Genomic DNA, 53,013 nt, shown 5'->3' with positions numbered 1-53,013 from the left:
GAGGGGCCTGCTTCTATCCTCACTAACGAGACCAAGGTTTACAGCCCTGATGGAGTGGCAATCGGCGGCCCGCTTCAGGTCGCCTCCCAGCGGAGCGGATATCTCACGACGCCTGCGATCGCAGCTTTGAGCAATGGAGGCTTTGTCGTCGCCTTTGGAGAAAAAGGCAGCGCTGCGGCCATACATGTTCAGGCCTATCACAGCAATGCAAGCCTGAATGGCGGGACATATTCTGCGGCCATGCCCGGAGAGGGGAACCTGTTCTCCGGTGCAACCTTGACCTCGCTCTCCAATGACCGCTTCATCATAAGCTACGAGGCAATCAACGGACGAAGCCTTGCTCCAACGAGTTCCGGTAATATTTACAGCCGGATCCTGAAGGCCGGCATAGATCCTTCCACCGACGCAACCGATGTGCCGCTACCCACCGGCAGCACCGAAGTCACCTATACACAGCCAGAGGTCGAGCAGCTTTCAGACGGGCGCCTCTTGCTCGCGTGGTTTGAGCACGTTCAAGAAAACGCGACCAGTCTCAGATTGAAACTCTCCGGCATCGACAAGGACATCATCCTTCCGGCTGTAAGCGATTTGTTTTTGTCATACTCTGCCTATGACATACTTGCTCTCCATGACGGAGGTTTTGCTGTCGTCTGGCAAAACATGATCTCTGCGGGCGATCCTGACATCTTCATCTCGATCTTCTCGAATGCAGGCGAGCGCATTGGCAACGATCTGCGCGTCAAGTCGACGACGGTTGGCAGCCAGCTCGCTCCGACACTCACAGAGCTCGCCGACGGACGCCTCATGGTTGCCTGGGCCGATGGGGCTCCGAGCATCGGCTTTGCAGCCGAAAATGTCGATGCATACGCACAAATCGTGGACCCAAGGACAAAGGCTATCGCACGCTCCGGCACCGGGTTCGACGATCACTATATCGGCACCGGCTTCGGCGACACTCTCAGCGGCGCTGGCGGTGCGGATAAGTTGCATGGTGAGGGCGGCAACGATGTGCTCGATGGCGGGGCAGGCAGCGACCGGCTCGAAGGCGGAACGGGCAACGACACGTACCGGGTGGATTCGAGCCGCGACGTGGTCGTTGAAGCGCGAAGCGCCGGACGCGACACGGTGATCGCTTCCACCTCCTATGCCCTCTCGTCTTCCGCCGAGGTGGAGGTGCTCAAGCTCTCCGGCGTCTCCTCGAAGAAGAGCGCGAGCCTCACCGGTTCCAGCACCGCCAACGAACTCTTCGGCCATGCGGGCACGAATACGCTGAAGGGCCAGGGCGGCAACGACACCCTCCATGGCGGCTCTAGCAACGACAAGCTTTATGGCGGGTCAGGCAAGGACGTCTTCGTGTTCGACACCAAGCCGAGCAAGAGCGCCAATGTGGATCGGATCTACGACTTCGACCCGAAATACGACTCGTTCTGGCTCGACAACAAATACTTCACCAAGCTCGGGTCAGGTTCCCTATCCAAGCCGAAAGGCTTTACCTCCGACATGTTCGTGAAGAGTACAAAGGCCAAGGACCGGGAGGACCGCATCGTCTACGACAAAGACACCGGCGCTCTCTACTACGACGCCGACGGCACAGGCTCCAAGGCGCAGGTGAAGATCGCAACCTTGGCCAAGAACCTCAAGCTCACTTATCACGATTTCTTCGTGATCTAAGATAGTTCTGCTGAGACAAAGCCGAATGCATTTCGGCCCTGTCCCTGTCACACCTCGACATCTTACGAGGAAAACCAGGCATCATCGTAAACGGCGACGGCGCTTGCATCGGGGGCTGCGCGCTTCGGATCCAAATGGATCGAACGGCCGCAAGATCGGTTTCGGTCGGCAATCGGCTGACCGAGATCTTCTCAGCCACGTAATTGCAGGAGATGAACCCCACCGTCATCAGTGCCTTCGTCGAAGCCTTTCTTCTGCCATGTTACCAACAGCGCCGATCCCCAGCCTTTATGCGGCTGCCAGGGGAAGATAGGCCGTCCTCCGGAATTGAGCGCGCGCAGCCACTCGACGCCAGGTGCCAGGACGCCAGCATTCACGTAGACGATGTCGGCACTTGGCAGAACATGACCGAACGCGGAACCGACATGGATGGTCATATTCGAATAGGGCTGAAGATTCCGTCAAGCCTCAGTGGTCAGATCCGCCTCGTACCCGAAGGTCTTGACATGCCCACCCGGCTCAGTGAGCCGCGCCAAGATGGCGGTGTAGTAGCTGATCCTGGCCCCCACATGGATCACCGTCTCGCCAGGCTGAGGGATGACCGCATCGATCCAGGCCGCATGAAGTGCCGGCTCACCATTGTTGATGCCGCGCCTCAGATCAATGGCGACGAGGACGTTGTTGTAGATGTCCGAGAGTTCAGAGGTTTTCGTTGTAACACCCCTGCTGATCACGATCCAGGGCGGCGGCAAAAAGGCCTCGCGGACGACCTACGCAAAGGCCTTCTGAAGCCAGGGATATCGAACATCGGCAGGCGCATGACGTGAGCGGCACAAGAGCTTCGCGCCCGCTCCTATGCATGATCGTCGACGCCCTTCTTCATGCTCACGCCCCCCCCCGTTCGGAGAGGCCTCCACGGATCGTGCCTATAGTAAGATGGGGTGTTTTCGGGAATCTGCTAATGGCTCCTCAGCGCCTCACTCTCCCTAGCCTTATCCTTGCGACACTTCCGCTTCTGACTGCTTGCAACCAAACGGCCGCTCCGCCTGAGCAGGGCGTCGTGGGATCCGGTGCTCTTGCCGCCATCGCCGACATGCAGGAAACCCAAGCCCGACACCGCATGACCTCGACCGTTCTCAATCAAGCAGCGTCCTTCGACCCGACCGGCCTGTCCGGATATGCAATAGGCCATATCGAGGCAGAGCAGGACCGGATCGAAGAGGAGAAAAGCCGGAGAGTCGACGAGGAGATCGAGAAAGCGCTTGCCGAAGCCGAGGCCTTACAGGCGCTAAACAATGATTTGGAGCGGCGAAAGGCTAACACAGGCTCAAAGCCCGCACGGCGAAAGATGGCCCCTCCACCTGCAAACTGATCGCCCGCCCTCTTCGGGAGAGGCTACATCCTGAACACGCCGAACTTCGTTTCGGGCACGGGAGCGTTCAGGGCCGCCGAGAAGGCGAGCGCCAGAACGCGGCGGGTTTCCGAAGGCAGGATGATGCCGTCGTCCCACAGGCGCGCGGTGGCGTAGTAAGGCGAGCCCTCCGCCTCGTACCTGTCGCGGATGGGAGCCTTGAAGGCCTCCTCCTCGTCCGCGCTCCAGGACTTGCCCTCGGCCTCGATATTGTCCCGCCGCACGGTGGCGAGAACGCTCGCCGCCTGCTCGCCGCCCATGACGGAGATGCGGGAGTTCGGCCAGATGAAGAGGAAGCGCGGGGAATAGGCGCGGCCGCACATGCCGTAATTGCCCGCCCCGAAGGAGCCGCCGACGAGCAGCGTGATCTTCGGCACCTGGGCGCAGGCCACCGCCGTCACGAGCTTCGCGCCGTCCTTGGCGATGCCGCCCGCCTCGTACTGGCGGCCGACCATGAAGCCGGAGATGTTCTGCAGGAAGAGAAGCGGAATGCGGCGCTGGCAGCACAGCTCGATGAAATGCGCGCCCTTGAGCGCGCTCTCCGAGAACAGGATGCCGTTGTTGGCGACGATGCCCACCGGCATGCCCCAGATCCGGGCGAAGCCCGTTACAAGCGTCGTGCCGTAGAGCCGCTTGAACTCGTCGAACTCGGAGCCGTCGACCAACCGCGCGATCACCTCGCGGATGTCGTACTGCTTCTTGAGATCGGTCGGCACGATCGCGTCGAGATCGTCGATGGAATATTTCGGCTCCACCGGATCTGCGAGATCGATGTCGATGCTCTTGCGGGTGTTCAGCGTGCCGACGATGCGGCGCGCGATGGCGAGCGCATGCACGTCGTCGGTGGCGTAGTGGTCCGCCACGCCCGAGAGGCGGGCATGCACGTCCGCGCCGCCGAGATCCTCCGCCGAGACCACCTCGCCCGTCGCCGCCTTCACGAGCGGAGGACCGCCGAGGAAGATCGTGCCCTGATGACGGACGATGATCGTCTCGTCCGACATGGCGGGCACATAGGCGCCGCCCGCCGTGCACGAGCCCATGACGCAGGCGATCTGCGGAATGCCAATCGAGGAAAGCATGGCCTGGTTGTAGAAGATGCGGCCGAAATGCTCCCGGTCGGGGAAGACCTCCGTCTGGTGCGGCAGGTTCGCGCCGCCGGAATCCACGAGGTAGATGCAGGGCAGACGGTTCTCGCGCGCTATTTCCTGCGCGCGCAGATGTTTCTTCACCGTCATCGGATAATAGGTGCCGCCCTTGATCGTCGAGTCGTTGCAGACGATCATGACCTCGCGGCCCTCGACCCGGCCGATGCCGGTGATGATGCCGGCCCCGTGGATGGCGTCATCGTACATGCCGTGGGCGGCCAGCGCCCCGAGTTCCAGGAACGGCGCTCCGGGATCGAGCAGGCGCGTCACGCGCTCGCGCGGCAGGAGCTTGCCGCGGGCAAGGTGCCGCTCGCGCGCCTTCGCGGGCCCTCCCTCCGCCACGGCCTGCCGCTTGGCCTGGAGGTCCCGGGCCAGTTCAGCCCAGGCGGCGCGGTTTGCCCGCGCGGTGTCCGAGGTCAGATCGGCGGAGGTAGCGATGATGGGCACGGCGGCAATCTCCCTTGGTTCTTGCTCTTTCAGCCCCTTCCAGGCCGCGAGCCGAGGGCGTTGCCCCCTCAGTACCGAGAACCGGGGAGCCTGCGCAACTGGGTTCGGGCGGGGAGCCCCATCAGCCTTTCGCACGAATGACGGCCGCATCGCGGATGGCACCGGAACCGCAACGATAGGCGATGCCGCGCACGAGCGACCAGTCGGCGGAGACCTGCTGCAGGTACAGGTGCGTACCGCCCAGGGCGACCGTGGCCTGGAGCATGTCCTCGACGGCGTAGCCGAAGGTGGAACTGCCCAGGGTCAGGCCGAACCCCACATTGACGGGCCTGTGGGTTCCGGGCGTCGTCGGCATCACCGGGCTCACCTCTCCGAGCCGCGTGCAGGCGCTGACGTCGGCCGGCGAATCGACGATCTTGACCAGTTCCGTAGGGTCGGGCCGGTAGGCGCAGGCAGAGGCGGCCAGGGCGATAAGGGAAGCAAGAAGAGCGCGTTGCATGAAAGTTCCGCCAGTGATGAGCCGTTTGCAACAGCTTAGAGCACGGAGCGGCGTTGTGGAGAAGCCTTGCCGTGTCCTTGGCAAAAATCCTAAGCCGAGTGGCTCCGGAGCAACGGTGTCTCCACTCTCTCGGTCGAACCGAAGATCTCCTCGAAGGCCCGGCGCATGACCGCATCGACCTCGGGCATCGTGACGGGAATGCCGAGATCGACGAGGCTCGTGACCCCATGCTCGGTCACGCCGCAGGGGACGATCCCCGAAAAATGGGACAGATCCGGCTCCACGTTCAGGCTGATCCCGTGGAACGTCGCCCAGCGGCGCACGCGGATGCCGATGGCGGCTATCTTGTCCTCGGCCGCCTCCCCCTTGTCCGGCCGCCTGACCCAAACGCCGACCCGATCCTCCCGGCGCTCGCCACGCACGTTGAAGCCTTCGAGCGTCGCGATGAGCCAAGCCTCCAGGGCCGCCACGTATCGGCGCAGGTCCGGCTCCCGGCGCTTGAGGTCGAGCATGACATAGGCCACCCGCTGCCCCGGGCCGTGATAGGTGAATTGCCCTCCCCGGCCCGTCTGGTGAACCGGGAAACGGTCGGGGTCCACGAGGTCCGCCGCCTTGGCCGAGGTTCCCGCCGTGTAGAGCGGCGGATGCTCCACGAGCCAGACGAGCTCCCGCGCCTGTCCCGCTGCAATGGCCTCGGCGCGGGCCTCCATGATGGCGACGGCCTCCTCATAGGGGGTCAGACCGTCCGAAATGGCCCATTCCACCGGCTCGGAGCCCGTCACGGCAGGAAACCGGTTGGCTAAGCTGTCTCGCAGGTTCGACACTGATTCACCTTGGGTAGCGGGCCGCCAGATCGCGAATGCTGTGCCCCTTGCGCGAGGGGCGGTCAACCTGCGCCCTGCCTGGAAAACTTCGCTTATATAGTCATCCCAGGGGCTTATCGCCTATACCGCCCCTTGCAGGAGAGGCATTCGCGCCGCTCAAAAGCCGGAAGTTCCAAGGATAGGCTTGCAGTCGCCAGATCGATCTGCTAGAGCCGCCACCACATCAGGACGGCTTGTCCTGGCGACGAGTTCCGCGGCCATGGCGGAATTGGTAGACGCGCTAGCTTGAGGTGCTAGTGGGGAGACCCGTGGAGGTTCGAGTCCTCTTGGCCGCACCAACTCACCGGAATGCCTTCGGGCATTGCAAGAAGGCCCCTTCCGGGGCCTTTTTTGTTGGTTATGATTGCCGAGCCTCACGGGCCACTTGAATCATTGCCTCAAGTCCCGGAATCCACCCGGCAAGAAAAGCCTGCAACCGATTCTTCGCGAAGGTCTTTTGGGCGCATTGCGCAGGTTCGCAGGCATCCCTAAAAGGCCTGCACCCACCTTCCGAGGACGGCTCATGCTGGAAGTCGAAGACAAGACGCCGCTTCCGATGCCCGAGGGGCCCGAACGCGAGATCCCAGCGTTCCGGGACGAGGAAGGCGAGCTTAATCCCGAGTTCCTGGCCGCCGTCACCGATGCCATCGAGGCTTCGGAAGCCGAGCGCCTGCAGCAGCTGGTCGAAGACTTCCACGAATCCGAGCTCGGCGATCTTCTCGAAGCGCTGGAGCCCGAGCACCGCCACCGCCTGATCGAGCTTCTCGGCTCCTCCTTCGATTTCGCGGCCCTCACCGAAGTGGACGAAGCCGTCCGCGAGGAGATTCTCGAAGAGCTCGAGACCGCGACCGTGGCCGAGGGCGTTCGGGATCTCGATTCCGACGATGCCGTCACCATTCTCGAAAGCCTTCCGGAAGACGAGAAGGCCGAGGTTCTCGGACAGCTTCCCGCCATCGAGCGCGTCGCGCTCCAGCGCTCCCTGGACTACCCGGAGGACAGCGCCGGCCGGCGCATGCAGACCGAGTTCATCGCCGTGCCCCCGTTCTGGACTGTGGGGCAGACGATCGACTTCATGCGCGAGACGGAGGACCTGCCGGAGACGTTCTACGAGATCTTCGTCATCGACCCGGCGGCACACCTGCTGGGGGCGGTCCCCCTGGACAAGCTGCTTCGCTCCAAGCGCCCGGTCACGATCCAGGAGGTCATGAACGACGAGCCGGACCGGGTAGAGGCGACCCAGCACCAGGAGGAAGTGGCGCGCCTGTTCGAGCGCTACAACCTCGTCTCCGCCGCCGTGGTCAACGAAGAGGGCCGCCTCGTCGGAACCATCCTCGTCGACGACATCGTCGACGTGCTCGAGGAGGAGGCCGACGCCGACATCAAGCAGCTCGGCGGCGTGAAATCGGACGAAGAGCTTTCCGATACGATCCTCTACACGCAGAGAAGCCGCTTTCCCTGGCTCTTCGCGAATATGTGCACGGCCTTCCTGGCCGCGGGAGTCATCCGCTTCTTCGAAGGGTCGCTGGAGCGGATGGTGGCGCTCGCCATCCTCATGCCCATCGTCGCCTCCATGGGCGGCAATGCCGGCACCCAGACCATGACCGTGGCCGTCCGCGCGCTCGCCACCCGCGAACTCGGGCGCTCCAATGCCTGGCGCATCATCCGCCGCGAGGCGGCGGTCGGGCTGCTCAACGGCCTGGCTTTCGCCCTCATCATGGGGGCTATTGCGGGCTTCTGGTTCCAGTCGCCGGAGATCGGCCTCGTGATCGGCCTTGCGCTCATCACGGTCCTGTTCTTCGCAGCCATCGGGGGGATCTTCGTTCCCCTCACGCTCAACCGGCTGGGCGTCGATCCCGCGGTCTCGTCGGGTCCCTTCGTCACCAGCATCACCGACATCGTCGGCTTCTTCGCCTTTTTAGGTATCGCAACGGCCTGGTTTCATCTGTAAGCTTGTTGCGCATGGCCGTCGTAAGGGCCTGTTAACGCTCTTCGGGCATCCCTGGTGCGATCCAGTCCTGCGTACAATACAGTTGAGCCGATGAAGCCCCGCCGCCGCTCCCCCAGCCGTTCCAAGAGCTCTGGCCTGACGACGTTCGTTCGGGCAGCCCGGTTCGGCGCCCTCGCCGCGATCGCCTTCGGCCTCGCCTCCTGCGCGATCGCCCCGTCATCGAGCCGCTACCCGACCAAGGGCGATGTCCGGCCGCACCAGGGCGTCGCCAGGGCCCATCAGCTCCCGATCCACGGCGTCGACATTTCGAAATGGCAGGGCGACGTGGACTGGGCATCCCTCGGCCAGGCCGGCACCAAGTTCGCCTTCATCAAGGCGACCGAGGGCGACGACCACCTGGACAGCAAGTTTCATGAGAACTGGTGGGCCGCCAAGAAGGCCGGCGTGCCGCGCGGCGCCTATCATTTCGTCTTCTGGTGCAGCCCGGCCCAGGATCAGGCGGCCTGGTTCAAGAAGAACGTGCCGCAGGACCCGGACGCCCTCCCCCCGGTTCTGGACGTGGAATGGAACGGCCAGTCGGTGAACTGCCCCAAGAAGGTTCCGCGCGAGCAGGCCCTCGCCATGATCCAGGTCATGCTGCGCGAGATGGAGGCTCACACCGGCAAGCGGCCGATCATCTATACCGACATCACCTTCCACAAGGAGATCCTTGAAGGCGAGTTCAACGACTATCCCTTCTGGATCCGCAGCACGGCCGCCGAGCCACACGAGCGTTACAGCGACCGCCGCTGGACCTTCTGGCAGTTCACGACCACGGGCCGCGTTCCCGGCGTCAAGGGCGACGTGGACCGCAACACCTTCTACGGCACGGAGAACCAGTGGCGGATGTTCGTCCAGAGCGCCTGCGACCCGCGCGACCACAGCCGCCTCAAGCCGCTCGGCCTATGCCGCGACATGGACCCGGTGCAGACGGCGAGCGTCAGCGAATAGGGTTCAAGGCGATGATGCTGAGAAGGCTCCTGCAAGACGTGCGGGAGCCTTTTTTGTTGATAAGATACGACCAATGACGGGGTCGCCGACCGCTGCCGATGCCATTTTCCTGCTCTATCGGCCTTGATAAGGGCAGCATTGCTGACCAAAATGCCCATCGAGAGAGCGATCCATCGCGCACCGTCCGGGGCGAAGAATGGAACTGGGAGGACAACCGATGCTGCCGAATGCCGCCAAGGGCTTCAATTTCGATCTCGGCGAAACCGCCGACGCCATCCGCGAGACCGTGCGCGATTTCGCGCAGGAGAAGATCGCTCCGCGCGCCGATGAGATCGACCGGACCAACCAGTTCCCGCGCGATCTCTGGCCCCAGATGGGCGAGCTCGGCCTGCATGGCATCACGGTCGAGGAGGAATATGGCGGGACGGGCCTCGGCTATCTCGAGCACGTGATCGCCATGGAGGAGATCTCCCGGGCCTCCGCCTCGGTGGGCCTCTCCTACGGCGCGCATTCCAACCTCTGCGTCAACCAGATCCGCCGCAACGGGAACGAGGAGCAGAAGCGCCGCTACCTGCCGAAGCTGATCTCGGGCGAGCATGTGGGCGCGCTGGCCATGTCCGAGCCGGGCTCGGGCTCCGACGTGGTCTCCATGCGCACCCGCGCCGAGAAGCGCGGCGACCGCTATGTGCTCAACGGCAACAAGATGTGGATCACCAACGGCCCCATCGCCGAGACCCTCGTGGTCTATGCCAAGACCGATCCGGAAGCTGGCCCGCGCGGCATCACGGCCTTCCTCATCGAGAAGGGTTTCAAGGGCTTCTCCACCCATCAGAAGCTCGACAAGCTCGGCATGCGCGGCTCGGATACGTGCGAACTCGTCTTCGAGGATTGCGAGGTGCCGGAGGAGAACGTGCTCGGTCAAGTCGGCAAGGGTGTGAACGTGCTCATGTCCGGCCTCGATTACGAGCGCGCCGTGTTGGCGGCGGGCTCCACAGGCATCATGCAGGCCTGCATGGACGTGGTGCTGCCCTATATCCACGAACGCAAGCAGTTCGGCCAGGCCATCGGCGAGTTCCAGCTCGTGCAGGGCAAGATCGCCGATATGTACGTGACCATGAACGCCTCGAAAGCCTATGTCTATGCGGTCGCCAAGGCCTGCGACCGGGGCGAGACCACCCGCGAGGACGCCGCAGGCGCGATCCTCTACGCGGCCGAAAACGCCACAAAGATGGCCCTCGACGCCATCCAGCTTCTCGGCGGCAACGGTTACATCAACGACTACCCGACAGGCCGCCTGCTGCGCGACGCCAAGCTCTACGAGATCGGCGCGGGCACCAGCGAGATCCGCCGCATGCTGATCGGGCGCGAGCTTTTCGCGAAGACGGCCTAAGAAGCCTTCCTCACTTTATAGAGCTGGAACCCGCGCCCAATGCGCGCGATCTGCAAGAGATCGGGCGCGGGATTGGCCGTCTCGTCAGGATCGGTACCGAGAACGATCAGGTAGTCGTAGAAGTCCGGCCACTTGTCCCAGTAATGAGGCCCGTCGGCAGAGGCCCCCTCTTCGTTCGAATCGACGATGACGCGGCTGATACGCGGCGTATCTCCGTCTTCCGTATCCACGTGCCCGCCATATGGGGGCCGTGCGTGAAGGATCTGTTTTCCAGGCACGACGAAAAGACGTGAGACGAGCGCCGAACGCTCGATCACCGCCAGCGTCGGCGCATGGGACAAGGCGACGTCGATCGCTGCCTCTGCGGGGTCGTCAGCCTCGGTAACAAGAAGACGCGAACCCTCGGGCATGAGACGAAGCGAACTCTTAAGCTCCAGAAGAGGCTGCGAAATCGCCACCCAATGCGCGGAAACGTCAACGACACGAAAGGCGACCGCGACCAGGCAGACCGCAAAGAAAGCATTGTGTCCCTCAAGTCTCCTCAGACCGACAGAAATGAAGCCAAGCGTCATGAAGAAGATGCCGACCACGAGGCGCTGATCGGCCATCCAGGAACCGAAGGCTACGCGCGGCATGGCCAGGAAAGCCACTGTCAGCGTGCAGGCCACGATCAGACCGGCCGGATGGACGCTGACAAGGCCTCTTTTGACGGCGATTCCGATGGCGATTGCAATCAGGATCAGAAGCGGAATGTCGGTTGCATCCGAGTAGACGGAGAAGAACAGCGTGATGGCCTCCAACTTCCCCTGGGATTCCCAAACGACATCGTGCGAGAGCCCCCATGTCGGGCTGCGGACAAGGAGGTAGAGGAAAGGCAGAAACGGTACGCCCAGCGCCAGGGCGCTCCTGAGCAGAGGCGCGGGCTTCCAAGCCTTGTGCGTCCACAGCCGCCAGAACTCAAAACTGGCGATGCCAAGGCCATAGAGGCCGAGCGCCGACAAATGGCAGACATACAGAACCGCGCAGAAGGCAAGACTGGCCAGACCCCGCATGATCAAGGGCTTGCCGCAGAGCCTGATCCAAACGGCAAGGCCCAGAACGGCGACGCCCACGCCGAACAGATAGTTCATCAGGCCCGTGAACAGAAAACCGTTATAGACGAACAATCCACCCACGAGAGGCCAGGCCGACCAACGTCCGTCGAGCGTGCGATGCAGCAGCATCGGTCCCAGCAGCATGAGAAGAAGCGTCAGGCCCACGAATATCTGACCGGCGGCATAAACACCGAAAAAGGGGACCAGAGGCGGCACGATCAGGTCCATGATGAGATTGGGGATCGGCGCCCATTCGACCTCGTAGAAGCGAGACAGGAAAGAATTGCCTGGAATGCTTGCGAGCGCCTGCATCCTTGCAAGGTGATTGGGATAGTCCTCGAGCGGCGGGACGAGCGTATAGAACAGAGGAAGCAGAATCAGAGCCGCCACGAGCACCGTCTGCTTGAGAACGATCAGGGGGCGCTCGGCGCTTCTGGCGCGATCGGCGGGAGTCTCAGCTCCGCTATTCTGTAATCCGGACATGCCCATACCTTGCACCCCACGTCATCCGGTTGAGCTTCTTGTCATAAGGCAATGTTGCTGCCTGACTATCGGCCGTCTTAGAGTGGCATCCGGCGCGGGCGAACGCTATGAGTAAACGACCCCAACATCAGGAATCCCCCATGACCCTCGACAAGACCATCGCCGACGCGCTGCGTGCCGCCTCTACCGCGACGATCACGACCGTTCTCCTGAAGAAGGGCGTGCGCCGCTGCTGGATGAAGGGGCCGATGCCGGCCTTCAACGCGACGGAGAAGATGGTCGGGCGCGCCTTCACCCTGCGCTTCGTGCCCGCCCGCGAGGATCTGGCGACGCCGGAATCGTGGGCCTCCCCCATTTCCACCCGGGCGGCCATCGAGGCCATGCCGGAAGGCTGCATCGCGGTCGTCGATTCCATGGGCGTCACCGATGCCGGGATCTTCGGGGACATCCTCACCGCCCGCATGATGAAGCGCGGTGTCGCCGCCCTGATCACGGACGGCGTGGTGCGCGATGCGGTGGGGGTCGAGGGCACGAACCTGCCGGTCTGGTGCGCGGGTGTCGCGGCCCCTCCCTCGGTTGCCGGCCTGACCTTCGTGGGCTGGCAGGAGCCCATCGGCTGCGGCGGCGTCGCGGTGTTCCCCGATGACGTGATCGTCGCCGACAGAGACGGCGTCGTCGTGATCCCGGCCGCCATGGTGGAAGAGGTCGCCAAGGCCGCCGTGGAGCAGGAGCGCTACGAGCTCTGGGTGATGCGCGAGGTGGAGAAGGGCGTTCCCCTCCCCGGCCTCTACCCGCCCAACGCGGAGACAAAGGCCCGCTACGAGGCCGAGTTGAACAAATCCTAAGACTTACCCGAGTAGGGATGGCTGGTGTTCTACTACGTCTCGAAAGTCGTGTGGTTCTTTGCCACGCCATCCAACCTGCTGATCAGCCTCATTCTGCTGGGACTGATCCTCGCTCTCTTCAAGCGGCTGCGAAACGCCGGAATCGCGCTCGCCCTCGTCTTCAGCCTGGCAACGCTCGCCCTCGGCCTTCTGCCCATCGCCAGCTACATCCTGCTACCCCTGGAAGAGCGCTTCCCTCCCTTCCGGGACGACGGCAGGCCGGTGCATGGAATCATCCTGCTCGGCGGTGCCGTCGAGGCGTCCGATTCCGTCTCCCGCGGCAGCATCGTCGCGAATGAATCGGCCGAGCGCGTGCTCGACACGATCCTTCTCGCCCATCGCTATCCGGATGCCCGCATCCTCATCTCCGGCGGCGGCGGAACGGTCTTCGGCGACGGCGCTGCCGAAGCCCCCATCATCGCGGATTACTTCAAGGCCATCGGCATCGACCCGGCCCGCATCCTGGTGGAGGACCGTTCGCGGACGACCGCCGAGAACGCAACCTATTCCCGGGAGCTGGCGACCCCCCGGGAGGACGAGCGCTGGCTCCTGGTGACATCGGCCTGGCATATGCCCCGCGCCGTCGGCGTGTTCGCGAAGGCGGGGTTTGCCGTCACGCCCTATCCGGTGGATTTCCGAACCGCCGGAGGCACGCGGACGCATCGCCCCTTCGCCTTCGTCTCGGAGGGTCTCAGGCGGCTCGACATCGCCACGAAGGAATGGGCCGGGCTGATTGCCTATTACGCGACGGGACGCACCTCGCGGCTGCTGCCGGGGCCTCAGGCTCCCGAAGGCGGCAGCGCCAACCGGTAGGTGCCGCGAAAATCGTCCGGATCGACCGGCCGCCCCTTCCGCAGGATGACGACGCGCCCCTCCTTCATGAGGCGCACGGCCACCTTCCGGACCGGTTGCATGAGAGGTCCCCACCCTTCCGGCTTGTTGCCGCCGAGGGCCTGCGCCACATCGGCCGGGCCGACGGTCTTGCCAGGGCCGCGCTCGTGCAGCAGCGCGAGCATGGCGGCCTCCAGCTCCTCCGGGGTGGCATGACTAGCCATGGGCCTGCCCCATTGCGGCCTCGCGGGCATCCGACAGGAACTGGCGGCGCCACATGACGAGCAGCACCCCGGCGGTCGCCACGATGAAGAGATAGGCGCTTACGAACCAGCCGAGATAGGCGAGCGAGAAGAAGAAGGCCCTTTGCCCCCGGTTGAAATGCTTGCCGGCCACCGCATTCATGGCGCCCGCCTGACGGGCGACCGCGAGCGCCTCCTCGCGATTGCCCTCCTTCAGCACGGGGACCGCCCCGACCATGATGACCATATAGTTGAAGAGCCGGTAGGACCAGGCGAATTTGAAGAAGGCATAGACGAAAATCACCGCCAGGCCGATGACCTTGATGTCCCATGCGAGCCGCGTCGGCGGCTCCCCGAAGGGCAGATCGGCGAAGATCGGCAGCACCGCCTCGGTGGAGCGCAGGAGGGCCAGGACGCCGCCGATGGCGATCAGCGAGGTGGAGGCGAAGAAAGCCGTCCCGTTCATGAGCGAGGCCATGATCGTCGTGTCGACGATGCGGTTCTCGCGCACCACCATCTGCTCCATCCAGCGATAGCGGTACCGGTTCATGATCTTGTTGAGGCTTCTCTGCCCCGCAGGCGTCAATTCGAGGGCCGCGTGATACCCGAACCACGCGATCAGAAAGAAGGCCAGCGCCGCGTAATCGAGATTGGTGAAACCCAGCACCCGTGATCTCCCGTTGACTCCGCCGCCATCATGCCCAGTTTGTTCGCAGGCTCATAGGGGGAAGACCGTTCATGCCTCAGACCATCACCCGTGGCTACAAGACATTGCTCGACGAGGCCAATGCAAAGATCAGAACCCTGCCCGTCGCGGAAGCCGTAGCCCTGCATGGCCGCGAGGACGTGGTGTTCGTGGACCTGCGCGACCCGCGCGAACTGGAGCGGGAGGGGCGCATGCCCGGCGCGGTCCATTGCCCGCGGGGCATGCTCGAATTCTGGATCGACCCGGAGAGCCCCTACCACAAGCCGGTCTTCGCGCAGGATAAGACCTTCGTGTTCTTCTGCGCCGGAGGCTGGCGTTCGGCTCTTTCCGCCGCGACGGCGCAGGATATGGGGCTTACCCCCGTCGCCCATGTGGAGGGCGGCTTCACGGCCTGGAAGAAGGCCGGCGGCCCTATCGAGGCATCAGACCCGAAAGACTAACACGTCGCCCGAACCTCGAAGCCTCGGAAAGGTCCGGTCTCCGCGCCGGGATCCTCGAGCCGTTCGATCCGTTCCACCACGGCCCCCTGAGGCCCCTGCTCGCAGGCCTTCAGCACCGCATCGACCAGATCTCTAGGCCCGGAGAAGACGGCCTCCACCATTCCCTCGCGCCTGTTGCGCACCCAGCCTGTGAGGCCGTGCAGTTCCGCCTGGTGATGTGTCCAGGCGCGATAGCCCACGCCCTGGACGCGTCCGTGGATGAGAACGTGGAGCGTTCGGCTTGCAGTCATGCTTCCTCACATAGGGGCTCCGCGGGCGTCGGTATGCCGCCCGGAATAATCGTCGTCGAGCTTCCGGATGATCCGCTCCGCATCCTGCGGGTCCACCTTGCGCAGGATGGCGTCGATCTTCGCCTCCATGCGGTCGTCCCCCTCCTTGGATTGAGGCGAGCCGACATAGAGCAGGATGGCGAGGCCGCCCACCTGCCAGAGCAACTGTAGGAACTCCGACTGCCAGTTCTCGAGAGTGTCCCGCATCATCTCGACCCAGTATTCAGACACCTGAACAGGCTGGGCATGGGCCTGCTGCTCGTTGACATAGGCAAACCAACCGAAGAGCCAGTGGCCTACAAGGGAGATGATGAAGAAACCCAAAGTCACCCAGGCATAGCCATAGGCCTTCCAGATGGAATGGGTCTTTGTGTTCATGATCGAAACTCTCCATACGCTGCTTGGTGAGGACACAACGCATGCGTATGGCGAAGGTTCTGGGTCCCGAGGCGCTGGAGGCCTTCTTCAGCGCGGCTTGCGGGCCGTGTCCGACGGGGTTGCCCAGAGGGGGCGGACCTTGGGCTGCTGCGGGGCGGCCGCTGCGATCTGTGTCCTGGGCAGCCACACATCCAGGCTCCGGATGTAATCCTCAGGCAGGCCCGCATGGCGGGCCGCCGCGATGACACCCTCCATATAGCCGGGACGCGGCGTTCCGGGCTTGGCGCTCCGCCCCACATAGACCATGGCCCGGCGGGGTCCCTGGTCGGTCACGATGGGCTGGACGACCTTGGTGTAGAGTCCCGTCGAGAGGCTCTCGTAGCGGTCGAGCGCCGGAACGTCGGCCAGCGCCAGATCCCATACCATGCCCCAGACCAGCCGCTGCGGATCGCGGACCACCGAGGCGTAGCCTTCCTCGAAGATGATGAAGCGATGGCGCATGAGCCGCCCGAGGCCGACCGGCTTGGAGGCCGGGCAGCGCTGGCGCATGGCGTCCTGGTCCATGTTGGACCCATAGGCGAAGTAGAGGGGCATCTTCTCCCCCCGATGCTTTAGGCGAATTCCATAATGACGGCATCGACGGCGAGGCTGTCGCCTTCCTTGGCGAGGATTTTGGCGACGGTTGCGTCGCGCTCGGCGCGCAGGACGTTCTCCATCTTCATCGCCTCGACGATGCACAATGGCTCGCCCGCCTTGACCTCCTGGCCCTGGGCGACGCTGATCGCCTTGACCAGGCCCGGCATCGGGCACAGCAGCTGCTTGCCCGTATCCGCCTCCTGCCGCTCCGGCATCAGCGCGGCCAGCGCCGCCTCGCGCTGCGTATAGACCCGCACCTCCGCCGAAGTCCCCGCATGCGACAGCACCACGCCGTTGAGGATCGGGCGCACCTGCACCGCGATCGCCGCCCCGCCGACGCTGCCGGTCCAGACCGGATCGCCGGGAATCCAGTCCGACACGATCGGCCAGGTCTCCTTGCCGATCGCCACCGCAAAGCCGTCCGCCGTGTCCTCGACCACCACGTCGTGCCGCTCCTTGCCCAGCAGCACCACGCGCGCGCGCTCGAACGTCACCGCCGCCGCAGGCCGCATCTGGCCCGAGATCTGCCGCTTGCGCTCGTTGAGGACGTGGTCGATGGCGGCCCCCACCGCCGCCATGCGGTGGGCGACGAGGCCCTCCGGCGCCGGCGCCTTGAAGCCTTGCGGGAATTCCTCGGCGATGAAGCCGGTGGAGAGCTGGCCCGACTGCCAGCGCGGATGCTGCATCAGCGCGGCCAGGAACGGGATGTTGTGGCGGATGCCGTCGATGGCGAAGGCATCCAGCGCCCGCGCCTGGGCCGCGATGGCCTCGGCGCGGGTCGGGGCATGGGTCACCAGCTTGGCGATCATCGGATCGTAGTAGATCGAGATCTCGCCGCCCTCGTAGACGCCGGTGTCGTTGCGCACCGTGACGCCGTTCTCCTCGCCTTCCTGCGGTGGACGGTAGGTGACGAGACGCCCCGTCGAGGGCAGGAAGTTGCGCACCGGGTCCTCGGCATAGATGCGGCTTTCCACCGACCAGCCGTTCAGCTTCACGTCAGCCTGTGTGAGGCGCAACCTCTCGCCCGCGGCGACCCGGATCATCTCCTCGACGAGGTCGATGCCGGTGACCATCTCGGTGACCGGATGCTCGACCTGCAGGCGGGTGTTCATCTCGAGGAAGTAGAAGGACTTGTCCTGGCCCGCCACGAACTCCACCGTGCCGGCGGAATCGTAGCCGACGGCCTTGGCCAGCGCCACAGCCTGCTCGCCCATGCGGCGGCGGGTCTCCTCGTCGAGGAGCGGGCTCGGGGCCTCCTCGATGACCTTCTGGTTGCGGCGCTGGATCGAGCATTCGCGCTCGCCGAGATAGATCACGTTGCCGTGCTTGTCGCCGAGCACCTGGATCTCGATGTGGCGCGGATCGGTGATGAACTTCTCGATGAAGACGCGGTCGTCGCCGAAGGAGGAGGCGGCTTCCGACTTGGCGCGGGCGAAGCCCTCGGCGACCTCGTCGGCGGAGTAAGCGATGCGCATGCCCTTGCCGCCGCCGCCGGCGGAGGCCTTGATCATGACCGGGTAGCCGATCTCATCGGCGATGGTCACCGCCTGCTCGGGCCCCTCGATGACGCCAAGATAGCCCGGAACCGTCGAGACCTTGGCGGCGGCGGCGGCCTTCTTGGACTCGATCTTGTCGCCCATGGCGGCGATGGCGCCGGGATTGGGGCCGATGAAGACGATGCCGGCCGCGGCCAGGGCCTTGGGGAAGGCCTCGCGCTCGGAGAGGAAGCCGTAGCCGGGATGGACCGCCTGGGCGCCGGTGGCCTTGCAGGCCTCGATGATCTTTTCGATCACCAGATAGGACTGGGCCGCGGCGGCCGGGCCGATCGGGACGGCCTCGTCGGCCATCGCCACGTGGAGCGCATCCTTGTCGGCGTCGGAATAGACCGCCACCGTCTTGATGCCCATCCGCCGCGCCGTCTTGATCACACGGCACGCAATCTCACCCCGGTTGGCAATCAGGATCTTATCGAACATGAACCTTCGAGCGCTCCAGCCAAATGAATTGTGCCACCTCCGTTACTGCACATCGGTGCCTTGGGGAAGCGGGGCATCGTTTAGCATTTAGCGGTAGAGCATTTTCGGCGAAATGGATCCGGTTCACCGTCCAAGATGCGGAACCGCCAAGAAAGGAGCCGGTTTCACCTGCGTGGAACGGCTCTCGAAGGCAAAGCCGCATCAGGCCGCCAGCTGGGAGAGCCTCGCCTGCTGGCGTCCGCGCATGATGAAGTCGAGAAGCGCCGCGTCCACATGGCCGGCCTCGTCGAGGATGGCGTAGGCGATGTTCATGGCGTTCGGGGACGGTCCGCTGATCTCCAGCAGAGTCGCGAGCCAGAGGGCATCGTCATTGCTGACGCTGCCGTGAGGGGCCCGGGTCCAGACCACGAAATCGACCACGAGCCTGGTCAGCGCCGCGCCCCAGCTCTCGGCGGCGCAGGCCAACCGGTCGAGCGTGAGCAAGGTTTCGACCTCCAGGCGGCTGGTGATGCCGTCCTTGAGGATCTCGTCCTGAAGCACCTTCACGTCCTCATCGGAGACATGGCTCTTGTCCGTGACGCTGTCGACGAAATCGCGAAGCTGATCCTTCAACATCCGTTTGACTCCCCCCGGCTCTTCTTATGTCCATCGCCGGCAGATCTCTTGAATGGGGGAAGTTTCACATGCGCGGCAGGGCTAAACCGTTAACGCGACATGCTGAATCGCCGTTGAGGTTAAGCGTTGTTGAGGGACTTTGGTTGCCGGATTCTTGCCAGGGCGAATTTCTCAAGAACTGCGCATATTTGCCGATCACGGCGCATGAGCCTTGCAATCCCGCAAGGTTACCCTTTCCGCACTTCATCGGTGTCCGGTGGTACTTATTTCCCATGCGAAGCAGCGCAGACCCGCGACTGCCCGTTAAGGAACCAAGCCCATGCGGCACCACGGCATCCATCACGTCACCGCCATCGCAGGCCCTGCCCGCCGCAATCTCGACTTCTACACCCGCGTGCTCGGCCTGCGCCTCGTCAAGAAGACCGTCAACTTCGACGATCCCGGCACATACCACTTCTATTTCGGCGACAGCCTCGGCCAGCCGGGCTCGATCCTGACCTTCTTCCCCTGGGAGCATGTGGCGCCGGGGCGCAACGGAATCGGCACGACGCAGGAAACGACCTTCCGCGTGCCCGAGGCGTCCCTGGGCTTCTGGACGCACCGCTTCATCGAGCAGGGCGTCGAGCACGGCAGTGTGGAGAAGCGGTTCGGCGAGAGCGTGCTGCCCTTCAAGGACCCGCACGGGACCAGCCTTGCCCTCGTCGGCGTTCCGGGCGCGGAGACCGAAGCCGCCTGGACGGCGGACGGCATCGCGGCGGAGAACGCCGTTCGCGGTCTGCAGGGCGTCACCCTGCTGGTCGAGAAAGGCGAGCGGACGGGTGCGATCCTGACCGACGTGTTCGGCTTTAGCGAGACGGCCCGTGACGGCTCCGTCGTTCGCTACCGGTCCGACGCTCCGGTCGGCCACACGGTCGACATCCGCAGCGCCGGCGGCTTCCTTCCCGGCCGTATGGGCAGCGGCTCCGTGCATCACGTGGCCTTCCGGGCCTCCGACGATGCCGACCAGGCCGAGATGGTGCGCAAGCTCGCCGAGAACCACGGCCTGCAGACGACGGAGCAGAAGGACCGCAACTACTTCCGGTCCGTCTATTTCCGGGAGCCCGGCGGCGTTCTGTTCGAGATCGCCACCGACGAGCCCGGTTTCGCCGCGGACGAGCCCCAGGATCGCCTGGGCGCTTCCCTGAAGCTCCCGGCGTTCCTGGAACCCCGCCGGAACGAGATCGAAGCTCACCTGCCTGAACTGGCCTGAACCCTAGATCCGCCCTCTCCTGTTTGCGGGAGAGGGCGAGAAAGTCGAACGATGACCGAACTCTCCTTCATCCACCGCTACGAGCCCGCCACGGACCCTACGCGCCCGCCGCTCCTGCTGCTCCATGGGACCGGCGGCGACGAAAGCGATCTCCTGGGCCTGGGCCGCACGATCTCTCCCGGATCCGCCCTGCTCTCCCCGCGCGGCAAGATCCTGGAGAACGGCATGCCCCGCTTCTTCCGCCGTCTGGCCGAGGGCGTGTTCGACGAGGAGGACGTGAGGCTGCGCGCCAACGAGCTTGCGGACTTCGTCGCCGAAGCCCGCAGGGCCTACGGACTTGAGGCACCCGTCGCCGTGGGCTTCTCGAACGGCGCCAATATCGCGGCCGCCATGCTCATGCTGCGCCCCGAGGCGCTCTCCGGCGCGGCGCTGCTGCGCGCCATGGTGCCGTTGAGCGATGCTCCGAAAGCGGATCTTGCCGGTAAACGCGTGCTGATCACCTCCGGCGCCATGGACCCGATCGTTCCGGCGGAGAACGCAAAGCGCTTGGCTGCGTCCCTGTCCGAATCCGGCGCGGAGGTTCAGCACGAGATCCTGCCGACGGGCCACAACCTGTCGCAGACGGACCTGCAGCTGATGGTGCGGTGGTTCAGCCGGTAAGACTCAAAGGCGCGGGTCGAGGATGCCTGTTTCGAAGAAGCTTTCCATGGCTTCCTCGGCGGGTTTGATGTCGATGCCGCGCTCCTTGAGCCAATCGTCGTTGAAATGCGTGGAGCGGTAGCGCTCGCCGGAATCGCACAGGAGCGTCACGACGGAGCCCTGCTCGCCGTTTCTCACCATCTCGCCGACGATCTGCGCCACGGCCCAGAGATTGGTGCCCGTGGAGCCGCCGCAGGAACGGCCGATGCGGCGAGAGAGAACGCGCGCCGCCGCGATGCTGGCGGCATCCGGCACGGCAGTGGCGCGGTCGATCAGTTCCGGCACGAAGGACGGTTCGCAGCGCGGGCGGCCAATGCCCTCGACCACCGAGGACGGGCCGGGCACGGTGCAGACGCTCCGGTCCGCCAGGTGGCGGTGAAACACCGAAGCCTCGGGATCGGCGAGGCACAGCCGCGTCGGCAGGCGGCGGTAGCGGATATAGCGCCCCAGCGTCGCCGAGGTGCCGCCGGTCCCCGCCCCCACCACGATCCAGCTCGGAACGGGATGCTCCTCATGAGTCATCTGGCTGAAGATGGATTCGGCGATGTTGTTGTTGCCGCGCCAGTCCGTCGCCCGCTCGGCATAGGTGAACTGGTCCATGTAATGACCGCCGAGTTCCTCGGCGAGGCGCGCGCTTTCGGAATACATTTCCGCAGCCGAATCGACGAAATGGCTCTCGCCGCCATAGAAGGCGATCTGCGCGATCTTCTCCGCAGACGTGGAGCGCGGCATCACCGCGATGAAGCGCAGGCCCAGCATCCGCGCGAAATAGGCCTCCGACACGGCGGTCGAGCCGCTCGACGCCTCGATGATGGTTGTGTTCGGCCCGATCCAGCCATTGCAGAGCCCATAGAGGAACAGCGACCGCGCCAGCCGGTGCTTCAGGCTGCCCGAGGGATGGGTCGACTCATCCTTGAGGTAGAGCGATACGCCCCGCACCGCCGGCAGCGGCACCTGCAGAAGATGCGTATCCGACGAGCGGTTGAAATCCGCCTCGATGGTCTGGATGGCGGTGGAAACCCAGGAGCGGTCGCTCGGATTGATCATGGGCATGTCTCGATCGGCATCGCCGGAAGCGCCCGGACCTGACGGCCCTGAGCCGGAAAGTGTTCGGAGAAACGCCTTATCGGGGCCGCCGGGTGAAGGCAATGGCCGCCTGTGCGGTCACGGTCTACGGCTTATGGGCATGGGCGGCAGCCGTGACGGCCGGACTCGGAGCCGCCTCCGCCGTCGCCGTCATGGAATGGAGCCCCGCCGCCATGAGCTCGGCCATGCAGTCGTAGCCACGATCCCCCATGTGGAACCCATCGCTCGACAGCATGGAGACCAGGACATCCGCCGAGCGCTCGCTCCACGTCTTCATGAGCTTGTAGCGCAGGAAGACCGGGACCTTCTCCGCGGCCGCCATCGTGCCGACCATGTTCACGAAGCGCTCGTAGCGGGCGGGATCCTTGATGGCCGGGTAATATTGCTGATCGACGAGAAGCACCTCGACGCCATGGGCCTGCGCCGCGTCGATGCCCTGCCTCAGGAGGGCCGAGAAGCGGGCCTCGTCGCCTCCCTTAACGGCATCGTTCGTGCCGACCTGCCAGATGACGAGATCCGGCTTGCCGGTTTCAAGCGCCGCCTCGAGACGGCCGACGGTTTCGGGAATCGTCTCGCCGCCCTTTCCGGCATTCTCGACGATAACCGTCGTCTTCCATATCCGGGCGAGATCCGCCTGAAGCTGGGACGGGTAGGAGAAGGCCGGCGAGGACGCCCCGATCCCCTGCGTGGACGAAGACCCGATCGCCAGGATCCGGACCGGCTCATGCCGCCTGAGCTTCGAGGCGACGCGCTCCAGCTTTGCCGGCGCCGAGAAGACGGGCTGCGATGCGTGGCAGGGGGCCTCCTCGGCGAGCGTGGGACCGCTCATCCCGACGAGAAGAAGGGCTGCTAGCGCATCCTGCGCAAAAGCGGACCCGGTTTTGCGCACGAACGATGCGCTCCTCAAGGGACGAAGCATCGGATCGCTCCCAAAAGTGCAAGTCCACTTTTGAGTCCGATGCTTTAGCGCGGAAGCCGTCCGGACGATACCGAAACGATGCCTGGTTCCCCAGCCTGCTCCTTCGAGGGAGCGGTCGAGCCTTTCTTCTTCCATTCGAGGTATCGTGCCAGTCCGAGAAGTCCGATGATGCCGCAGAGGGTGAATACCATGCCGACGACATGCGGACTAGCGGACGACTTCACGGCCGCCAGCGTCATGGTGACCTCACCGAGAGCGCTCAGGATGGACCCCACGGCGAAGACCGGCAGGGAATGGCGCCCCAGGCGCATCATCTCGGCTCCGAAGGCGGTTCGTTGCAGGGTCTGCCCCAGACGGAGCTGCGTCACCACATAGGCCAGCACCAGGAAATGAATGAGCCGCCCGAGGCCGAGATCGCTCTTGACGATGTCGGCATTGACGAAGGCGCTCCAGAGCAGGTTCGGCGCAAGGCCGAAGGCGTTCGTCATGGTGACGAGGGAAGCGGCGAGGACCGCGACGGACCCTATGAAGGCAGGACGCCAATAGGGCACGCTCCTCTGGGACAGGAAAGCGCCCGTGACGATTCCGATCGTGAACAGAAGCTGCCACGCAAAGGGATTGAAGAACCACCGCCCCGGCTCCGGCCAGCTCGGAAGAGCGAGGATGTCCGCGCGCGCGAGCGCGTAGAGGCCCACCGAGACGGCGGCAGCCAGCAGCACGTGAATCCGCAGGAGGATCATCGCCACCGGAGCCCAGAGCATGAGGGCGATGTAGAGCGGAAGAATGTTGAAGTAGCCGAGCTGGTGACCGAGCAGGAGAACGCCCGTGATGCCCCGGGCGGTATCCTCGAACACGGCGGCCCGGCCGTGAGCTTCGATCATGCCCATATCGTCGCTGATCACGTATCCGATGGAGAACAGCGCCACGGCAGCGCCGGTCATGATCAGATGCATCCGGTAGAGTTCGAACGAACGCCGCAGGCAGCGCCTGACCACGCCGAGAGCATCGCCCTTCGGCAGCCTCGGATAATAGACGAGCGCCACCGACAGGCCCGAGATGAACACGAAGGCCTCGGCCGCGTCGGAGAAGCCGTAATTGCGCGGGGTCAGATGTTCGAGAATATTGCCCGGGACGTGATTGACGAAGATGATGACGAGGACGAGCCCACGCCAGAAATCGATCACGGTGTTGCGGCCTCCCGAGGCGTGCATTCCCAACCCTCACGGTTTTTCGGATGATGGCAGAACGCCGGTATACGGCAGCAGGATCCGGCGACCGTCATCAACTCTTCGAGACGGATTCGGTTCACACGCGGGTATTCCAGATCAACCAATGTGAGGCAAGCGCGACAGACCGGCGCGGGATGGCCTCCTTGCCATGCGCGCCGGTTGCATCGGTCTTCGAGAGCGGTCGGGTATCTTTCAGGTCAGGGGCGCTGCTCGTGCGCCCTCACAACGGAATGTTGTCGTGCTTCTTCCAGGGGCGTTCGGTTTCCTTGTGGCGCAGCATGGCGAGCGCGCGGGCGATGCGGCGGCGCGTGGAATGCGGCATGATCACTTCGTCGATGTAGCCGCGCTCGGCGGCCACGAAGGGTGACATGAAGCGGTCCTCGTATTCCTTGGTCCGCGCCGCGATCTTGTCCGCATCGCCGATGTCACCGCGGAAGATGATCTCCACCGCGCCCTTGGCGCCCATCACCGCGATCTGCGCCGTCGGCCAGGCGTAGTTCACGTCACCGCCGATATGTTTTGACGCCATCACGTCATAGGCGCCGCCGAAGGCCTTGCGCGTGATGACGGTGACGAGCGGCACGGTGGCCTCGGAATAGGCGAAGAGCAGCTTCGCGCCGTGCTTGATCAGGCCGCCGTATTCCTGCGCCGTGCCGGGCAGGAAGCCCGGCACATCCTCAAAGGTGACGATCGGGATGTTGAAGGCGTCGCAGAAGCGCACGAAGCGCGCTGCCTTGCGCGAGGCGTCCGAGTCGAGCACGCCCGCCAGCACCATCGGCTGGTTGGCGACGAAGCCCACCGTGCGGCCCTCGATGCGCCCGAAGCCGGTGATGATGTTCTTCGCGTAGGATTCCTGGATCTCGAAGAAGTCGCCCTCGTCCACGACCTTCAGGATCAGCTCCTTCATGTCGTAGGGCTTGTTCGGGTTGTCCGGGATCAGCGTGTCGAGGCTCTCGTCGACCCGGTTCGGGTCGTCGAAGCTCGGGATCTCCGGCACGCCGTCCAGGTTGTTGGCGGGCAGGAAGTCGATGAGGCGGCGCACCTGCAGGAGCGCCTCGACATCGTTGTCGTAGGCTCCGTCCGCCACCGAGGATTTGGTGGTGTGGACCTTGGCGCCGCCCAGCTCCTCGGAGGTCACGGTCTCGTTGGTGACGGTCTTCACCACGTCGGGGCCGGTGACGAACATGTAGGAGCGGTCGCGCACCATGAAGATGAAATCGGTCATGGCCGGCGAATAGACGTCGCCGCCGGCGCAGGGACCCATGATCACCGAGATCTGCGGGATGACGCCCGAGGCGATCACGTTGCGCTTGAAGACCTCGCCGTAGCCGCCGAGTGCCGCCACGCCCTCCTGGATGCGCGCGCCGCCGGCGTCGAACAGGCCGACGATAGGCGCGCGCATCTTGAGCGCCATGTCCTGGATCTTGGTGATCTTCTGGGCATGCGCCTCGGAGAGCGAGCCGCCGAAGACGGTGAAGTCCTTGGCGAAGACGAAGACGGTGCGGCCGTTGACGGTGCCCCAGCCGGTGACGACGCCGTCGCCCGGGATCTTGACCTTCTCCATGCCGAAATCGTTGGAGCGGTGCTCGACGAACATGTCGAACTCCTCGAACGAGTTGCGGTCGAGCAGCAGCTCGATGCGCTCGCGGGCGGTGAGCTTGCCGCGGGCGTGCTGCGCCGCGATGCGCTTCTCTCCGCCGCCCTGACGGGCCTGAGCCCGCCGCTCTTCAAGCCGTTCGAGGATGTCTTTCATCGATGGTCCCTGCCCTACGGGGGAAAAATGATCCCCCGCTTAGCACAGCCGCGCCAAGCTCAAAATCCCACTATGGACGTGTGCTCCAAAACACTTCGCGAAGAAGAGCGGATGATTAAGAAGCCTTTTGTTGAAACTTTATAACGGGGCACAACTTGAAAACGATGAACACCCTCGCGGCCGCTGCCGCCTGCCTGTCCCTCACGGCCGCCGGTTGCGCCAGCCGCTCCGAGGACGTCTCAGCCTCCTATGTGTCGCCGGCCATGTATCAGAGCTATAGCTGCAAGGATCTCAGCCTCGAGGCCCAGCGGGTCAGCCATGCGGCGGCCGTCGCCTCGGGCGCGCAGGATTCACAGCGGACAAAGGATGTGGTCGCCACGACCGCCGCCGTCGTCATCTTCTGGCCCGCAGCCTTCTTCGTGGGCGGGGACAATGCCAAGACGGCGGAGCTGGCGAACCTGAAGGGTCAGATGCAGGCCATCGAGGCCGCCTCGATCCAGAAGAAGTGCGGCATCACCTTCAACCGGGCCTGAGGGTCTTCGGGGCGTTCCGAGCCGCCGGGGCCGTCAGCTCCGGCGGTTTTCTTTTAGAGTCCAGCCAGGCGGTAGACCTGTGAGGCCGCCTTGAAATCCGCCTCGCGCCTGCGGCGGCGCTCCATGGCCTCGTAATCCTCGCCCCAGACGCTCTCCTGGTAGAGTTCGTCCACATGGGCTGCGGCCCAGGCCTCTTCCACGTCGAGATGCCCCGCCGCGTGCGCGAGCGCGATGAGCACCGAGCCGGACAGCGTGGTCATGACATGCAGGGCAGCCAGCGCGAAGGGGGATCGAATCTCCTCGATGGCCCGGCGAATCGCTGCGATCGCCTCCTCGGGCTGTGTCACGTGCATGACGCCCTCGCTCAAGGTGAAGCGGGCCTCGTGAACGTCCCTTGCCCAGTCGAGAACGGGTCTCCAGGCGGCTTCCTGGGACAGGGCCAGCCGCTCGGGCTCGCCGGCGCGATAATAGATCAGGTCTGTTCCCGCGTACCGGACGAGATCCTCGAGCACCTCCGCCTGCCGCTGCGCGACGCCGTCGATGGCGGAGTTGACGATGCGGGTGACGGGCATGGTGGACGGGTCGATCTCGCCCCCCTGCTCCCGCCATTCCTCGGCCATGGCCTCCGCCAGGCCCCGTGAGGGCACCGCCAGGGCCTGCTTGCTCGGGGTTTTCGCAATGCGTCCGTCGAGGGTGAGATGGAACAGGCCATCACGCTCCTCGACGCCGGCCTCCTTGTAGAAGCGCTTCGGCAAGGCGGGCTTCATCCCGGCCTGGGCCGCCCGCATGGGATTGGGCTCCTCGTCCGAGGGGAACCAGTCACGTGAATCGGTCATGGTTCTCACATAGGCGATCAGGCCGACATCTGCGAGGGACGGGCCAGAAATTCATCGAGGACCGTTCCGAGTTCCGCATAGGTGTTCACCACGGTTCCCGCTCCGGCCTCCGCCAAGGCGGTCACGGGCTGGAAGCCCCAGGAAACGCCGACCGACATCACTCCGGCAGAGCGGGCCATAGCCATATCGTAACTCGAATCGCCGATCATGACCGTGTTGTGGGGGGCAGCTCCCGTCTCCCGCATGGCCTGAAGGATCATGGCCGGATGCGGCTTGGACGGAGCATCGTCGGCGGTCTGGATCGAGGAAAAGACGCCGTGCCACCCGAAACTGTCGAGGTGGCGCGCCACGCCGCGCCTGGAATTGCCGGTGGCGATCCCGAGCAGCACCCCCTCGCGGCGGCGCAGCGTCTCGATACACTCCCCGGCCCCCGGGAAAAGCGGCTCGGCATGAGCGGGGTCCCTGCGCAGGATCGTGGACACCTCCTTGTAGGTGGTGACCATGCTGGCGATGGGTGCCTTTTCGCCCGCAAGCGCCGTGAAGGCCTCCGCAAGCGACAGGCCGACGATGGACAGGCCTCGCTCACGGCTCGGCGGCTCCAGCCCATGGGCGTCGAAGGTTCTCTGCAGGGCTGACACGATGATGTTCTGGCTGTCGATCAGCGTGCCGTCGACATCGAAGAGGATGAGCTTCAAGGCTTCGCCCCGGTCCGAGGAGAGGATGGCGTTCAGCCCTGCGGCTTGGTCTCGTGGCAGAACTGCGGCGTGTTCAGGTTCCAGTTGCCGCACTTGTCGCAGGCCGTGGCCAGCAGGCCGAGAGCGACGACGGCGGAGACACGAATGATGCGCTTCATGGTAGGGCCCCTTTGCGCCGGCACATTATTCAAGAATCGAGGCCACGGCCATAAGCCTCTCGCAAGCCGGACGCTTGCCCCCGGCTTTTTCTTGCCGTCCCTGCCCGTTCCCGGCTCATTAAAGCATCGGCCCCAAAAGTGGACCTGCACTTGTATCGTCCGCTGCTTTAGGCCGCCAGCCTGGTCCTTTGCGCCAGGACGATCCGGCGGACCTCGTCGCCGTCGACGGTCTCGTGCTCCAGGAGCGCATCCGCCAGGGCGTCGAGGGCGTCCCGGTGATCCTCGATGCAGGCCTTGGCCGCCTCGTACATCTCGTCGATGATCCGGCGGATCTCCTGCTCCACCTCGCGCGGGAGGTTCTCGCCCGAGCGGGCGATCCTGACCATGCCGATCGCCGGGCTCATGCCCCATTCCGTGACCATCCTGGTCACGATGCTGGTGGCGTGCGAGATGTCGCTGGCGGCGCCCGTCGTCACCTTCTTCGGGCCGAACACGACCTCCTCGGCGGCACGGCCGCCCATGGCGACGATCAGGTCCGCCTCGAGCTTCTCGACCGGGATGCAGAAGCGGTCATGCTCCGGCAGCCGCATGACGAGGCCGAGCGCCTGGCCGTGAGGGATGATGGTGGCGCTGTGCACCTGATCGGAGGCGGGCAACAGACAGGCGCACAGCGCGTGCCCGGCCTCGTGCACCGCCACGAGCCTGCGCTCCTCGTCCGTGATCACGAGGGAGCGGCGCTCGAGCCCCATGAGGATCTTGTTGCGGGCCGCTTCGAGATGCTCGCGGGTCACCTCGGCGACGCCCTCGCGCGCCGCGAAGATGGCCGCCTCGTTCAGGAGATTGCCGAGATCGGCCCCCGAGAATCCGGGCGTGCCCTTGGCGATGGAGGCAAGGCTGACGCCCTCGGCGAGCTTCACGTTGCGGGCATGAACGGCGAGGATCGCCTCGCGGCCGGAAATATCGGGCAATCCGATATGGACCTGCCGGTCGAAGCGGCCGGGCCGCAGAAGGGCCGGATCGAGCACGTCGACCCGGTTCGTGGCGCCGATGACGATGACCCCTTGCGTCGTGTTGAACCCGTCCATCTCCACGAGGAGCTGGTTGAGGGTAGCTTCGAACTCCCGGTCGGCCGCCGAGCCCCCGCCTCCGCGCTTACGGCCGATGGCGTCGATCTCGTCGATGAAGATCAGGCAGGGAGCCTTCTTGCGGGCCTGCTCGAAAAGCTTCGAGACCCGGCCCTTGGCGATACCGATGAGAGGCGCCGAGAAGTCGCTTCCCGAGACCGCCATGAAAGAGACCCCCGCCTCGCCCGCCAGCGCCTTGGCGATCAGGGTTTTGCCCGTTCCGGGCGGACCGACCATCAGGAGGCCGCGCGGGATGCGGGCCCCGACCCTGGTGAAGGCCTCGGAATCCCGCAGGAAGGCGATGACCTCCTGAAGTTCGGCCTTCGCTTCTTCCTGACCTGCAACGTCATCGAAACGGTTGGAGATGCCGCGAACCACCCTGGGCCAGCGGGATGTGGGCCTGAAATCGGCCTGGAGAGCCAGCATTCCGAGCACGGCCGCGACGAGCACGAGAGGGACGAGGATGCTTGCCCAATGAGCCGGATCGAAGCCGGGCTTCTCGAAATCCACCTCCGCACCGGAAGCCGAGATGCGCTCGATATAGTCGGCGCTCACGATCCCGTTCGGCATCCGGACGAACACTTTCCTGTCCGCCAGCGAGACCGAAAGCCCCCCGTTCTCGATCAGGACCTTCTGCACCTTGTTCTGGGCCAGCTCCCGCGTGAATTCGGAATAGGCCATCTCGGGAACCGGCGGGGACAGGTAACGGGGAGCAAGAAGGACGGCGGCGGCAATCGCAAGGGCGAGAAGGAGGGCTGAAACGGCCACGCTTTTCCTGGCTAACAGCCGTCTTGCTTTTTCGAGAACGTTGGTCACCGGCGGCGCCCCCATAGCGCTGTTTGAATTTTTTGGAGAAGCCGCTCTTTAGTCGATTTTGACGCAGATCGCAGTACGGCGAATGGGCACACCCACCCGCCGGTCCAGCGCCTCGTTCAAGTCAGGAGATCGCCATATTCCTTGTGGCGGCGGAGCCAGGACGAGGCATAGCCGCAGAGAGGCATGATCCTGCGCCCTTCGGATCGGGCGATCTCGGCCACGCCCCGCATCAGGTCGCTGGCCGCGCCGGTCCCTCTCAAGGGAATAGCGGCCTCCACGTGCCGGATCACGAGATCGTCCCCGCGCCGCTCATAGATCGCGAAGGCGATCTCGCCGTTTCTCTCCAACTCGAACCGGTGACGGTCGGCATTATCCCGAACTTCGCTGCTCATGCCTGCACTCTCTTAACGAACGCCGCCTCTGCCCAACGTGCCCCTGCGCCCAACGTTCCGCAAGCGGCCAAGCTCGGGAGCCTTCAAGCGGATTCCATGCGCCGTTCGAGCCCGGCCTTCACCGCGGGCCACTCGTCGCGGAGAATGCTGTAGACGGCCGTATCGCGGACATGCCCGTCGGGCATGATCATGTGCTGGCGCAGGATGCCGTCGAGCCTGGCGCCGAGACGCTCGATGGCCGCCCGCGACTGGTCGTTGCGGGAATGGGTGCGGATCTCGACGGCGATGCAGCCCAGGACCTCGAAGGCATGGCGCAGCATGAGGAACTTCGCATGGGTGTTGACGAAGGTCCGTTGCCAGGATTTTGCGATCCAGGTGGTTCCGATCTCGACCCGGTGATTGGCGGCATCGATATTCATGTAGCGGGTCGATCCGACCACCCTGTCACCGTCGCGGACGATTGTCGCGAAGGGAAGCGCGAGGCCGGCCTCCTGCAATTCAAGAGCCTTGCTGACATAGGCCTCGAAGCCCTCAGGCCGGGGCACGGTCGTGGTCTTCTTCTCCCACAACTCGCCGTCGCTGGCGGCTTCCCCCAGGGCCGGGACATCGGCGAGACTCAAGGGACGCAAGGTCAGACGGTCCGTCGAGAGGGTCACGGGCTCGATATGCAGCATGATGAAGTGCCTTTTCCGATCTGCCGCTTTGTCCCCCATTCGGGACGCGGCCGCAACGGCCAAGGCACGTTCTCAACGATTTGCGTCAGCTCAGCAGATAGACCAGTCCCGGCAGACCGACGGCGAGGGCGGCCATCGCCCAGGCGCCGACGGTCGATTGCCAGGAGACGTCCCCGGTCGCATTCCGCAGCCGCTGCGCGCAGGTCGCGGCCTCCATCGTACGCCCGCTCAGGCAAGAGCACAGGGCATAATGGGCCTGGCCGTCCGAGAGCGCGAAATAGCGCATGGCGTCGCCGAGCCGGTCGCTTTCCAGGCCGTCCGCGCGCAGGACCGGGTCTTCATAGGCGACCGTGAGGGGCGAGTTGTCCTCGCGGATCAGAGCCCTTTCGGCGGGCGGCTTGTACTCGATCTCGCCGAGGGTGTTCAGGCAGCGTGTCGGATCGCGTTCGAGCAGGTCGATCCACCGCTGGAGACGGTCCTCTCGGGACAGGGGTCTCGGCTGAACGTCGGCGACGCTGCGGAGCTGATCAAAAGGCTTGTGTTCCATCGATCTCCTCCTTGCCAGGGAAGACATCCGATGCTGCGCCCGATGCTGGGCGAAAGTGCGACGGCTGGAAGAATCGATGGAGGCCCGGATTTAGTCTTCCGGAGCCTCGACGATGGGATCGTAGTGGCTCGTGTCGAAGCCGAGCAGGTTGAAGCTCTGCTGCATGTGCGGCGGCAACGGCGCGGTCACGTCGATGGGCTTGCCCGTCCGCGGATGGGCGATGACGATGCGGCGCGCCAGAAGATGCAGCTTGTTCTGGATGCCGCCGGGCAGCTCCCAGTTTTCGATGTCGAAATATTTCGGGTCGCCGACGATGGGATGCCCGATATGGGCCGTGTGGGCGCGCAGCTGGTGCGTCCGCCCGGTCACCGGCTTCAGCGACAGCCAGGAGAGCTTCTGGGCGGCCGTGTCGACGACCGCGTAATAGGTCAGCGCGTGGCTTGCGCCCTCGTCGCCGTGGCGCGCAACCTTCATGCGCGCATCGCCCTCCTCGCCTTCCTTGGCGAGGTAAGTGGACACCCTGCCCTGCCGGACGCGCGGCACGCCCGCGACGAGCGCCCAGTAGATCTTGCGCGTGGTGCGCGAACGGAAGGACTTGGCCATGGTGGACGCGGCAAAGCGCGTCTTGGCGATGACGAGACAACCCGCCGTGTCCTTGTCGAGACGGTGCACGAGGCGCGGCTTCTGGCCGTCCGCGTCGCGCATGCATTCGAGCAGGCCGTCCACATGGCGCGTGGTGCCCGAACCGCCCTGCACGGCGAGCCCCATGGGCTTGTTGATGATGAGAACGTCCTTGTCCTCGTAGAGCGTGATCGACTTCAGGAAGTCGCGGTCGCCCTGATCCTTGGCCGCGCTGCGGGAGACCGGTCGGGGCTGGTCGAGCTTCAGCGGCGGAATGCGGACCTTCTGGCCCGCTACGAGCCGCTCATTGGGCTGCGCCCGCTTGCCGTCGACGCGCAGCTCTCCTTTACGGACGATGCGCTGGATATGGGTGAAGGCGAGCTGGGGAAAGCGGGCGACCAGGAAACGGTCGACGCGCATATCCGCCTCGTCGGGCTCCACCACGAGGGTCTGCACGCCCGTCGCCAGGACCTCCTGGGCCTCCGCCTTGGCCTGCGCGCGCGTCGGCTTGCCGGGCGTCTCCGCTACCGCATGCCTTGCCTGCTGGGGCCGCGCAGGCTTCTCGCGTACGGCCAAGGGCGCACGCCCCTTGTCAGGCACCGCTTTGTTGGCGCGCGCCTTCGCCGGAGAAGCCTTGCGCGCGGGCTTGTCCTCCCGCGTGCGAAAGCCCTGCCGCGAACCCGCGCGACCGCCGCGGGCGCCGTTATTCTGTCCTGAACCGCTCTTTCTCATGAGACGTGGGTATCAGAGCGCCGCGCGGGCGGCAATCGAAGCCGGAAGAGCGGCATGAAAAATCCCTGCTCCCGTGCCCCTTAGCCAACTGACATAACGCTGTCAGTTGGCTAACCCTATGAATGCGGGCCTCAACAACCCGCACAAGGACACACTCCCATGCAATCCCGTATCCTCGAAAGTGTCACCTTTTCTCTTCTGCCCGGAACCGACGAGGCAGCCTTCGTCCGTGCGGCAAACGATGCCAGCACCGCCCTGAAGGCTATGTCCGGCTTCATCGGCAGGCGCCTGGGAAAGGCTGAAGACGGCAATTGGATCGATGTCTGCGAATGGGCGGATGAAGCCAGCGCCAAGAAGGCAGCCGAGACGTTTCATACGATCCCTGCCGCACAGCCGTTCTGCAGCATGATCGATATGGCCTCGGCAAGAATGGCTCATCACGCCATCGCCCATTCCAGCTAAGCCATGCGGCGCGCGGACCGACTCTTCGACATCGTGCAGATGCTTCGGGGCGGGCGGCTCCGGACGGCCCAGGACATCGCCGAGCATCTCGAAGTTTCCGTCCGCACCATTTACCGCGACATCGATGCGCTGATTGCCTCTGGTGTCCCTATCGAAGGCGAGAGAGGGGTCGGCTACATCCTCCGAGGAGCGACGCTGCTCCCGCCTCTCTCCTTCTCCATCACGGAACTTCAGGCCCTCGCGCTCGGCGCGAAGCTCGTCAGGGCTTGGGCCGACCAGGAACTCGCGCAAGCTGCCGAGGAGGTTCTCGCCAAGGTGGACGCGGTCATTCCCGTGGACAGACGCCAAGAGCTCTGGCGCAAGGATTTGCGCGCCTTCGGCCTTCGCATAGGCGCGGACGAGCGGTCCCGCCTCAGCGTTCTGAGGCAAGCACTGCGCGGCAAACGCAAGGTAGCCCTGTGCTATGCCGATGCGGAAGGAGCGCCGACGGAGCGGCTCGTCCGCCCCTTGAGCCTGGAAGCCTGGGGGCACGCCTGGACGCTCACCGCCTGGTGCGAGCTGAGGCAGGACTTCAGGGCCTTCAGGCTCGACAGGATCCTGGAAGCGGAGATGGGGGAAGTCTTCCGTTTCGAACCCGGCCGCACCCTTCAGGATTACATGGCGCGGCTGCAACAGGAAGGCTGGGATACCGCAGCGCCATGAACGGATAGATGCAGACCTCCTCACCATTTAAAGAATGATACTGGGATGATAAGGATCGACGACATCAGAGCCTACATTCTCGACACGCTTCCCGGCATCGTGGAGCAGAAGGCCTGGGGCGAGACGGCCTTTTTCCATAATCCCGAACGGCAACTTCCGAACGGTGTTTACTTTCTGACCGTCAAGCATCGGGACAGCATCAACGACCACGCAAGCCAGCTGAGCATCGACGGAAGCTTCCGGGTGAATATCGGCTTGCCGAAAAAGGAATACGCGCGGTTGTTCGGGCCGACGCCACCGCGCCCTGCGAAGGGCCGCTGCGTGGATACGGGCCATGACTTCTCCCTGCGCGACCGGCTGATGCCCCATCCTGTCTACGCCTGGATGGGCTGGGTTGCCGTCGCGGGCCTCACGGTGCCCACCTTCGACAGCCTGAAACCGCAGATCGTTCTTGCCCACGAGCACGCGAAGATGCGGTTCAGCAAGCGCATTTCGAAAGAAGCAAGGACCGCTCGTTAGGCCGCCATCGTCCGTACGAGCGCAAGCCCTAGCGCTAGTCCTGCAACGGACAAGACCAAGGACGCCGCTACATAGCCGAGCGCGAGCCCAGCCTGCCCCCGCTCCCAGATCAGCACCGCATCGAGGGAAAAGGCCGAGAACGTCGTGAAGCCACCGAGGATGCCGGTGGTCAGGAAAAGCCGCAGAGGCTGGCTCCACCCCTCGCCTGCCCGGAAGGCGAGCCATGCGGCGAGCGCTCCCATGACGAAGGAACCGACGACGTTGACCGTCAGCGTGCCCCAGGGAAATGCCGTTCCGCATATCCGGGCGCAGCCGACATTCACGCCATGGCGCAGGGCTCCGCCGATTCCGGCGCCGAGGAAGACGAGGAGGTAGGCTTTCACTGGCTATTCCTCGCCATCCTGGCTTCGCCGCTCCCGGCGCAGCCTCTCCCACCAGTCGAGCCGCTTCCTGATCTCCCGCTCGAAGCCGCGATCCACGGGCTCGTAGAAGGACTGCCGGCCGAGCTTCTCGGGCCAGTAATCCTGGCCCGAGAAGGCGTCCGGCTCGTCGTGATCGTAGCGGTAAGTCGCGCCGTAGCCGATTTTCTTCATGAGCTTGGTGGGCGCGTTGAGGATGGTCTTCGGCGGCATGAGGGAGCCGTGCTCCTTCGCCACCGCCGTCGCGGCCTTGTAGGCGGTGTAGACGGCATTCGATTTCGGGGCGGTGGCAAGATAGACCGCCACCTGCGCCAGAGCCAGCTCCCCTTCCGGCGAGCCGAGAAAATCGAAGGCGTCCTTGGCCGCGTTGGCGATCACGAGGGCCTGGGGATCGGCAAGGCCGATGTCTTCCACCGCCATGCGCACGAGACGGCGGGCGATGAAAAGCCTGTCCTCCCCGGCGTCGAGCATACGGGCCAGGTAGTAGAGGGCGGCGTCCGGGTCGGAGCCGCGAACGGTCTTATGCAGGGCGGAGATAAGGTTGTAGTGCCCCTCCTGCCCCTTGTCGTAGATCGGCGCGCGGCGCTGGATGATCTCCTGCAGCTGCTCCGCATCGAAGACCTCGCCGGGCTTGGCCGAACGCCAGACTTCTTCCGCGAGCGTCAGCACGGCGCGCCCGTCCCCATCGGCCATGCGCACGAGGGACGCGCGCGCCTCCGCCTCGAGCGGCAGCTCCTTTCCGGTAATCTCCTCGGCTCTGGTAAGGATCTTGCCGATCGCCTCCTCGTCGAGGGACTTGAACAGCAGCACCCGCGCGCGGGAAAGAAGCGCCGCATTCAACTCGAAGGACGGGTTCTCCGTGGTCGCGCCGACGAGCGTGATCGTGCCGTCCTCCATGACGGGCAGGAAGGCGTCGAGCTGGGCGCGGTTGAAGCGGTGGATCTCGTCCACGAAGAGCAGCGTGCCCTTGCCCAGGGAACGGCGATGCCGGGCCGCCTCGAACACCTTCTTCAAGTCGGCGACGCCGGAGAAGATCGCAGAGATCTGGTCGAAATGCAGGTCGGTCTCGTGGGCGAGCAGGCGGGCGACCGTCGTCTTGCCGGTGCCGGGCGGGCCCCAGAAAATCAGGGACCCTAAGGATTTCGAGGCGATGAGCCGGGTGAGGATTCCGTCCGCCCCCACGAGGTGATCCTGGCCCACCACCTCGGAGAGTTTGGTCGGCCGCATCCGGTCCGCCAGCGGACGCGGCGCGTTCTGGTCGAGGCCGGCGGAGGAGAACAGGTCGCTCATGACCTTAAGAGCTTAGGCGCGCATAGACGTCATGGTCCAGCCGCTGCATGAGCCTTTCAGGGTTTTCCAGCGGGGAAAAGCCGTACTGCGCATAAAGCCCATGGGCATCGCGCGTCGCCAGCATCCAGCGGCGCAGATCCTGCAAATCCGGGTGTTCCATGATTACGCCGATCAGCGCCTTTCCCGCCCCCTGCCCGCGAATGCTTGGGCAGATGAAGACGTCGCAGAGATAGGCGAAAGTCGCCTTGTCCGTCACGACGCGGGCAAAGCCGCGCAGCTCGCCGGCCGTATCCCGCAAGGCAAAGCACAGGGAATTCGCTACAGAGCGCTCGAAGAACGCGCGCGGCAGGTCCTTGGCCCAATAGCTCTCCCCCGAGATCCAGCGATAGGCTTTCTCAAGCTCGGCAGGCGAGAGAGAGTTCGAGATCGTCCACCTGCTCATCGTCCGAGCACCGTGGTAAAGACCCGTCCGCCGCGGCTGACGGTGATCTCCCAATAGCCGCCATTGCGGTTGATCAGGCGATCCGCATCCTTCGTGTTCGCCAGGCGCTCTCCGTTGATGGCGACGATCTGGTCTCCCTTCTCGAAGCCGACGCTTGCGGCGACGCTGCGCTCCTCCAGGTCCGCGATGACCACGCCGTCGTCGGACATGTCGATCTGGAGCTCGTCGGCAACCGCGGGCGACATGTTGACGAGCGTCGCGCCGGCGAAGGGCGTGCGGGCGCGGCCCCGCATCGGATCCCGCGGCGGGTTCTCCGGCGGCGGCATGAGCCTCACCGGGATGGCGGTTTGCTTGCCGTTCCGGAGCACGGTGAGCGGAACCTGTCCCTGCGTACCCTTGAGGGTGAAGCGATAGCCGAAGGAATCCGGGTTATCGACCGGCTGCCCGTCGACGGCGAGAATGGCATCGCCGCGCTTGAGGCCGGCCTCGGCCGCAGGCCCCTTGTCATAGACGGCCGTCACCAGAACGCCGGTCGGGCGTTCCAGGCCGAGACCGCTGGCGATATCCCCGTCGACGGGCTGGAGGCGGGCTCCGAGCCACGGCCGCACCACGTTCTTCGCTCCGCCCTTGGCGGAATTGAGCACCACGCGGACCATGCTGGACGGCACTGCGAATCCGATGCCGATGCTGCCGCCGGAGCGGGAATAGATGGCCGTGTTGATGCCCACCACGCGGCCGCTCATGTCGATGAGCGCGCCGCCCGAATTGCCGGGATTGATGGCCGCATCCGTCTGGATGAAGAACTGGTAGTCGGAAATGCCAACCTGGGTGCGGGCCAGGGCCGAGACGATGCCCTGCGTCACCGTCTGGCCGACACCGAAGGGATTGCCGATGGCGAGAACGATATCGCCCACCTGCAGGGCTTCCGAGTCCCCGAGCTCGACGGCCTGGAGGTTCGCGGCGTCCTTTAGCTTCAGCACGGCAATGTCCGTGCGGGGATCGCGCAGGACGATGTCGGCCTCGAATTCCCGCCTGTCGGCAAGCGCGACCTTCACCTCGGTCATGTTGTCGATCACGTGATTGTTCGTGATGACGAGGCCCGACGGATCGACGATCACGCCCGAGCCGAGGGAGCTCTGCGACCGTCCCCGCGGCATGCCGGGCAGGTTCTCGCCGAAGAAGCGGCGGAAATATTCCTCCATGGCCGCATTCTGCCGCCGCTCGTTACGCTTGGCATAGACGTTGACCACGGCCCCCGCCGTCTGCCGCACCACCGGCGCGAAGGACAGCTGCACCTGCGCCTTGCTCTCGGGCACGACGCGCTGCGTCTGGGCCTGGGCCCCTGCCAGGCCAAAAACCAGTCCCGCAGCGGCAATGGAGAGGCGCAACCGTGAAAAGCGCATAGCGACGAATCCCTTGATCAGCGATGTCCTTCGATAAAACTCGGGACGCGAAAGTCCAAGCCAAACCCGAGAAACCGGGTCGAACCTGTAAATTAGGGCGTAAGCCCGTCGCAAACAAAAAGGGCGGTCCGAAGACCGCCCTTGATGATCGATCAGATCGCGAAGGCTCATTCAGCGGCTTCGATGATCTCTTCCTTCATGGTCGGCCCCGAATCCTGGCCGCGCGCATCGACGTCGCGGTCGACGAACTCGATCACCGCCAACGGAGCGTTGTCGCCGTAGCGGAAGCCGGCCTTCAGGACGCGGGTGTAGCCGCCGTTGCGGTCCTGATAGCGCTTGCCAAGGACGTCGAAGAGCTTCTTGACCATGGCCTCGTCGCGCAGCTTGGACATCGCGAGACGGCGGGCATGCAGGTCACCGCGCTTGCCGAGGGTGATCAGCTTCTCGACGACAGGACGCAGGTCCTTGGCCTTCGGCAGGGTGGTGACGATCTGCTCGTGCTTGATCAGCGCAGCCGCCATATTGGCGAACATGGCCTTGCGGTGCTCGGTCGTGCGGTTGAAGCGACGACCACGGAAACCGTGACGCATTGGCTTTCTCCTTGATCTAGCGGCCGCCGTGCCAAGGTACGGCCGTCTCTCTTAATTGGCCGCTCGCGTGAGCGGGGCAGCTTTGAAGCCGCCTCCCTGAGGAAAGGCGGCTTCAAGGAACTCAGTAATGCTCTTCGAAGCGCTTCGCGAGATCTTCGATGTTCTCCGGCGGCCAGCCCGGCACGTCCATGCCGAGGTGCAGGCCCATGCCGGCCAGAACTTCCTTGATCTCGTTGAGCGACTTGCGGCCGAAGTTCGGGGTGCGGAGCATTTCCGCCTCGGACTTCTGGATGAGGTCGCCGATATAGACGATGTTGTCGTTCTTCAGGCAGTTCGCCGAACGGACCGACAGCTCGAGTTCGTCGACCTTTTTGAGGAGCGCCGGGTTGAACGGAAGCTGCGGCGCGGCGGCAGCGGCTTCTTCCTTGCGCGGCTCTTCGAAGTTGACGAAGACCTGGAGCTGGTCCTGCAGGATGCGGGCGGCATAGGCCACGGCATCCTCAGGGCTCACGGCGCCGTTGGTCTCGACCGTCATGATCAGCTTGTCGTAGTCGAGAATCTGGCCCTCGCGGGTGTTCTCGATCCGATAGGAGACCTTCTTCACCGGGCTGTAGAGCGAGTCGACCGGGATGAGCCCGATCGGGGCGTCCTCGGTCCGGTTGCGCTCGGCGGGAACGTAGCCCTTGCCGGTATCGACCGTGAACTCCATGCGGATCTCGGCGCCCTCGTCGAGGGTGCAGAGCACGAGATCGGGGTTCAGGATCTGAACGTCGCCGACCGTGTTGATGTCGCCTGCGGTGACGACGCCCGGACCGGTCTTGCGGAGCGTCATGCGCTTCGCGCCCTCGCCCTGCATCTTGATGGCGATCGTCTTCACGTTGAGGACGATATCCGTCACGTCCTCGCGGACGCCCGGGATGGAGGAGAACTCGTGCAGCACGCCGTCGATATGAATCGCGGTGACGGCGGCGCCCTGGAGGGACGACAGCAGGACCCGGCGCAGGGAGTTGCCGAGCGTCGTGCCGAAGCCACGCTCGAGAGGCTCCGCCACGACGGTCGCGATCCGCTTCGGATCGTCGCCCGGGGAGACTTCAAGCTTGTTCGGCTTAATCAGCTCTTGCCAGTTCTTTTGGATCACAACCACACCTCATGAGGTACGGCTTGAAGGGAGGCCTCAAGCCCGCCTTTAAACCGGAACGCGCGTGGGTCTTGGACCCACGCGCCGGATAACCTTAGACGCGGCGACGCTTGCGCGGGCGGCAGCCGTTGTGCGGGATCGGCGTCACGTCACGGATCGAGGTGACGGTGAAGCCGGCCGACTGGAGGGCGCGCAGGGCGGACTCACGGCCGGAGCCGGGACCGGACACCTCGACCTCGAGGGTGCGCATGCCATGCTCGGCAGCCTTGCGGGCCGCATCCTCGGCGGCGATCTGCGCCGCATAGGGGGTCGACTTACGCGAACCCTTGAAACCCATCGCGCCGGCCGAGGACCAGGAGATCGTGTTGCCCTGGGCGTCCGTGATGGTGATCATGGTGTTGTTGAACGAGGCGTTCACATGCGCCACGCCGGAAACGATGTTCTTGCGTTCGCGGCGGCGGACGCGGGTCGCTTCTTTAGCCATTCTTCATATCCTTCAAGCGCGCCCGTCATGCCAGGCGCTCGGGAGAAAAGGCCACCCGCCGGGGGTGGCCGGGAAACCTTACTTCTTCTTGCCGGCGATCGGCTTCGCCTTGCCCTTGCGGGTGCGGGCATTGGTGTGCGTGCGCTGGCCGCGGACCGGAAGGCTGCGGCGATGGCGCAGGCCACGGTAGGCGGCGAGATCCATGAGGCGCTTGATGTTCATGGACACTTCGCGGCGCAGGTCGCCTTCCACGATGTAGTCGCGGTCGATCGTCTCGCGGATGGCCAGAACCTCGGCGTCGGTCAGCTGGTTCACGCGGCGCTCAGCCGGGATACCGACCTTCTCGATGATCTCCTGAGCCTTCTTGGGCCCAATGCCGTGGATGTACTGAAGCGCGATCACAACGCGCTTGGCGGTCGGGATATTGACGCCTGCTATACGGGCCATCGTCCGTCTCCATTTGGGAAGCATAAGCTTCGGGTTATGTTATCGCGCGTCCGGTGGAGGCCGGCCCCTGCGCGGGTTCATGCAAAAAACACAACAATCCGGAGAGGCCTCCCATGAGACCCTCCGGATATGCAGGTTCTTGTGCAAGAGCTTGCGGTTATCGGAAATTAACCCGTCCGTCAAGCCCTCCTCTTCAACGACCCAGGATTCCCTTGATCGCGTCGGTCACGTCGTCGATGGGCTTCATGCCGTCGACGGTCTTCAGCATGCCGGTGCGCTCGTAATAGGCCGAGAGCGGGGCCGTCTGGCTCCGGTAGGCATCGAGGCGGGTCTTGAAGACCTCCGGGTTGTCGTCCTTGCGGACGGGCTCGCCGCGGGCTTCCGTCTCCTTGGCGCGCTTGACGATACGGTCGACCAGCTCGCCCTCGTTGACCTTGAACTCGATGACGGCGTCGAGCTTGAGGCCCTTGTCTGCCAGCATGCGGTCGAAGGCCTCGGCCTGCGCCACGGTCCTCGGGAAACCGTCGAGAATGAAACCGCCCTTGGCGTCCTGCTCCTCGATCCGGTCGGCGATGATGCCGACGACGATGTCGTCCGACACCAGCTCTCCCCGGTCCATGACGGCCTTGGCCTTGAGGCCGACCGGCGTGCCGGCAGCCACGGCCGCGCGGAGCATGTCGCCGGTGGAAAGCTGAGGAATCCCCAGCCTTTCGACCAGACGAACGGCCTGAGTGCCTTTTCCGGCCCCAGGCGGCCCCAGCAGGATAATTCTCATCGACGCCCCCCTGACTTCGTCGAGAATGCTCGCCTCCAGGCGAGGTGTCCCATTTCAAGAGCCGCGTCCCGCGCAGGGAATCGGCCCTTCTGATTGCTTACAGCATTTTCTGACGGCGAAACGGATCTTTCGCCGGAAAACGCTTAGCGTCTGCGCGCACCCTTCAGCTTCGCCTTCTTGACGAGGCCCTCATACTGGTGAGCCAGCAAATGTCCGTGCACCTGCGCGACCGTGTCCATGGTAACAGAGACCACGATCAGAAGCGAAGTGCCGCCAAAGTAGAATGGCAGGGCCGCATAGGACACCAGCAACTCGGGAATCAGGCAGATGATCACGAGATAGGCCGCGCCCAGCACCGTGATGCGGGTCAGGACCTGGTCGATGAAGTCCGCCGTGCGCTCGCCAGGGCGGATGCCCGGAATGAAGCCGCCCTGCTTCTTCAGGTTGTCCGCCGTCTCCGTCGGATTGAAGACGATGGCCGTATAGAAGAAAGCGAAGAACACGATCAGCGCCGCATACAGGAACATGTAGGCGGGGCGGCCATGGCCCAGATAGGCCGTGAGCGTGGCGATGAAGCCCGTTCCGTCCGCACCGGTCTGGAAGCTCGCGATAGTCGCCGGCAGCAGCAGAAGCGATGAGGCGAAAATCGGCGGGATCACGCCCGAGGTATTCAGCTTGAGCGGCAGGAACGAGGTCTGGCCCTCATACATGCGGTTCCCGACCTGACGCTTCGGATAATTGATGAGCAGGCGGCGCTGGGCGCGCTCCATGAACACCACGAAATAGATGATCGCCACGGCCATCACGATGACGCCGAGGATCAGGCCCGTGGAGATCGCACCCTGGCGTCCCAGCTCGAGAGTGCCTGCGATGGCGGTCGGCAGGTTGGCCACGATGCCCGCGAAGATGATCAGCGACGTGCCGTTGCCGATGCCGCGGGACGTGATCTGCTCGCCGAGCCACATGAGGAACAGGGTGCCGCCGGTGAGCGTGATGACCGTCGAGATGAGGAAGAACGGCCCGGGAGCCTGGACGATGGAGCCGGAGCTCTGCAGGCCGACCGCGATGCCCCAGGACTGGAACAGAGCCAGCAGGACCGTCAGGTAGCGGGTATACTGGTTCAGGATCTTGCGGCCCGCCTCCCCTTCCTTCTTGAGCGCCTCGAGCGAGGGCAGGACGGAGGTCAGGAGCTGAACGATGATCGAGGCCGAAATGTACGGCATGATGTTCAGGGCGAAGATGGCCATGCGCTCCACGGCGCCGCCCGAGAACATGTTGAAGAGGCCGAGCACGCCGCCACTGGCGTTCTGGAAGCTCTGCCGGAGCGCTTCCGGGTCGATGCCGGGGAGCGGGATATAGGTGCCGAGACGATAGACGATGAGAGCGCCCAAGGTGAACCAGATGCGCTTCTTCAGCTCATCGGCCTTGGCGATGGCGCCGAAGTTGAGGTTTGCCGCAAGTTGCTCGGCTGCTGAGGCCATAGTGTTGTCCCCGAAATACCTGGATACGTGACATTCCATCACGCAAACGGCGGCCGCGCGATCAGACGCGGGCCGCCGCTTGGATCTTCGTCAATGTGGGCGCTGGCTCACGCCTGCGCAACGGCACCCAGAAGGGTGACCGAGCCACCAGCCTTCTCGATCGCTGCGACGGCCGACTTGGACGCGCCGGCAACCTGGAAGGACAGCTTCGCCTTGAGCTCGCCGACGCCGAGGATCTTCACGCCGTCGCGCGGCTTGGAGACCACACCGGCAGCGACCAGCGACTCGACCGTGACCGGAGCGGCCTTGTCGAGCTTGCCGGCATCGACGGCCTGCTGAATGCGGCCGACATTGACCTCGTTCAGCTCGATCGCGTTCGGCTTGTTGAAGCCGCGCTTCGGCAGACGACGGTGCAGAGGCATCTGACCGCCTTCGAAGCCCTTGATGGCCACGCCGGTACGGGACTTCTGACCCTTGACGCCACGGCCGCCGGTCTTGCCCTTGCCTGAGCCGATACCACGGCCGACGCGCATGCGGTTCTTGGTAGAACCTTCGTTGTCACGAATTTCGTTGAGTTTCATGACGCTCTCCTCACTGCCCGTCGACAACGCGCACGAGGTGCTTGACCTTCTCGATCATGCCGCGAACGGACGGCGTGTCTTCCAAGGTCGAGGTGCGGTGAAGCTTGTTGAGCTTGAGGCCGATCAGCGTCTGGCGCTGCTTGGCCTCGCGGCGGATCGGCGAGCCGATCTGCTCAACGGTGATGGTTTTTGCTGCAGCAGCAGGCTTCTTTGCCATTGTCACAGCCTCCCTTACGCATCAGCGCCAGCGGCTTCGCTGGCATCAGCGTCGCGGCGGCGCGCCTGCAGCGTCGAGACCTTCAGGCCACGGCGAGCGGCGACGGAACGCGGGCTGTCCTCGTTCTTCAGCGCATCGAAGGTCGCGCGGACGAGGTTGTAGGGGTTCGACGAGCCGAGCGACTTGGCGACCACGTCCTGCATGCCCACCACCTCGAAGACGGCGCGCATCGGACCGCCGGCGATGATGCCGGTACCCTGCGGAGCGGCACGGAGCACGACCTTGCCGGCGCCATGGCGACCGTTCACGTCGTGATGCAGCGTGCGGCCTTCGCGCAGCGCAACGCGGATCATGGAGCGCTTGGCAGCGTCCGTGGCCTTGCGGATGGCTTCCGGCACCTCGCGGGCCTTACCGTGGCCGAAGCCGACGCGGCCCTTCTGGTCGCCGACGACGACGAGAGCGGCAAAGCCGAAGCGACGGCCGCCCTTCACCACCTTGGCGACGCGGTTGATGTGAACCAACCGGTCGACGAATTCGCTGTCGCGCTCTTCGCGATCAGCACGTTCTCTGGGTTCTCTTGCCATGAGACCTCTCACTTGCGCGGGCGGCGGGCCCGCTCGCTAAGGGTTTTTGGATTGTACCCGCCGTTAGAAATCCAGACCGCCTTCACGGGCTGCGTCGGCGAGAGCCTTGACGCGGCCATGATAGAGGTAGCCCGAGCGGTCGAAGATGACCTGCTTTACGCCAGCCTTGGCTGCGCGCTCGGCGACGAGCTTGCCCACTTCCTTCGCCGCCTCGACGGTGGCGCCGGTCTTGAGCTTGCCCTTGAGGTCCTTTTCGATCGTCGAGGCGGACGCGACGGTCACGCCGCGCACGTCATCGATAACCTGGGCGTAGATCTGCTTGGACGAACGGAACACCGACAAACGCGGGCGGCCATTCGCTGCCTTCCTGATCGCACGGCGCACACGAGCCTTGCGGCGATCTTCAGCGCCTTTCTTCTCAGCCATGATACGTCGTCCTTACTTCTTCTTGCCTTCCTTGCGGAAGATGAATTCGTCGGCATACTTGACGCCCTTGCCCTTGTAGGGCTCCGGACCGCGATATTCGCGGATCTCGGCGGCGGTCTGACCGACGACCTGCTTGTCGATACCGGCGACGACCACTTCGGTCGGCTTCGGCGTCGTGATCGTCACGCCGGCGGGGATCGCGTAGTCGATATCGTGGCTGTAGCCGAGCGACAGCTTCAGCACCTTTCCGGCGACGGCGGCCTTGTAGCCGACGCCGTTGATCTCGAGGCGCTTCTCGAAGCCCTTGGACACGCCTTCGACCAGGTTCGCAACCTGAGCGCGGGACATGCCCCACTTCGCACGGGCCGTCTTGGAATCGTCGCGCGGGTTGACCGACACGGCGCCATTCTCAAGAGCAACCGACACTTCTTCGGGAACGAGGAACGAAAGCTCGCCCTTCGCGCCCTTCATCTTCACCAACTGACCGTCAACGGTGGCCGTCACACCAGACGGAACCGGAACGGGTTTCTTGCCTACTCGGGACATCTTAATCTCCGTGGTTCTGTGCGGGTGCCGTGGTCTTAGAAGACCTTGCAGAGCACTTCGCCGCCCACGTTCTTCTCCCGGGCCTCGTGATCGGCCATCACGCCCTGCGGCGTCGAGAGAATGGTGATGCCCAGGCCGTCGGCCACGCGAGGCATGGTATCGACGGAGGCATACACGCGGCGGCCCGGCTTGGAGACGCGCTCGATCGAGCGGATCACCGGCTGGCCGTCATAGTACTTCAGCTCGATCGAGAACTCCGTCCGGCCATTGCCGAACTCGGTCTGCGAGAAGTCGCGGATGTAGCCCTCGTTCTTCAAAACTTCGAGGACGCGAGCGCGAAGCTTCGAGCCGGGGGTGGAAACCGAACCGCGACGGCGCATCTGCGCGTTGCGGATACGGGTGAGCATATCGCCCAACGGATCGTTGATCATATAATGCCCTCCCTTACCAGCTGGACTTCACGAGGCCCGGGATCAGGCCCTTGTTGCCGAGCTCGCGCAGAGCGATGCGCGACATGCCGAGCTTGCGGTAGTAAGCGCGCGGACGGCCCGTGATCTCGCAACGGTTGCGGATGCGGGTCGCGCTCGCGTTACGCGGCAACTCAGCCAGCTTGAGGCGCGCTTCGAAGCGCTCCTCCATGGACTTCGACTCGTCGTTGGCGACCGCCAGGAGGCGCTCGCGGCGGCCGGCGAACTTCTTCACCAGCTTGCGACGATGCTTGTTCTTCTCAATAGCGCTTTTCTTAGCCATGCTTTTATCTCCAGTGTCCGCGTTTGAGGACAGCTATCCTCACTGCCGGAACGGGAAGTTGAAGTGACGCAGCAGAGCGCGGGCTTCTTCGTCGGTCTTCGCCGTGGTGGCGATGATAACGTCCATACCCCAGACCTGCTCGACCCTGTCGTAGTTGATCTCAGGGAACACCAGGTGCTCCTTGATACCCATTGCGTAGTTGCCGCGGCCGTCGAACGACTTGGGGTTCAGGCCCCGGAAGTCGCGGACGCGGGGAAGCGCGATGGTCACGAGACGGTCAAGGAACTCGTACATGCGAGCCTTGCGCAGCGTAACCTTGGCGCCGATCGGCATGCCCTCGCGGACCTTGAACTGCGAGATAGCCTTGCGGGCCCGCGTGATCACCGGCTTCTGACCGGCGATGAGAGCCAGGTCGGCCGCAGCGACCGAAGCCTTCTTCGAGTCGGCGGTCGACTCGCCGACGCCCATGTTGAGGACGATCTTCTCGATCGTCGGGACTTCCATGGGGTTCTTGTAGCCGAATTCTTCAATGAGCTTCGGACGCACCACTTCCTCGTAGTGCTTCTTCAGCCGCGGCGTGTAGCCGTCTACCTGAGCCTTAGCCATCGATCAGGTCTCCCGAGCGCTTGGCGAAACGAACCTTGCGGCCGTCTTCGAGAACTTTGAAACCAACCCGGGTCGGCTTGCCGTCCTTCGGGTCCGCATAGGCCAGATTCGACAGGTGGATGGCAGCCTCTTTCGAGATGATGCCGCCCTCGGCGTTTGCCGTCTGGCGCTGGTGGCGCTTCACGATGTTGACGCCGCGGACGACCGCGCGCTCTTCCTTCGGGAGCACCTGCACGACTTCACCGGTCTTGCCCTTGTCGCGACCGGTCAGGACGACGACCTTATCGCCCTTCTTGATCTTCGCGGCCATTAGAGCACCTCCGGCGCAAGCGAAATGATCTTCATGTGGTTCTTGGCACGCAGCTCACGCGGAACGGGGCCGAAGATACGGGTGCCGACCGGCTCTTTCTGATTGTTGATCAGAACGGCGGCATTGCGGTCGAAACGGATGACCGAGCCGTCGGGACGACGGATGTCCTTGGCGGTGCGAACGACGACCGCCTTCATGACGTCGCCCTTCTTCACGCGACCGCGCGGAATAGCCTCTTTCACGGATACGACGATGATATCGCCCACGGAAGCGTACTTACGCTTCGAACCGCCGAGAACCTTGATGCACATCACGCGACGGGCGCCGGAATTGTCGGCGACGTCAAGATTCGTCTGCATCTGGATCATGGCTTTGATCCTTTCCTTTGTTTCAGACAGGTTTCCAGGTCAGGCAGGATTGCCTCCCGGACTACGCCTGACGGGGATCTGATGTCCCCTGCCCTTCATATGTCGAGAAAGGCGGCCGTATACACGAGCCGCCCTCGTTAGACAACCCCTAAGGGAAGGCTTTTTAGGCCTTCTCTTGGTTGACGAGCACCCAGGTCTTGAGTTTGGAGAGCGGCTTGGACTCCTCGATGAAGACCGTGTCGCCCACCTTGGCTGTGTTATTCTCGTCGTGAGCGTGGTAGTTCTTCGTCTTACGCACGGTCTTCTTCAAGACCGGGTGCGTAAAGCGACGCTCCACCTTCACGACGACCGTCTTGTCCTGCTTGTCGCTGACAACGACGCCCTGCAAAACGCGCTTCGGCATCTTGATCCCCTTTAAGCCTTCGCCGCAGCGGCCTTCTGGCGCTGCAGCGTCTTGACGCGGGCGACGTCCCTGCGGACTTCGCGGACACGTCCGGTATTCTCGAGCTGGCCGGTCGCGCGCTGGAAGCGGAGGTTGAACTGCTCCTTCTTCAGGTTCAGCAGCTCATCCGACAGCTGGTCAGCCGACATGGCCTTGAGATCAGAGAATCTCTGCTTGGACTTCATGATTCTCTCCTTACTCGGCAATGCGCTGGATGAAGCGCGTCTTGATCGGGAGCTTCGCCGCGCCGAGACGGAGCGCCTCGCGGGCGACATCCTCCGGAACGCCGTCGATCTCGAACATGATACGGCCAGGCTTGACCTTGGCCGCCCAGTACTCGGGCGAGCCCTTACCGGAGCCCATTCGGACTTCGGTCGGCTTCGTCGAGACCGGCACGTCCGGGAAGATCCGGATCCACACACGACCGGCGCGCTTCATGGCGCGGGTGATGGCGCGGCGGGCCGCCTCGATCTGACGAGCGTTGATGCGCTCGGGTTCCATCGCCTTCAGGCCGAACTGGCCGAAGTTGAGGTCCGTACCGCCCTTCGCAGTGCCGGAAATACGGCCCTTGAACTGCTTACGGAACTTGGTTTTCTTCGGTTGCAACATGGCAAACCTCTCCTGACCCCTCGGTTACGCCGCTTGCTCGCGGCGGCCACCGGAGCGGCCTCCTTCGTCGTTCATCCGCTTGTCCTGGGCCATCGGATCGTGCTCGAGGATTTCACCCTTGAAGATCCAGACCTTGATGCCGCAGGTGCCATAGGTCGTGAAGGCCGTGGACGTACCGTAATCCACATCCGCACGCAGGGTATGCAGCGGAACGCGGCCCTCGCGGTACCATTCGAGGCGGGCGATTTCAGCGCCACCCAGACGGCCCGAGCAGTTGATACGGATGCCCTCGGCGCCCAGACGCATCGCCGACTGAACGGCGCGCTTCATGGCGCGGCGGAACGCGACGCGGCGCTCGAGCTGCTGAGCGATCGAGTCGGCCACCAGGGTCGCATCGACTTCCGGCTTGCGGACTTCGACGATGTTGATGGACACGTCCGCATCGGTCATCTTGGAGACGAGCTTGCGGAGCTTCTCGATGTCGGCGCCCTTCTTGCCGATCACCACGCCCGGACGGCCCGAGTGAATGGTGACGCGGCACTTCTTGTGCGGACGCTCGATGACGATCTTCGAGACGGCGGCCTGCTTCAGCTGCTTCATGAGAGCTTCGCGGATCGCCATGTCCTCATGCATCAGCTTGGCATACTCGCCCTTGCCGGCGAACCAGCGCGAGTCCCAGGTCCGGTTGATGCCGAGCCGAAGACCGATCGGGTTGATTTTCTGACCCATCTGGTTCTCCTTTATGCCTGTTCGGCAACTTCCCGAACCACGATCGTGAGGTTCGAGAACGGCTTTTCGATACGAGCGCCCCGGCCACGAGCCCGGGCGTGGAAGCGCTTCATGACAAGCGCCTTGCCGACAAAGGCCTGGCTGACGACGAGATCGTCCACGTCGAGGTTGTGGTTGTTCTCGGCATTAGCGATGGCGCTCTCGAGGCACTTCTTCACATCGCGAGCGATGCGCTTGCGGGAGAACTCGAGATCGGCGAGAGCCGCAGAAACCTTCTTGCCGCGGATAAGGGCCGCAACAAGATTGAGCTTCTGGGGGCTGACGCGCAGCATGCGGGCGACGGCTTGAGCCTCGTTGTCGCTCAGCGCGCGAGAAGTCGCGGCCTTACCCATCTTACTTCCTCTTCGCCTTCTTGTCCGCCGCGTGGCCGTGGAAGGTGCGGGTCGGCGAGAACTCGCCGAACTTGTGACCCACCATTTCCTCGTTCACGGAGACGGGAATGTGCTTCTGACCGTTGTAGACCCCGAATGTGAGGCCCACGAACTGCGGGAGGATCGTGGAGCGGCGGCTCCAGATCTTGATGACCTCGTTGCGGCCCGAGGAACGGGCAGCCTCGGCCTTCTTGAGGAGGTAGCCGTCGACGAACGGACCCTTCCAAAGCGAACGTGCCATGACGTGCCTCTATCCTTATTTCTTCCGAGCGTGGCGGCTCGACACGATGAACTTGTCGGTCCGCTTGTTCGAACGGGTTTTCTTGCCCTTGGTCGGAACGCCCCACGGAGTCACCGGATGGCGACCGCCGGAGGTGCGACCCTCACCACCACCGTGCGGGTGGTCGATCGGGTTCATGGTGACGCCGCGGTTGTGCGGGCGCTTGCCGAGCCAGCGGTTGCGGCCGGCCTTGCCGATCGAGGTGTTCATGTGGTCCGGGTTCGACACCGCGCCGACGCTGGCGAAGCACTGGCCGAGGACCAGGCGCTGCTCGCCGGAGTTCAGGCGGATCGTCACGTAGCCCTGGTCACGACCCACGATCTGAGCGTAGGTGCCGGCTGAACGGGCGAGAGCGCCGCCTTTGCCGACCTTCAGCTCCACGTTGTGGATGATCGTTCCCACCGGCATGTTGCCGATGGGCATCGCGTTGCCCGGCTTGATGTCGACCTGCTCGCCGGCCGACACCTGATCGCCGACAGCCAGACGCTGCGGGGCCAGGATGTAGGACAGCTCGCCGTCGGCGTAGCGGATGAGCGCGATGAAGGCGGTGCGGTTCGGATCGTACTCGATCCGCTCCACGGTCGCCACATCGCCCATACGGCCGCGACGCTTGAAGTCGACCAGGCGCAGGGTGCGCTTGTGACCGCCGCCGCGGAAGCGGACGGTCACGCGACCCAGGTTGTTACGGCCGCCGGAGGAGGTCTTTCCCTCCGTCAGCTTCTTGACCGGCTTGCCCTTGTAGAGCTCGCTGCGGTCCACGATCACCAGCTGGCGCAGGCCGGGGGTGATTGGTTTGAAGGTTTTCAAAGCCATCGGATCACTCTCTCAACCGATCAGAGGCCCGTCGTGACGTCGATGGTCTGGCCCTCTGCGAGGGTTACGACCGCCTTCTTCACGTCCGACCGCTGGCCGCGGGTGCCGCGGAACATCTTCACTTTGCCCTTGGTGAGGATCGTGTTCACGCTCTTCACCTTGACATCGAACAGCTTCTCAACCGCTTCCTTGATCTGCGGCTTCGTCGCATCCAGCCGAACCTTGAAGACGACCTTGTTCTGTTCGGACAGGGCCGTGGCCTTCTCGGTAATGACCGGGCTCACGATCACATCGTAATGGCGCGGGTCCAGGCTCATTTGAAGCGCGCCTCCAGCGCATCGACAGCCGCCTTCGTGAGAACGAGCTTCTCGCGACGAAGGATGTCATAGACGTTGATGCCCTGCACCGGCAGGACGTCGATGTTCGGGATGTTGCGAGCAGCCAGCTGGAAGTTCGTCTCGATCTCAGCGCCGCCGATGATCAGGGCATTGCCGAGGCCGAGCTTGCCGAAGCGCTCGACAAGAGCCTTCGTCTTCGGCTCGGACAGCGTCGCGTCGTCGATCACGACGAGCGAAGCGCCCTTGGCCTTGGACGAGAGGGCATGACGCAGAGCCAGGGCACGGACCTTCTTGGGCAGGTCGTGAGCATGGCTACGAACCTGCGGACCGAAGGCGCGGCCGCCGCCCCGGAACTGGGGAGCGCTCGCGGCGCCGTGACGGGCGCTGCCGGTGCCCTTCTGCTTGTAGAGCTTCTTCGTCGTGCGGTCGATGTCCGAACGATTCTTCACGGCGTGCGTACCGGCCTGGCGCTTCGCGAGCTGCCAGCGAACGCAACGGGCGAGCAGATCGGCGCGCGGCTCGAGACCGAAGATGGCCTCGTTCAGGTCGACCGAACCAGCTTTCTTGCCCTCGAGCGTGGTGATATCGAGTTTCATCACGCATTCTCCTCTTGGGCCTGCTCAGCCTGGGCGGCCGGCGCAGCATCGTTGGCCGTGCGGAAGGAGCCGGGCATCGGCACTTCCTTCGGCAGCTTGCGCTTCACCGCGTCGCGGACGAAGATCCAGCCGCCGGCAACGCCGGGAACGGCGCCCTCGACCAGGATCAGACCGCGCTCGACGTCGGTCGACACCACGCGCAGATTCTGCGTCGTGACGCGCTCGACACCCAGGTGACCCGGCATCTTCTTGTTCTTGAACGTCTTGCCCGGATCCTGGCGGCCACCGGTCGAACCGATCGAGCGGTGGGAGATCGACACGCCGTGAGAGGCGCGCAGACCGCCGAAGTTCCAGCGCTTCATACCGCCGGCGAAGCCCTTACCGGTCGTGATGCCCGTAACGTCCACGAACTGACCGGCAACGAAGTGATCGGCGGTGATTTCGGCGCCGACCGGGATGAAGGCATCCTCGGAGACGCGGAATTCCGCGAGCTTGCGCTTCGGCTCGACCTGCGCAACGGCGAACCGCCCGCGCTCAGCCTTCGAAACGTTCTTCACCTTGGCCTTGCCGACGCCGACCTGCAGCGCGGTGTAGCCGTTCTTTTCCTTGGTCCGGTGGGCGACGACCTGGCAGTTGTCGACCTTCAGAACCGTGACCGGGACGTGTTCACCGGCATCCGTGAAGATGCGGGTCATCCCGAGTTTTTGTGCAATGACGCCTGAGCGCATGTGCGTATCCTCTCGGCGTGTCTACCGAAAGCTCCAAGCCAAACGGCTCAGAGCTTGATTTCCACGTCCACACCAGCAGCGAGATCGAGCTTCATAAGGGCATCAACCGTCTGCGGGGTGGGGTCCACGATATCGAGAACACGCTTGTGAGTGCGCATCTCGAACTGCTCGCGCGACTTCTTGTCGATGTGCGGCGAGCGAAGCACCGTAAAGCGCTCGATGCGCGTCGGCAGCGGGATGGGCCCGCGAACCTGAGCGCCGGTCCGCTTCGCGGTCGACACGATTTCGCGTGTCGAAGCGTCGAGGATCCTATGGTCGAACGCCTTAAGGCGAATACGAATGTTTTGACCGTTCATGGCTTATCCATTCAACAACGGCAGCGGCTGGACCGTTGTCCGGCCGCTGTCCTTTGATCCTCTGTGTGCTTAGTCCATCACGGCGGCGACGACGCCGGCGCCGACCGTGC

Annotated in this window: 69 protein-coding genes, 1 tRNA gene and 1 pseudogene (1 of these 71 only partly in view); 15 read left to right on the top strand and 56 right to left on the bottom strand. The window is 64.3% G+C overall.

Translation table 11 applies throughout. The features are described from left to right. Nucleotides 1-1,671 carry the 3' portion of a calcium-binding protein gene (locus tag L879_RS22940; RefSeq protein WP_051435386.1) on the top strand. It extends 276 nt beyond the left edge of the window, so only the last 1,671 of its 1,947 coding nucleotides appear in the window; the start codon falls outside the window, past its left edge; the stop codon is at nt 1,669-1,671. Nucleotides 1,672-1,862: 191 nt separating this feature from the next. Here L879_RS22940 and L879_RS23765 read toward each other — a convergent pair whose 3' ends face one another. Both L879_RS23765 and L879_RS22935 read right to left on the bottom strand, forming a co-directional pair. Beyond that, nucleotides 1,863-2,108, bottom strand: a complete 246-nt coding sequence (locus tag L879_RS23765) for a hypothetical protein (RefSeq protein ID WP_154664243.1) — start codon at nt 2,106-2,108, stop codon at nt 1,863-1,865. Nucleotides 2,109-2,132: 24 nt separating this feature from the next. Beyond that, a complete protein-coding gene (locus tag L879_RS22935; protein ID WP_027317162.1) occupies nt 2,133-2,423 on the bottom strand; it encodes a hypothetical protein in 291 nt (96 codons plus the stop codon). Nucleotides 2,424-2,731: 308 nt separating this feature from the next. On the opposite strand from L879_RS22935, the gene L879_RS0116965 reads away from it, so the two are divergent. Further along, entirely contained in the window at nt 2,732-3,043 is a 312-nt protein-coding gene (locus L879_RS0116965; RefSeq protein ID WP_154664242.1) for a hypothetical protein, read from the top strand. A gap of 23 nt (nt 3,044-3,066) precedes the next feature. Here L879_RS0116965 and L879_RS0116960 read toward each other — a convergent pair whose 3' ends face one another. The 3 genes from L879_RS0116960 to lipB form a co-directional block, all read right to left on the bottom strand. Next, a complete protein-coding gene (locus tag L879_RS0116960; protein WP_027317160.1) occupies nt 3,067-4,674 on the bottom strand; it encodes a carboxyl transferase domain-containing protein in 1,608 nt (535 codons plus the stop codon). 121 nt (nt 4,675-4,795) lie between these two features. Further along, complete coding sequence (locus L879_RS0116955) at nt 4,796-5,173, bottom strand: hypothetical protein (protein ID WP_027317159.1); 378 nt, start codon at nt 5,171-5,173, stop codon at nt 4,796-4,798. An 89-nt stretch (nt 5,174-5,262) separates the two neighbouring features. Continuing rightward, nucleotides 5,263-5,997 carry a lipoyl(octanoyl) transferase LipB gene (lipB, locus tag L879_RS0116950; protein ID WP_051435385.1) on the bottom strand — a complete coding sequence of 245 codons (735 nt, stop codon included), beginning with the start codon at nt 5,995-5,997 and terminating at the stop codon, nt 5,263-5,265. A 253-nt stretch (nt 5,998-6,250) separates the two neighbouring features. Here lipB and L879_RS0116945 point away from each other — a divergent pair. From L879_RS0116945 to L879_RS0116930, 4 genes are all read left to right on the top strand, one after another. Continuing rightward, nucleotides 6,251-6,335 (top strand) — tRNA-Leu (locus L879_RS0116945). Between the two features lie 224 nt (nt 6,336-6,559). Next, a complete protein-coding gene (gene mgtE / locus L879_RS0116940) occupies nt 6,560-7,984 on the top strand; it encodes a magnesium transporter (protein ID WP_084021115.1) in 1,425 nt (474 codons plus the stop codon). A 90-nt stretch (nt 7,985-8,074) separates the two neighbouring features. Further along, on the top strand, nt 8,075-8,974 hold the full coding sequence (locus tag L879_RS0116935; RefSeq protein WP_027317156.1) for a glycoside hydrolase family 25 protein: 900 nt from the start codon (nt 8,075-8,077) through the stop codon (nt 8,972-8,974). A 217-nt stretch (nt 8,975-9,191) separates the two neighbouring features. Further along, complete coding sequence (locus L879_RS0116930; protein WP_027317155.1) at nt 9,192-10,364, top strand: isovaleryl-CoA dehydrogenase; 1,173 nt, start codon at nt 9,192-9,194, stop codon at nt 10,362-10,364. On the opposite strand, the gene L879_RS0116925 is transcribed toward L879_RS0116930, so the two are convergent. Then, entirely contained in the window at nt 10,361-11,941 is a 1,581-nt protein-coding gene (locus L879_RS0116925; protein ID WP_154664241.1) for a hypothetical protein, read from the bottom strand. The two genes, L879_RS0116930 and L879_RS0116925, sit on opposite strands and share 4 nt — an antisense overlap. A gap of 140 nt (nt 11,942-12,081) precedes the next feature. Between L879_RS0116925 and L879_RS0116920 the strand changes: the two genes are divergently transcribed. After that, nucleotides 12,082-12,786 (top strand): ribonuclease activity regulator RraA, encoded by a 705-nt coding sequence (locus L879_RS0116920; protein WP_027317153.1) that lies wholly within the window; start codon nt 12,082-12,084, stop codon nt 12,784-12,786. Between the two features lie 24 nt (nt 12,787-12,810). Beyond that, nucleotides 12,811-13,638: a YdcF family protein gene (locus L879_RS0116915; RefSeq protein WP_027317152.1), complete on the top strand. Its 828-nt coding sequence runs from the start codon at nt 12,811-12,813 to the stop codon at nt 13,636-13,638. Here L879_RS0116915 and L879_RS0116910 read toward each other — a convergent pair. Continuing rightward, complete coding sequence (locus tag L879_RS0116910; RefSeq protein WP_027317151.1) at nt 13,605-13,880, bottom strand: DUF3253 domain-containing protein; 276 nt, start codon at nt 13,878-13,880, stop codon at nt 13,605-13,607. The genes L879_RS0116915 and L879_RS0116910 overlap by 34 nt on opposite strands. Further along, nucleotides 13,873-14,565 carry a DUF599 domain-containing protein gene (locus tag L879_RS0116905; protein WP_183501414.1) on the bottom strand — a complete coding sequence of 231 codons (693 nt, stop codon included), beginning with the start codon at nt 14,563-14,565 and terminating at the stop codon, nt 13,873-13,875. The genes L879_RS0116910 and L879_RS0116905 overlap by 8 nt, the downstream gene beginning before the upstream one ends. A 71-nt stretch (nt 14,566-14,636) precedes the next feature. Here L879_RS0116905 and L879_RS0116900 point away from each other — a divergent pair, with 71 nt between their 5' ends. After that, nucleotides 14,637-15,044 carry a rhodanese-like domain-containing protein gene (locus tag L879_RS0116900; RefSeq protein WP_027317149.1) on the top strand — a complete coding sequence of 136 codons (408 nt, stop codon included), beginning with the start codon at nt 14,637-14,639 and terminating at the stop codon, nt 15,042-15,044. Here L879_RS0116900 and L879_RS0116895 read toward each other — a convergent pair. The 5 genes and pseudogenes from L879_RS0116895 to L879_RS22045 all read right to left on the bottom strand — a co-directional run bounded on the left by L879_RS0116895 (nt 15,041) and on the right by L879_RS22045 (nt 18,978). Then, the gene (locus L879_RS0116895) at nt 15,041-15,334 is read right to left on the bottom strand and encodes an acylphosphatase (RefSeq protein WP_027317148.1); all 294 of its coding nucleotides are present in this window, start codon (nt 15,332-15,334) and stop codon (nt 15,041-15,043) included. The genes L879_RS0116900 and L879_RS0116895 overlap by 4 nt on opposite strands. 6 nt (nt 15,335-15,340) lie before the next feature. Beyond that, nucleotides 15,341-15,751, bottom strand: coding sequence for a DUF6766 family protein (locus L879_RS0116890; protein WP_035459985.1), 411 nt, complete (start codon nt 15,749-15,751; stop codon nt 15,341-15,343). 180 nt (nt 15,752-15,931) lie between these two features. Then, a pseudogene (locus tag L879_RS22050) lies at nt 15,932-16,345 on the bottom strand (gamma-glutamylcyclotransferase family protein); the annotation flags it as partial. Nucleotides 16,346-16,362: 17 nt separating this feature from the next. Further along, complete coding sequence (locus tag L879_RS0116880) at nt 16,363-18,363, bottom strand: acetyl-CoA carboxylase biotin carboxylase subunit (protein WP_027317146.1); 2,001 nt, start codon at nt 18,361-18,363, stop codon at nt 16,363-16,365. 201 nt (nt 18,364-18,564) lie between these two features. Next, nucleotides 18,565-18,978, bottom strand: a complete 414-nt coding sequence (locus tag L879_RS22045) for a hypothetical protein (RefSeq protein WP_051435383.1) — start codon at nt 18,976-18,978, stop codon at nt 18,565-18,567. A 319-nt stretch (nt 18,979-19,297) separates the two neighbouring features. On the opposite strand from L879_RS22045, the gene L879_RS0116870 reads away from it, so the two are divergent. Next, the gene (locus L879_RS0116870) at nt 19,298-20,227 is read left to right on the top strand and encodes a ring-cleaving dioxygenase (protein ID WP_027317145.1); all 930 of its coding nucleotides are present in this window, start codon (nt 19,298-19,300) and stop codon (nt 20,225-20,227) included. A gap of 51 nt (nt 20,228-20,278) precedes the next feature. Then, on the top strand, nt 20,279-20,887 hold the full coding sequence (locus L879_RS0116865) for an alpha/beta hydrolase (RefSeq protein WP_027317144.1): 609 nt from the start codon (nt 20,279-20,281) through the stop codon (nt 20,885-20,887). A gap of 3 nt (nt 20,888-20,890) precedes the next feature. Here the strand turns inward: L879_RS0116865 and L879_RS0116860 are convergent, their stop codons facing one another. The 4 genes from L879_RS0116860 to L879_RS0116845 form a co-directional block, all read right to left on the bottom strand. Then, nucleotides 20,891-21,973, bottom strand: coding sequence for a PLP-dependent cysteine synthase family protein (locus L879_RS0116860; protein ID WP_027317143.1), 1,083 nt, complete (start codon nt 21,971-21,973; stop codon nt 20,891-20,893). A gap of 124 nt (nt 21,974-22,097) precedes the next feature. Then, nucleotides 22,098-22,931 (bottom strand): SGNH/GDSL hydrolase family protein, encoded by an 834-nt coding sequence (locus L879_RS22040; RefSeq protein WP_161634677.1) that lies wholly within the window; start codon nt 22,929-22,931, stop codon nt 22,098-22,100. A gap of 44 nt (nt 22,932-22,975) precedes the next feature. Next, nucleotides 22,976-24,142 carry an OpgC family protein gene (locus L879_RS22035; protein WP_051435381.1) on the bottom strand — a complete coding sequence of 389 codons (1,167 nt, stop codon included), beginning with the start codon at nt 24,140-24,142 and terminating at the stop codon, nt 22,976-22,978. Nucleotides 24,143-24,380: 238 nt separating this feature from the next. Further along, entirely contained in the window at nt 24,381-25,913 is a 1,533-nt protein-coding gene (locus tag L879_RS0116845) for an acyl-CoA carboxylase subunit beta (RefSeq protein ID WP_027317142.1), read from the bottom strand. A 164-nt stretch (nt 25,914-26,077) separates the two neighbouring features. On the opposite strand from L879_RS0116845, the gene L879_RS0116840 reads away from it, so the two are divergent. Then, nucleotides 26,078-26,446: a hypothetical protein gene (locus tag L879_RS0116840; RefSeq protein WP_035459976.1), complete on the top strand. Its 369-nt coding sequence runs from the start codon at nt 26,078-26,080 to the stop codon at nt 26,444-26,446. 53 nt (nt 26,447-26,499) lie between these two features. On the opposite strand, the gene L879_RS0116835 is transcribed toward L879_RS0116840, so the two are convergent. From L879_RS0116835 to L879_RS0116800, 8 genes are all read right to left on the bottom strand, one after another. Beyond that, entirely contained in the window at nt 26,500-27,282 is a 783-nt protein-coding gene (locus L879_RS0116835; protein ID WP_027317140.1) for an ATP12 family chaperone protein, read from the bottom strand. A 17-nt stretch (nt 27,283-27,299) separates the two neighbouring features. Then, nucleotides 27,300-27,977 (bottom strand): HAD-IA family hydrolase, encoded by a 678-nt coding sequence (locus L879_RS0116830; RefSeq protein WP_027317139.1) that lies wholly within the window; start codon nt 27,975-27,977, stop codon nt 27,300-27,302. Between the two features lie 32 nt (nt 27,978-28,009). After that, nucleotides 28,010-28,135 carry a hypothetical protein gene (locus L879_RS24510; protein WP_275944468.1) on the bottom strand — a complete coding sequence of 42 codons (126 nt, stop codon included), beginning with the start codon at nt 28,133-28,135 and terminating at the stop codon, nt 28,010-28,012. Between the two features lie 167 nt (nt 28,136-28,302). Next, nucleotides 28,303-30,027 carry an ATP-dependent zinc metalloprotease FtsH gene (gene ftsH / locus L879_RS0116820; protein ID WP_245265257.1) on the bottom strand — a complete coding sequence of 575 codons (1,725 nt, stop codon included), beginning with the start codon at nt 30,025-30,027 and terminating at the stop codon, nt 28,303-28,305. A 164-nt stretch (nt 30,028-30,191) separates the two neighbouring features. Beyond that, nucleotides 30,192-30,467: a GNAT family N-acetyltransferase gene (locus L879_RS0116815; protein WP_027317137.1), complete on the bottom strand. Its 276-nt coding sequence runs from the start codon at nt 30,465-30,467 to the stop codon at nt 30,192-30,194. Between the two features lie 83 nt (nt 30,468-30,550). After that, nucleotides 30,551-31,141 (bottom strand): GNAT family N-acetyltransferase, encoded by a 591-nt coding sequence (locus L879_RS0116810; protein WP_027317136.1) that lies wholly within the window; start codon nt 31,139-31,141, stop codon nt 30,551-30,553. A gap of 85 nt (nt 31,142-31,226) precedes the next feature. Then, entirely contained in the window at nt 31,227-31,688 is a 462-nt protein-coding gene (locus tag L879_RS0116805; protein ID WP_027317135.1) for a hypothetical protein, read from the bottom strand. A 90-nt stretch (nt 31,689-31,778) separates the two neighbouring features. Continuing rightward, nucleotides 31,779-33,041 carry an RluA family pseudouridine synthase gene (locus tag L879_RS0116800; RefSeq protein WP_027317134.1) on the bottom strand — a complete coding sequence of 421 codons (1,263 nt, stop codon included), beginning with the start codon at nt 33,039-33,041 and terminating at the stop codon, nt 31,779-31,781. A 159-nt stretch (nt 33,042-33,200) separates the two neighbouring features. Between L879_RS0116800 and L879_RS22030 the strand changes: the two genes are divergently transcribed. From L879_RS22030 to L879_RS0116785, 3 genes are read left to right on the top strand one after another with little or no spacing between them, the layout of a single operon-like run. Further along, on the top strand, nt 33,201-33,503 hold the full coding sequence (locus tag L879_RS22030) for an antibiotic biosynthesis monooxygenase family protein (RefSeq protein WP_051435380.1): 303 nt from the start codon (nt 33,201-33,203) through the stop codon (nt 33,501-33,503). Between the two features lie 3 nt (nt 33,504-33,506). Further along, nucleotides 33,507-34,205, top strand: coding sequence for a helix-turn-helix transcriptional regulator (locus tag L879_RS0116790; RefSeq protein WP_027317133.1), 699 nt, complete (start codon nt 33,507-33,509; stop codon nt 34,203-34,205). A 45-nt stretch (nt 34,206-34,250) separates the two neighbouring features. After that, nucleotides 34,251-34,724, top strand: coding sequence for a DUF6194 family protein (locus L879_RS0116785; RefSeq protein ID WP_035459975.1), 474 nt, complete (start codon nt 34,251-34,253; stop codon nt 34,722-34,724). Here the strand turns inward: L879_RS0116785 and crcB are convergent. From crcB to rpsJ, 31 genes are all read right to left on the bottom strand, one after another. Continuing rightward, nucleotides 34,721-35,107 carry a fluoride efflux transporter CrcB gene (gene crcB / locus L879_RS0116780; RefSeq protein ID WP_027317131.1) on the bottom strand — a complete coding sequence of 129 codons (387 nt, stop codon included), beginning with the start codon at nt 35,105-35,107 and terminating at the stop codon, nt 34,721-34,723. The genes L879_RS0116785 and crcB overlap by 4 nt on opposite strands. Before the next feature lie 3 nt (nt 35,108-35,110). Next, complete coding sequence (locus tag L879_RS0116775) at nt 35,111-36,433, bottom strand: replication-associated recombination protein A (RefSeq protein WP_027317130.1); 1,323 nt, start codon at nt 36,431-36,433, stop codon at nt 35,111-35,113. A 4-nt stretch (nt 36,434-36,437) separates the two neighbouring features. After that, on the bottom strand, nt 36,438-36,875 hold the full coding sequence (locus tag L879_RS0116770) for a GNAT family N-acetyltransferase (protein WP_027317129.1): 438 nt from the start codon (nt 36,873-36,875) through the stop codon (nt 36,438-36,440). Beyond that, a complete protein-coding gene (locus tag L879_RS0116765; RefSeq protein ID WP_027317128.1) occupies nt 36,872-38,278 on the bottom strand; it encodes a Do family serine endopeptidase in 1,407 nt (468 codons plus the stop codon). The genes L879_RS0116770 and L879_RS0116765 overlap by 4 nt, the downstream gene beginning before the upstream one ends. Before the next feature lie 167 nt (nt 38,279-38,445). Then, nucleotides 38,446-38,868, bottom strand: a complete 423-nt coding sequence (gene rplQ, locus L879_RS0116760; RefSeq protein WP_027317127.1) for a 50S ribosomal protein L17 — start codon at nt 38,866-38,868, stop codon at nt 38,446-38,448. A 121-nt stretch (nt 38,869-38,989) separates the two neighbouring features. Continuing rightward, nucleotides 38,990-40,012, bottom strand: coding sequence for a DNA-directed RNA polymerase subunit alpha (locus tag L879_RS0116755; protein ID WP_438268121.1), 1,023 nt, complete (start codon nt 40,010-40,012; stop codon nt 38,990-38,992). A gap of 88 nt (nt 40,013-40,100) precedes the next feature. Further along, entirely contained in the window at nt 40,101-40,490 is a 390-nt protein-coding gene (gene rpsK, locus L879_RS0116750; RefSeq protein ID WP_009764323.1) for a 30S ribosomal protein S11, read from the bottom strand. A 78-nt stretch (nt 40,491-40,568) separates the two neighbouring features. Continuing rightward, on the bottom strand, nt 40,569-40,937 hold the full coding sequence (gene rpsM, locus L879_RS0116745) for a 30S ribosomal protein S13 (RefSeq protein WP_027317125.1): 369 nt from the start codon (nt 40,935-40,937) through the stop codon (nt 40,569-40,571). 193 nt (nt 40,938-41,130) lie between these two features. Continuing rightward, a complete protein-coding gene (locus L879_RS0116740) occupies nt 41,131-41,712 on the bottom strand; it encodes an adenylate kinase (protein ID WP_027317124.1) in 582 nt (193 codons plus the stop codon). A gap of 143 nt (nt 41,713-41,855) precedes the next feature. Further along, the gene (secY, locus tag L879_RS0116735) at nt 41,856-43,193 is read right to left on the bottom strand and encodes a preprotein translocase subunit SecY (protein ID WP_027317123.1); all 1,338 of its coding nucleotides are present in this window, start codon (nt 43,191-43,193) and stop codon (nt 41,856-41,858) included. 107 nt (nt 43,194-43,300) lie between these two features. Beyond that, complete coding sequence (gene rplO / locus L879_RS0116730) at nt 43,301-43,774, bottom strand: 50S ribosomal protein L15 (RefSeq protein WP_027317122.1); 474 nt, start codon at nt 43,772-43,774, stop codon at nt 43,301-43,303. Between the two features lie 10 nt (nt 43,775-43,784). After that, nucleotides 43,785-43,991, bottom strand: coding sequence for a 50S ribosomal protein L30 (gene rpmD, locus L879_RS0116725; RefSeq protein WP_027317121.1), 207 nt, complete (start codon nt 43,989-43,991; stop codon nt 43,785-43,787). A gap of 14 nt (nt 43,992-44,005) precedes the next feature. Then, nucleotides 44,006-44,575 carry a 30S ribosomal protein S5 gene (gene rpsE / locus L879_RS0116720; protein WP_027317120.1) on the bottom strand — a complete coding sequence of 190 codons (570 nt, stop codon included), beginning with the start codon at nt 44,573-44,575 and terminating at the stop codon, nt 44,006-44,008. Between the two features lie 63 nt (nt 44,576-44,638). Beyond that, nucleotides 44,639-45,001, bottom strand: coding sequence for a 50S ribosomal protein L18 (gene rplR, locus L879_RS0116715; protein WP_027317119.1), 363 nt, complete (start codon nt 44,999-45,001; stop codon nt 44,639-44,641). Between the two features lie 12 nt (nt 45,002-45,013). Next, nucleotides 45,014-45,547 (bottom strand): 50S ribosomal protein L6, encoded by a 534-nt coding sequence (gene rplF, locus L879_RS0116710; RefSeq protein WP_027317118.1) that lies wholly within the window; start codon nt 45,545-45,547, stop codon nt 45,014-45,016. 35 nt (nt 45,548-45,582) lie between these two features. Continuing rightward, nucleotides 45,583-45,978 carry a 30S ribosomal protein S8 gene (gene rpsH / locus L879_RS0116705; protein ID WP_027317117.1) on the bottom strand — a complete coding sequence of 132 codons (396 nt, stop codon included), beginning with the start codon at nt 45,976-45,978 and terminating at the stop codon, nt 45,583-45,585. A gap of 13 nt (nt 45,979-45,991) precedes the next feature. After that, nucleotides 45,992-46,297, bottom strand: a complete 306-nt coding sequence (rpsN, locus tag L879_RS0116700; protein WP_027317116.1) for a 30S ribosomal protein S14 — start codon at nt 46,295-46,297, stop codon at nt 45,992-45,994. A gap of 39 nt (nt 46,298-46,336) precedes the next feature. Continuing rightward, nucleotides 46,337-46,903: a 50S ribosomal protein L5 gene (gene rplE / locus L879_RS0116695; RefSeq protein ID WP_027317115.1), complete on the bottom strand. Its 567-nt coding sequence runs from the start codon at nt 46,901-46,903 to the stop codon at nt 46,337-46,339. Further along, complete coding sequence (gene rplX, locus L879_RS0116690) at nt 46,896-47,213, bottom strand: 50S ribosomal protein L24 (RefSeq protein ID WP_027317114.1); 318 nt, start codon at nt 47,211-47,213, stop codon at nt 46,896-46,898. The genes rplE and rplX overlap by 8 nt, the downstream gene beginning before the upstream one ends. Further along, a complete protein-coding gene (rplN, locus tag L879_RS0116685; protein WP_027317113.1) occupies nt 47,213-47,581 on the bottom strand; it encodes a 50S ribosomal protein L14 in 369 nt (122 codons plus the stop codon). Before rplN ends, rplX begins: the two co-directional genes overlap by 1 nt. A gap of 163 nt (nt 47,582-47,744) precedes the next feature. Further along, nucleotides 47,745-47,984, bottom strand: coding sequence for a 30S ribosomal protein S17 (gene rpsQ, locus L879_RS0116680; RefSeq protein ID WP_027317112.1), 240 nt, complete (start codon nt 47,982-47,984; stop codon nt 47,745-47,747). An 11-nt stretch (nt 47,985-47,995) separates the two neighbouring features. Continuing rightward, nucleotides 47,996-48,208 carry a 50S ribosomal protein L29 gene (rpmC, locus tag L879_RS0116675; protein ID WP_027317111.1) on the bottom strand — a complete coding sequence of 71 codons (213 nt, stop codon included), beginning with the start codon at nt 48,206-48,208 and terminating at the stop codon, nt 47,996-47,998. A gap of 10 nt (nt 48,209-48,218) precedes the next feature. Further along, complete coding sequence (gene rplP, locus L879_RS0116670; protein WP_027317110.1) at nt 48,219-48,632, bottom strand: 50S ribosomal protein L16; 414 nt, start codon at nt 48,630-48,632, stop codon at nt 48,219-48,221. Nucleotides 48,633-48,656: 24 nt separating this feature from the next. Next, nucleotides 48,657-49,361: a 30S ribosomal protein S3 gene (gene rpsC, locus L879_RS0116665; protein ID WP_027317109.1), complete on the bottom strand. Its 705-nt coding sequence runs from the start codon at nt 49,359-49,361 to the stop codon at nt 48,657-48,659. 11 nt (nt 49,362-49,372) lie between these two features. Further along, nucleotides 49,373-49,753: a 50S ribosomal protein L22 gene (gene rplV / locus L879_RS0116660; RefSeq protein WP_035459972.1), complete on the bottom strand. Its 381-nt coding sequence runs from the start codon at nt 49,751-49,753 to the stop codon at nt 49,373-49,375. A gap of 1 nt (nt 49,754) precedes the next feature. After that, nucleotides 49,755-50,033 carry a 30S ribosomal protein S19 gene (gene rpsS, locus L879_RS0116655; protein WP_009764303.1) on the bottom strand — a complete coding sequence of 93 codons (279 nt, stop codon included), beginning with the start codon at nt 50,031-50,033 and terminating at the stop codon, nt 49,755-49,757. 15 nt (nt 50,034-50,048) lie between these two features. Beyond that, nucleotides 50,049-50,885, bottom strand: coding sequence for a 50S ribosomal protein L2 (gene rplB, locus L879_RS0116650; protein ID WP_027317107.1), 837 nt, complete (start codon nt 50,883-50,885; stop codon nt 50,049-50,051). 20 nt (nt 50,886-50,905) lie between these two features. Then, on the bottom strand, nt 50,906-51,202 hold the full coding sequence (locus L879_RS0116645) for a 50S ribosomal protein L23 (RefSeq protein ID WP_027317106.1): 297 nt from the start codon (nt 51,200-51,202) through the stop codon (nt 50,906-50,908). Next, on the bottom strand, nt 51,199-51,819 hold the full coding sequence (rplD, locus tag L879_RS0116640; protein ID WP_027317105.1) for a 50S ribosomal protein L4: 621 nt from the start codon (nt 51,817-51,819) through the stop codon (nt 51,199-51,201). Before rplD ends, L879_RS0116645 begins: the two co-directional genes overlap by 4 nt. Next, entirely contained in the window at nt 51,819-52,547 is a 729-nt protein-coding gene (gene rplC, locus L879_RS0116635) for a 50S ribosomal protein L3 (protein ID WP_027317104.1), read from the bottom strand. The genes rplD and rplC overlap by 1 nt, the downstream gene beginning before the upstream one ends. Before the next feature lie 47 nt (nt 52,548-52,594). Continuing rightward, a complete protein-coding gene (rpsJ, locus tag L879_RS0116630) occupies nt 52,595-52,903 on the bottom strand; it encodes a 30S ribosomal protein S10 (RefSeq protein ID WP_009764298.1) in 309 nt (102 codons plus the stop codon). Nucleotides 52,904-53,013 lie beyond the last annotated feature (110 nt).

This window comes from Microvirga flocculans ATCC BAA-817, from assembly GCF_000518665.1.
Classification (GTDB): Bacteria; Pseudomonadota; Alphaproteobacteria; order Rhizobiales; family Beijerinckiaceae; genus Microvirga; species Microvirga flocculans.
The sequence above is the reverse complement of the archived record's forward strand: the minus strand, read 5'-3'. Positions and strand labels throughout refer to the sequence as shown.

Bases quoted from the DNA above. Each gene is read 5' to 3' on its own strand.
- L879_RS0116800 (WP_027317134.1), bottom strand. From the start codon at position 33,041: ATGAGAAAGAGCGGTTCAGGACAGAATAACGGCGCCCGCGGCGGTCGC.
- secY (WP_027317123.1), bottom strand. From the start codon at position 43,193: ATGGCCTCAGCAGCCGAGCAACTTGCGGCAAACCTCAACTTCGGCGCC.
- rplV (WP_035459972.1), bottom strand. From the start codon at position 49,753: ATGGGTAAGGCCGCGACTTCTCGCGCGCTGAGCGACAACGAGGCTCAA.
- L879_RS22040 (WP_161634677.1), bottom strand. From the start codon at position 22,931: ATGCTTCGTCCCTTGAGGAGCGCATCGTTCGTGCGCAAAACCGGGTCC.
- rplX (WP_027317114.1), bottom strand. From the start codon at position 47,213: ATGGCCGCGAAGATCAAGAAGGGCGATAAGGTCGTCGTCCTGACCGGT.
- L879_RS23765 (WP_154664243.1), bottom strand. From the start codon at position 2,108: ATGACCATCCATGTCGGTTCCGCGTTCGGTCATGTTCTGCCAAGTGCC.
- rplQ (WP_027317127.1), bottom strand. From the start codon at position 38,868: ATGCGTCACGGTTTCCGTGGTCGTCGCTTCAACCGCACGACCGAGCAC.
- rplC (WP_027317104.1), bottom strand. From the start codon at position 52,547: ATGCGCTCAGGCGTCATTGCACAAAAACTCGGGATGACCCGCATCTTC.
- L879_RS0116805 (WP_027317135.1), bottom strand. From the start codon at position 31,688: ATGGAACACAAGCCTTTTGATCAGCTCCGCAGCGTCGCCGACGTTCAG.
- L879_RS0116835 (WP_027317140.1), bottom strand. From the start codon at position 27,282: ATGACCGATTCACGTGACTGGTTCCCCTCGGACGAGGAGCCCAATCCC.
- L879_RS0116845 (WP_027317142.1), bottom strand. From the start codon at position 25,913: ATGAAAGACATCCTCGAACGGCTTGAAGAGCGGCGGGCTCAGGCCCGT.
- rpsK (WP_009764323.1), bottom strand. From the start codon at position 40,490: ATGGCTAAAGAAGCGACCCGCGTCCGCCGCCGCGAACGCAAGAACATC.
- rplP (WP_027317110.1), bottom strand. From the start codon at position 48,632: ATGTTGCAACCGAAGAAAACCAAGTTCCGTAAGCAGTTCAAGGGCCGT.
- L879_RS0116840 (WP_035459976.1), top strand. From the start codon at position 26,078: ATGAACACCCTCGCGGCCGCTGCCGCCTGCCTGTCCCTCACGGCCGCC.
- L879_RS0116890 (WP_035459985.1), bottom strand. From the start codon at position 15,751: ATGAACACAAAGACCCATTCCATCTGGAAGGCCTATGGCTATGCCTGG.
- L879_RS0116785 (WP_035459975.1), top strand. From the start codon at position 34,251: ATGATAAGGATCGACGACATCAGAGCCTACATTCTCGACACGCTTCCC.
- L879_RS0116770 (WP_027317129.1), bottom strand. From the start codon at position 36,875: ATGAGCAGGTGGACGATCTCGAACTCTCTCTCGCCTGCCGAGCTTGAG.
- rplF (WP_027317118.1), bottom strand. From the start codon at position 45,547: ATGTCCCGAGTAGGCAAGAAACCCGTTCCGGTTCCGTCTGGTGTGACG.
- rpsM (WP_027317125.1), bottom strand. From the start codon at position 40,937: ATGGCCCGTATAGCAGGCGTCAATATCCCGACCGCCAAGCGCGTTGTG.
- L879_RS0116870 (WP_027317145.1), top strand. From the start codon at position 19,298: ATGCGGCACCACGGCATCCATCACGTCACCGCCATCGCAGGCCCTGCC.
- rpsE (WP_027317120.1), bottom strand. From the start codon at position 44,575: ATGGCAAGAGAACCCAGAGAACGTGCTGATCGCGAAGAGCGCGACAGC.
- L879_RS0116910 (WP_027317151.1), bottom strand. From the start codon at position 13,880: ATGGCTAGTCATGCCACCCCGGAGGAGCTGGAGGCCGCCATGCTCGCG.
- L879_RS0116865 (WP_027317144.1), top strand. From the start codon at position 20,279: ATGACCGAACTCTCCTTCATCCACCGCTACGAGCCCGCCACGGACCCT.
- L879_RS0116740 (WP_027317124.1), bottom strand. From the start codon at position 41,712: ATGAGAATTATCCTGCTGGGGCCGCCTGGGGCCGGAAAAGGCACTCAG.
- rpsN (WP_027317116.1), bottom strand. From the start codon at position 46,297: ATGGCTAAGAAAAGCGCTATTGAGAAGAACAAGCATCGTCGCAAGCTG.
- L879_RS0116860 (WP_027317143.1), bottom strand. From the start codon at position 21,973: ATGATCAATCCGAGCGACCGCTCCTGGGTTTCCACCGCCATCCAGACC.
- rplD (WP_027317105.1), bottom strand. From the start codon at position 51,819: ATGAAACTCGATATCACCACGCTCGAGGGCAAGAAAGCTGGTTCGGTC.
- L879_RS0116955 (WP_027317159.1), bottom strand. From the start codon at position 5,173: ATGCAACGCGCTCTTCTTGCTTCCCTTATCGCCCTGGCCGCCTCTGCC.
- rplO (WP_027317122.1), bottom strand. From the start codon at position 43,774: ATGAAACTCAACGAAATTCGTGACAACGAAGGTTCTACCAAGAACCGC.
- L879_RS0116895 (WP_027317148.1), bottom strand. From the start codon at position 15,334: ATGACTGCAAGCCGAACGCTCCACGTTCTCATCCACGGACGCGTCCAG.
- rplR (WP_027317119.1), bottom strand. From the start codon at position 45,001: ATGGCTGAGAAGAAAGGCGCTGAAGATCGCCGCAAGGCTCGTGTGCGC.
- rpmD (WP_027317121.1), bottom strand. From the start codon at position 43,991: ATGGCAAAGAAGCCTGCTGCTGCAGCAAAAACCATCACCGTTGAGCAG.
- rplE (WP_027317115.1), bottom strand. From the start codon at position 46,903: ATGGCTAAGGCTCAGGTAGACGGCTACACGCCGCGGCTGAAGAAGCAC.
- rpsQ (WP_027317112.1), bottom strand. From the start codon at position 47,984: ATGCCGAAGCGCGTTTTGCAGGGCGTCGTTGTCAGCGACAAGCAGGAC.
- L879_RS0116920 (WP_027317153.1), top strand. From the start codon at position 12,082: ATGACCCTCGACAAGACCATCGCCGACGCGCTGCGTGCCGCCTCTACC.
- L879_RS24510 (WP_275944468.1), bottom strand. From the start codon at position 28,135: ATGAAGCGCATCATTCGTGTCTCCGCCGTCGTCGCTCTCGGCCTGCTG.
- L879_RS22045 (WP_051435383.1), bottom strand. From the start codon at position 18,978: ATGTTGAAGGATCAGCTTCGCGATTTCGTCGACAGCGTCACGGACAAG.
- L879_RS0116935 (WP_027317156.1), top strand. From the start codon at position 8,075: ATGAAGCCCCGCCGCCGCTCCCCCAGCCGTTCCAAGAGCTCTGGCCTG.
- L879_RS22030 (WP_051435380.1), top strand. From the start codon at position 33,201: ATGCAATCCCGTATCCTCGAAAGTGTCACCTTTTCTCTTCTGCCCGGA.
- rpsH (WP_027317117.1), bottom strand. From the start codon at position 45,978: ATGATCAACGATCCGTTGGGCGATATGCTCACCCGTATCCGCAACGCG.
- rplB (WP_027317107.1), bottom strand. From the start codon at position 50,885: ATGGCTTTGAAAACCTTCAAACCAATCACCCCCGGCCTGCGCCAGCTG.
- L879_RS0116810 (WP_027317136.1), bottom strand. From the start codon at position 31,141: ATGCTGCATATCGAGCCCGTGACCCTCTCGACGGACCGTCTGACCTTG.
- L879_RS0116815 (WP_027317137.1), bottom strand. From the start codon at position 30,467: ATGAGCAGCGAAGTTCGGGATAATGCCGACCGTCACCGGTTCGAGTTG.
- rpsS (WP_009764303.1), bottom strand. From the start codon at position 50,033: ATGGCACGTTCGCTTTGGAAGGGTCCGTTCGTCGACGGCTACCTCCTC.
- L879_RS0116925 (WP_154664241.1), bottom strand. From the start codon at position 11,941: ATGTCCGGATTACAGAATAGCGGAGCTGAGACTCCCGCCGATCGCGCC.
- L879_RS0116880 (WP_027317146.1), bottom strand. From the start codon at position 18,363: ATGTTCGATAAGATCCTGATTGCCAACCGGGGTGAGATTGCGTGCCGT.
- L879_RS0116900 (WP_027317149.1), top strand. From the start codon at position 14,637: ATGCCTCAGACCATCACCCGTGGCTACAAGACATTGCTCGACGAGGCC.
- rplN (WP_027317113.1), bottom strand. From the start codon at position 47,581: ATGATCCAGATGCAGACGAATCTTGACGTCGCCGACAATTCCGGCGCC.
- rpsJ (WP_009764298.1), bottom strand. From the start codon at position 52,903: ATGAACGGTCAAAACATTCGTATTCGCCTTAAGGCGTTCGACCATAGG.
- rpmC (WP_027317111.1), bottom strand. From the start codon at position 48,208: ATGAAGTCCAAGCAGAGATTCTCTGATCTCAAGGCCATGTCGGCTGAC.
- L879_RS0116775 (WP_027317130.1), bottom strand. From the start codon at position 36,433: ATGAGCGACCTGTTCTCCTCCGCCGGCCTCGACCAGAACGCGCCGCGT.
- L879_RS0116765 (WP_027317128.1), bottom strand. From the start codon at position 38,278: ATGCGCTTTTCACGGTTGCGCCTCTCCATTGCCGCTGCGGGACTGGTT.
- mgtE (WP_084021115.1), top strand. From the start codon at position 6,560: ATGCTGGAAGTCGAAGACAAGACGCCGCTTCCGATGCCCGAGGGGCCC.
- L879_RS0116645 (WP_027317106.1), bottom strand. From the start codon at position 51,202: ATGAGCCTGGACCCGCGCCATTACGATGTGATCGTGAGCCCGGTCATT.
- L879_RS0116930 (WP_027317155.1), top strand. From the start codon at position 9,192: ATGCTGCCGAATGCCGCCAAGGGCTTCAATTTCGATCTCGGCGAAACC.
- rpsC (WP_027317109.1), bottom strand. From the start codon at position 49,361: ATGGGTCAGAAAATCAACCCGATCGGTCTTCGGCTCGGCATCAACCGG.
- L879_RS22035 (WP_051435381.1), bottom strand. From the start codon at position 24,142: ATGCACGCCTCGGGAGGCCGCAACACCGTGATCGATTTCTGGCGTGGG.
- L879_RS0116790 (WP_027317133.1), top strand. From the start codon at position 33,507: ATGCGGCGCGCGGACCGACTCTTCGACATCGTGCAGATGCTTCGGGGC.